The 52,554-nt window shown below is 68.9% G+C and carries 53 protein-coding genes and 2 pseudogenes; 33 read left to right on the forward strand and 22 right to left on the reverse strand.

Annotated elements, in window-relative coordinates; genetic code table 11:
- Positions 1–406: 406 nt before the first annotated feature.
- Positions 407–622, reverse strand: a complete 216-nt coding sequence (locus C6N31_RS36970) for a hypothetical protein (RefSeq protein WP_198359202.1) — start codon at positions 620–622, stop codon at positions 407–409.
- Positions 623–1,259: 637 nt separating this feature from the next.
- Here C6N31_RS36970 and C6N31_RS36975 point away from each other — a divergent pair.
- From C6N31_RS36975 to C6N31_RS36985, 3 genes are all read left to right on the forward strand, one after another.
- Positions 1,260–1,955, forward strand: a complete 696-nt coding sequence (locus C6N31_RS36975; RefSeq protein WP_198359203.1) for a hypothetical protein — start codon at positions 1,260–1,262, stop codon at positions 1,953–1,955.
- Between the two features lie 71 nt (positions 1,956–2,026).
- The gene (dnaB, locus tag C6N31_RS36980) at positions 2,027–3,424 is read left to right on the forward strand and encodes a replicative DNA helicase (protein WP_232486111.1); all 1,398 of its coding nucleotides are present in this window, start codon (positions 2,027–2,029) and stop codon (positions 3,422–3,424) included.
- Positions 3,425–3,886: 462 nt separating this feature from the next.
- On the forward strand, positions 3,887–4,096 hold the full coding sequence (locus C6N31_RS36985; RefSeq protein ID WP_198359205.1) for a hypothetical protein: 210 nt from the start codon (positions 3,887–3,889) through the stop codon (positions 4,094–4,096).
- 221 nt (positions 4,097–4,317) lie between these two features.
- On the opposite strand, the gene C6N31_RS36990 is transcribed toward C6N31_RS36985, so the two are convergent.
- On the reverse strand, positions 4,318–4,977 hold the full coding sequence (locus C6N31_RS36990; RefSeq protein WP_198359206.1) for a hypothetical protein: 660 nt from the start codon (positions 4,975–4,977) through the stop codon (positions 4,318–4,320).
- Between the two features lie 137 nt (positions 4,978–5,114).
- Here C6N31_RS36990 and C6N31_RS36995 point away from each other — a divergent pair, with 137 nt between their 5' ends.
- Entirely contained in the window at positions 5,115–5,378 is a 264-nt protein-coding gene (locus tag C6N31_RS36995) for a hypothetical protein (protein WP_198359207.1), read from the forward strand.
- 401 nt (positions 5,379–5,779) lie between these two features.
- On the forward strand, positions 5,780–6,016 hold the full coding sequence (locus C6N31_RS37000; protein ID WP_198359208.1) for a hypothetical protein: 237 nt from the start codon (positions 5,780–5,782) through the stop codon (positions 6,014–6,016).
- Between the two features lie 245 nt (positions 6,017–6,261).
- On the opposite strand, the gene C6N31_RS37005 is transcribed toward C6N31_RS37000, so the two are convergent.
- Entirely contained in the window at positions 6,262–6,615 is a 354-nt protein-coding gene (locus C6N31_RS37005; protein ID WP_198359209.1) for a VOC family protein, read from the reverse strand.
- 397 nt (positions 6,616–7,012) lie between these two features.
- Here C6N31_RS37005 and C6N31_RS37010 point away from each other — a divergent pair, with 397 nt between their 5' ends.
- Positions 7,013–7,429 (forward strand): transposase family protein, encoded by a 417-nt coding sequence (locus tag C6N31_RS37010; RefSeq protein WP_198359210.1) that lies wholly within the window; start codon positions 7,013–7,015, stop codon positions 7,427–7,429.
- Between the two features lie 274 nt (positions 7,430–7,703).
- Complete coding sequence (locus tag C6N31_RS37015; protein WP_198359211.1) at positions 7,704–8,210, forward strand: hypothetical protein; 507 nt, start codon at positions 7,704–7,706, stop codon at positions 8,208–8,210.
- A 390-nt stretch (positions 8,211–8,600) separates the two neighbouring features.
- Here the strand turns inward: C6N31_RS37015 and C6N31_RS37020 are convergent, their stop codons facing one another.
- Positions 8,601–8,810 carry a hypothetical protein gene (locus C6N31_RS37020; RefSeq protein ID WP_198359212.1) on the reverse strand — a complete coding sequence of 70 codons (210 nt, stop codon included), beginning with the start codon at positions 8,808–8,810 and terminating at the stop codon, positions 8,601–8,603.
- Positions 8,811–9,362: 552 nt separating this feature from the next.
- Here C6N31_RS37020 and C6N31_RS37025 point away from each other — a divergent pair.
- From C6N31_RS37025 to C6N31_RS37035, 3 genes are all read left to right on the forward strand, one after another.
- On the forward strand, positions 9,363–10,382 hold the full coding sequence (locus C6N31_RS37025; protein WP_198359213.1) for a DUF2599 domain-containing protein: 1,020 nt from the start codon (positions 9,363–9,365) through the stop codon (positions 10,380–10,382).
- 384 nt (positions 10,383–10,766) lie between these two features.
- Positions 10,767–11,021, forward strand: a complete 255-nt coding sequence (locus C6N31_RS37030; RefSeq protein ID WP_307811584.1) for an XRE family transcriptional regulator — start codon at positions 10,767–10,769, stop codon at positions 11,019–11,021.
- 255 nt (positions 11,022–11,276) lie between these two features.
- Complete coding sequence (locus C6N31_RS37035) at positions 11,277–11,741, forward strand: ATP-binding protein (protein ID WP_198359214.1); 465 nt, start codon at positions 11,277–11,279, stop codon at positions 11,739–11,741.
- Between the two features lie 562 nt (positions 11,742–12,303).
- Here the strand turns inward: C6N31_RS37035 and C6N31_RS37040 are convergent.
- The 8 genes and pseudogenes from C6N31_RS37040 to C6N31_RS37075 form a co-directional block, all read right to left on the reverse strand.
- Complete coding sequence (locus C6N31_RS37040; protein ID WP_198359215.1) at positions 12,304–12,468, reverse strand: hypothetical protein; 165 nt, start codon at positions 12,466–12,468, stop codon at positions 12,304–12,306.
- Positions 12,469–12,520: 52 nt separating this feature from the next.
- Positions 12,521–13,489: a recombinase family protein gene (locus tag C6N31_RS37045; protein WP_198359216.1), complete on the reverse strand. Its 969-nt coding sequence runs from the start codon at positions 13,487–13,489 to the stop codon at positions 12,521–12,523.
- Between the two features lie 351 nt (positions 13,490–13,840).
- Positions 13,841–14,280 (reverse strand): annotated as a pseudogene (locus C6N31_RS37050) (lasso peptide biosynthesis B2 protein).
- Complete coding sequence (locus C6N31_RS37055) at positions 14,277–14,534, reverse strand: lasso peptide biosynthesis PqqD family chaperone (protein ID WP_232486112.1); 258 nt, start codon at positions 14,532–14,534, stop codon at positions 14,277–14,279. Before C6N31_RS37055 ends, C6N31_RS37050 begins: the two are co-directional and overlap by 4 nt.
- Positions 14,515–16,290, reverse strand: coding sequence for an asparagine synthase-related protein (locus C6N31_RS37060; protein WP_198359217.1), 1,776 nt, complete (start codon positions 16,288–16,290; stop codon positions 14,515–14,517). Before C6N31_RS37060 ends, C6N31_RS37055 begins: the two co-directional genes overlap by 20 nt.
- A 227-nt stretch (positions 16,291–16,517) precedes the next feature.
- Positions 16,518–16,658 (reverse strand): burhizin family lasso peptide precursor, encoded by a 141-nt coding sequence (locus C6N31_RS45325; protein WP_198359218.1) that lies wholly within the window; start codon positions 16,656–16,658, stop codon positions 16,518–16,520.
- Between the two features lie 485 nt (positions 16,659–17,143).
- A complete protein-coding gene (locus C6N31_RS37070) occupies positions 17,144–17,620 on the reverse strand; it encodes a hypothetical protein (protein ID WP_198359219.1) in 477 nt (158 codons plus the stop codon).
- A 579-nt stretch (positions 17,621–18,199) separates the two neighbouring features.
- Positions 18,200–18,718: pseudogene (locus tag C6N31_RS37075) on the reverse strand (hypothetical protein); the annotation flags it as partial.
- 104 nt (positions 18,719–18,822) lie between these two features.
- On the opposite strand from C6N31_RS37075, the gene C6N31_RS37080 reads away from it, so the two are divergent.
- Positions 18,823–19,104: a hypothetical protein gene (locus tag C6N31_RS37080; RefSeq protein WP_198359220.1), complete on the forward strand. Its 282-nt coding sequence runs from the start codon at positions 18,823–18,825 to the stop codon at positions 19,102–19,104.
- Positions 19,105–19,705: 601 nt separating this feature from the next.
- Complete coding sequence (locus C6N31_RS37085; RefSeq protein WP_198359221.1) at positions 19,706–21,064, forward strand: alpha/beta fold hydrolase; 1,359 nt, start codon at positions 19,706–19,708, stop codon at positions 21,062–21,064.
- Between the two features lie 407 nt (positions 21,065–21,471).
- On the opposite strand, the gene C6N31_RS37090 is transcribed toward C6N31_RS37085, so the two are convergent.
- Positions 21,472–21,762, reverse strand: coding sequence for a hypothetical protein (locus C6N31_RS37090; RefSeq protein WP_232486113.1), 291 nt, complete (start codon positions 21,760–21,762; stop codon positions 21,472–21,474).
- Positions 21,763–22,241: 479 nt separating this feature from the next.
- Between C6N31_RS37090 and C6N31_RS37095 the strand changes: the two genes are divergently transcribed.
- The 5 genes from C6N31_RS37095 (at position 22,242) to C6N31_RS37115 (ending at position 28,142) form a co-directional block, all read left to right on the forward strand.
- Positions 22,242–22,916: a DUF6193 family natural product biosynthesis protein gene (locus C6N31_RS37095; protein WP_244808911.1), complete on the forward strand. Its 675-nt coding sequence runs from the start codon at positions 22,242–22,244 to the stop codon at positions 22,914–22,916.
- Between the two features lie 273 nt (positions 22,917–23,189).
- Positions 23,190–25,304 (forward strand): telomere-associated protein Tap, encoded by a 2,115-nt coding sequence (tap, locus tag C6N31_RS37100; protein WP_198359222.1) that lies wholly within the window; start codon positions 23,190–23,192, stop codon positions 25,302–25,304.
- 3 nt (positions 25,305–25,307) lie between these two features.
- Positions 25,308–25,862 (forward strand): telomere-protecting terminal protein Tpg, encoded by a 555-nt coding sequence (gene tpg / locus C6N31_RS37105; RefSeq protein WP_198359223.1) that lies wholly within the window; start codon positions 25,308–25,310, stop codon positions 25,860–25,862.
- Between the two features lie 214 nt (positions 25,863–26,076).
- The gene (locus C6N31_RS37110; RefSeq protein ID WP_198359224.1) at positions 26,077–27,594 is read left to right on the forward strand and encodes a hypothetical protein; all 1,518 of its coding nucleotides are present in this window, start codon (positions 26,077–26,079) and stop codon (positions 27,592–27,594) included.
- Positions 27,595–27,641: 47 nt separating this feature from the next.
- Positions 27,642–28,142, forward strand: a complete 501-nt coding sequence (locus tag C6N31_RS37115) for a tetratricopeptide repeat protein (protein WP_198359225.1) — start codon at positions 27,642–27,644, stop codon at positions 28,140–28,142.
- Between the two features lie 335 nt (positions 28,143–28,477).
- On the opposite strand, the gene C6N31_RS37120 is transcribed toward C6N31_RS37115, so the two are convergent.
- The gene (locus C6N31_RS37120; RefSeq protein WP_198359226.1) at positions 28,478–28,867 is read right to left on the reverse strand and encodes a hypothetical protein; all 390 of its coding nucleotides are present in this window, start codon (positions 28,865–28,867) and stop codon (positions 28,478–28,480) included.
- A gap of 364 nt (positions 28,868–29,231) precedes the next feature.
- On the opposite strand from C6N31_RS37120, the gene C6N31_RS37125 reads away from it, so the two are divergent.
- The 3 genes from C6N31_RS37125 (at position 29,232) to C6N31_RS37135 (ending at position 30,411) form a co-directional block, all read left to right on the forward strand.
- On the forward strand, positions 29,232–29,537 hold the full coding sequence (locus C6N31_RS37125) for a DUF6247 family protein (RefSeq protein WP_198359238.1): 306 nt from the start codon (positions 29,232–29,234) through the stop codon (positions 29,535–29,537).
- Complete coding sequence (locus tag C6N31_RS37130) at positions 29,534–29,794, forward strand: hypothetical protein (protein ID WP_198359227.1); 261 nt, start codon at positions 29,534–29,536, stop codon at positions 29,792–29,794. The genes C6N31_RS37125 and C6N31_RS37130 overlap by 4 nt, the downstream gene beginning before the upstream one ends.
- A gap of 215 nt (positions 29,795–30,009) precedes the next feature.
- Positions 30,010–30,411: a hypothetical protein gene (locus C6N31_RS37135; protein ID WP_198359228.1), complete on the forward strand. Its 402-nt coding sequence runs from the start codon at positions 30,010–30,012 to the stop codon at positions 30,409–30,411.
- A 1-nt stretch (position 30,412) separates the two neighbouring features.
- Here the strand turns inward: C6N31_RS37135 and C6N31_RS37140 are convergent, their stop codons facing one another.
- Positions 30,413–30,733 carry a hypothetical protein gene (locus C6N31_RS37140; RefSeq protein ID WP_138359125.1) on the reverse strand — a complete coding sequence of 107 codons (321 nt, stop codon included), beginning with the start codon at positions 30,731–30,733 and terminating at the stop codon, positions 30,413–30,415.
- A gap of 209 nt (positions 30,734–30,942) precedes the next feature.
- Here C6N31_RS37140 and C6N31_RS37145 point away from each other — a divergent pair, with 209 nt between their 5' ends.
- The 8 genes from C6N31_RS37145 to C6N31_RS37180 all read left to right on the forward strand — a co-directional run bounded on the left by C6N31_RS37145 (position 30,943) and on the right by C6N31_RS37180 (position 37,710).
- On the forward strand, positions 30,943–32,256 hold the full coding sequence (locus tag C6N31_RS37145) for a cation:proton antiporter (protein WP_198359229.1): 1,314 nt from the start codon (positions 30,943–30,945) through the stop codon (positions 32,254–32,256).
- Entirely contained in the window at positions 32,243–32,710 is a 468-nt protein-coding gene (locus C6N31_RS37150) for a CBS domain-containing protein (RefSeq protein ID WP_138359121.1), read from the forward strand. The genes C6N31_RS37145 and C6N31_RS37150 overlap by 14 nt, the downstream gene beginning before the upstream one ends.
- On the forward strand, positions 32,707–34,005 hold the full coding sequence (locus C6N31_RS37155; RefSeq protein ID WP_138359119.1) for an ArsB/NhaD family transporter: 1,299 nt from the start codon (positions 32,707–32,709) through the stop codon (positions 34,003–34,005). The genes C6N31_RS37150 and C6N31_RS37155 overlap by 4 nt, the downstream gene beginning before the upstream one ends.
- An 84-nt stretch (positions 34,006–34,089) precedes the next feature.
- Positions 34,090–34,401 carry a hypothetical protein gene (locus tag C6N31_RS37160; RefSeq protein WP_187144655.1) on the forward strand — a complete coding sequence of 104 codons (312 nt, stop codon included), beginning with the start codon at positions 34,090–34,092 and terminating at the stop codon, positions 34,399–34,401.
- A 47-nt stretch (positions 34,402–34,448) separates the two neighbouring features.
- Entirely contained in the window at positions 34,449–34,814 is a 366-nt protein-coding gene (locus C6N31_RS37165) for an STAS domain-containing protein (RefSeq protein WP_187144654.1), read from the forward strand.
- 1,125 nt (positions 34,815–35,939) lie between these two features.
- Positions 35,940–36,212 carry a hypothetical protein gene (locus tag C6N31_RS37170; RefSeq protein WP_187145371.1) on the forward strand — a complete coding sequence of 91 codons (273 nt, stop codon included), beginning with the start codon at positions 35,940–35,942 and terminating at the stop codon, positions 36,210–36,212.
- A gap of 226 nt (positions 36,213–36,438) precedes the next feature.
- A complete protein-coding gene (locus C6N31_RS37175; RefSeq protein WP_138359115.1) occupies positions 36,439–37,104 on the forward strand; it encodes a class I SAM-dependent methyltransferase in 666 nt (221 codons plus the stop codon).
- 294 nt (positions 37,105–37,398) lie between these two features.
- The gene (locus C6N31_RS37180) at positions 37,399–37,710 is read left to right on the forward strand and encodes a hypothetical protein (RefSeq protein ID WP_187144652.1); all 312 of its coding nucleotides are present in this window, start codon (positions 37,399–37,401) and stop codon (positions 37,708–37,710) included.
- Positions 37,711–38,463: 753 nt separating this feature from the next.
- Here C6N31_RS37180 and C6N31_RS37185 read toward each other — a convergent pair.
- Both C6N31_RS37185 and C6N31_RS37190 read right to left on the reverse strand, forming a co-directional pair.
- A complete protein-coding gene (locus tag C6N31_RS37185) occupies positions 38,464–38,883 on the reverse strand; it encodes a helix-turn-helix domain-containing protein (RefSeq protein WP_198359230.1) in 420 nt (139 codons plus the stop codon).
- Between the two features lie 58 nt (positions 38,884–38,941).
- Positions 38,942–39,526, reverse strand: a complete 585-nt coding sequence (locus C6N31_RS37190; RefSeq protein WP_244808910.1) for a hypothetical protein — start codon at positions 39,524–39,526, stop codon at positions 38,942–38,944.
- 298 nt (positions 39,527–39,824) lie between these two features.
- Here C6N31_RS37190 and C6N31_RS45330 point away from each other — a divergent pair, with 298 nt between their 5' ends.
- From C6N31_RS45330 to C6N31_RS37210, 4 genes are all read left to right on the forward strand, one after another.
- A complete protein-coding gene (locus tag C6N31_RS45330; protein ID WP_269288003.1) occupies positions 39,825–41,087 on the forward strand; it encodes an AAA family ATPase in 1,263 nt (420 codons plus the stop codon).
- A gap of 149 nt (positions 41,088–41,236) precedes the next feature.
- Positions 41,237–42,832 carry a TnsB C-terminal domain-containing protein gene (locus C6N31_RS37200; protein WP_438817444.1) on the forward strand — a complete coding sequence of 532 codons (1,596 nt, stop codon included), beginning with the start codon at positions 41,237–41,239 and terminating at the stop codon, positions 42,830–42,832.
- On the forward strand, positions 42,829–43,572 hold the full coding sequence (locus C6N31_RS37205; protein ID WP_198359232.1) for an AAA family ATPase: 744 nt from the start codon (positions 42,829–42,831) through the stop codon (positions 43,570–43,572). Before C6N31_RS37200 ends, C6N31_RS37205 begins: the two co-directional genes overlap by 4 nt.
- A complete protein-coding gene (locus tag C6N31_RS37210; protein ID WP_232486114.1) occupies positions 43,569–44,690 on the forward strand; it encodes a hypothetical protein in 1,122 nt (373 codons plus the stop codon). The genes C6N31_RS37205 and C6N31_RS37210 overlap by 4 nt, the downstream gene beginning before the upstream one ends.
- A gap of 57 nt (positions 44,691–44,747) precedes the next feature.
- On the opposite strand, the gene tpg (C6N31_RS37215) is transcribed toward C6N31_RS37210, so the two are convergent.
- Both tpg (C6N31_RS37215) and C6N31_RS37220 read right to left on the reverse strand, forming a co-directional pair.
- Positions 44,748–45,302, reverse strand: a complete 555-nt coding sequence (gene tpg, locus C6N31_RS37215) for a telomere-protecting terminal protein Tpg (protein WP_138359391.1) — start codon at positions 45,300–45,302, stop codon at positions 44,748–44,750.
- Positions 45,303–45,508: 206 nt separating this feature from the next.
- On the reverse strand, positions 45,509–46,129 hold the full coding sequence (locus C6N31_RS37220) for a tetratricopeptide repeat protein (protein WP_138359393.1): 621 nt from the start codon (positions 46,127–46,129) through the stop codon (positions 45,509–45,511).
- Between the two features lie 315 nt (positions 46,130–46,444).
- On the opposite strand from C6N31_RS37220, the gene C6N31_RS37225 reads away from it, so the two are divergent.
- A complete protein-coding gene (locus C6N31_RS37225; protein WP_232486115.1) occupies positions 46,445–46,792 on the forward strand; it encodes a hypothetical protein in 348 nt (115 codons plus the stop codon).
- Between the two features lie 77 nt (positions 46,793–46,869).
- Here the strand turns inward: C6N31_RS37225 and tpg (C6N31_RS37230) are convergent, their stop codons facing one another.
- Genes tpg (C6N31_RS37230) through C6N31_RS37240 form a run of 3 tightly spaced genes read right to left on the reverse strand, consistent with a single transcriptional unit; the run spans position 46,870 to position 51,983 of the window.
- Complete coding sequence (tpg, locus tag C6N31_RS37230) at positions 46,870–47,427, reverse strand: telomere-protecting terminal protein Tpg (RefSeq protein WP_198359233.1); 558 nt, start codon at positions 47,425–47,427, stop codon at positions 46,870–46,872.
- Between the two features lie 3 nt (positions 47,428–47,430).
- Entirely contained in the window at positions 47,431–49,536 is a 2,106-nt protein-coding gene (gene tap / locus C6N31_RS37235; protein ID WP_198359234.1) for a telomere-associated protein Tap, read from the reverse strand.
- 56 nt (positions 49,537–49,592) lie between these two features.
- On the reverse strand, positions 49,593–51,983 hold the full coding sequence (locus C6N31_RS37240; protein ID WP_198359235.1) for a DEAD/DEAH box helicase: 2,391 nt from the start codon (positions 51,981–51,983) through the stop codon (positions 49,593–49,595).
- Between the last annotated feature and the right edge of the window lie 571 nt (positions 51,984–52,554).

Consider the following 52,554-nt stretch of genomic DNA (forward strand, 5'->3'; position numbering starts at 1 on the left):
TGTGCCGGCCTCCTCTGGATCCGACACCTCGAATCACAGCCTTGATCACAACCCCCCACACGCCCTAGCTGGGGGAAGGTTCGGGCTGTCGCTGCGGGCCGGCGCCAGAGCGACACGTTCAGCTCGTACCACCCGCGACATCCCGGACCGTTCGCCTGCCGGCCGAAGCCCGCCACAACGCGACCGCGTGGGACCGGAACGCCGGACTGCACTTCGAAGGCCCTGCCAGGGAGACCTACACCTTCCTGGACCGTCAAGATCCATTGTCAGGCGCGTCCACACTCCGGGGGTCTCCTCATGCCTGGACTGGCCCCCTCCTTACTGCCGCTCACGCATGTTGCCCGGGCGCCGAAGCACTCCGGGCAACATCGTCATTTGTTCCGGCATGACGGGCTGTCAAAAAGACTCAGTTGTCCCTGTGGGTGCGGCCGTGTCCGGTGTCGCCGCTGCCGCCCTTGTAGGAGCCGCGGAAGTCGACGGCCGATCCGGGAACGGGGGCGATCAGATCCTCCTTGGGTTCGGTCTCCAAGAAGGCCATGACGGGGCAGTTGATCAGGAATTTGACGCTGCCGTAGGGCACACCGCCCGGGCCGGTGACCCTCGCTGACGTCCAGGCTGCCATGGACCGGCTGTTTGCGGACGGCATCCTCCCGATGGGCGGTGCCGCGTGAACGAGGACTCCGGCAACAGCCACATCGAGCGGCCGTGGGAGCAGCCGGAGGAAGTGATCCTGCGGCGCGAGCTCGTGCGAACCCCGGGATTGCAACCCGAGGACCTCGGAGTGCTGGCAGAGCTTCTGCTGCGCGACCCCGGGATGCCGTCGACGATGGAAGCGATCCGCGGCGACCTACAGGCGCGCGGCTGGAGGATGGGCAAGGACCGGTACAACACCATCACTCAGCGGCTGACGCGAGCCGGTCACCTCTCCCGCGTCGCCGCCTATGACTCGAGCACTGAGCGGCCCACCTGGGTTACCCGTGTGTACCGCAACCCGGCAAACAACGAGCAGTACGTCGATCTGGGCATCACCGCGTCTATGCAGGTCAGTGCCGAAATGCGGAAAATCCGCGATTCGGAGCACGAGCTGCCCGCCGGACTGCGGGAAACCCGCGTTTCGCCTGGTCAGAGCCGAAATGCGGAAGACCCGCAGTCCGCTCTGTCCCCCCGGACCCCCCGGTGGGTTGGTAAACCCCCCTACCGTCCCCCCAGAGGCAACGAAGCCGGAGTCGGTGGTTGCTGCTGTGGCGGGTGCGAACAACATGCGCATCGCGCAGAACAGCAATCCCGTTGGTGTCCAGGAGCTGACCGAGGCGGAGCTGCACGCGGCGGGCGAGTTCCTCGCGAACCTTCCCGGCCGCTGGGCCTGCGGGCTCCAGGACGTCGAGAAATTCGCCAAGCTGATTGCCGCAGCGGCCAAGCGGCAGGGCTGGCCGCTGGACGCAGAGTTCGAGCGCTGGCTGACCGCTGACGAGCGTTCGATCCGTGGTGCCTACCCCAGGGTGATCCCGGCCCGGCTGAGGAACCTGCCCCGCTACAGCGCCTGGCGTCGTGCCGGTGCGCCCACCGGCACCGCAGCGAACCGGGGCCCGGTCCAGGATGCGTGCCCGAACCACCCGCACCGCGCTGCCGCTGACTGCGTTCCCTGCCGTATCGACCCGGACGCCCAGGAGCAGAAGCCGACCCAGCGTTCCGGGGATCCGGTGTCCGCTGATGTGATCGCTGCTGCCAAGGCGTTCGCCCAGGGCGGGAAGAGCTCCGGGCGCCGTCGGGAGAAGAACCCGCGCAGTGATGCCCGGGTCCGGCGTCAGAGCGCCGGCGCCCGCTCCGCCGAGGCGGAAGCCGAAGCTGAGGACAACCGCCGCAAGGCCGCCGTGCTGCTTCAGCAGGAAGCCGCCGCCGCGCTGGACCTGCACACCATGCCGGGCCAGGCGCAGGACCACAGCGTTTCGCGATGACCGCCGTACCCAGTGCGGGCTCCCCGTTCGCCCGGGCGGCCCGCCAGCTCTCAGACCGATCAGGAGTGCACATGAGCACCGTAGAGGACCCCGACCTCACCAGCGCTGCGCCGTACGACGACCACCGCGACGCCCGCCGCAGCGCCCAGGGCTTCGAGCGGGTACCGCCGCAGGACCTGGACGCCGAACAATCCGTGCTCGGCGCCCTGCTGCTGTCGAAGGACGCGATCGGGGAAGTCATCGACATCGTCGCCGGCCCCGACTTCTACCGGCCCGCCCATGCGACGGTCTTCAACGCCGTCCTGGACCTCTACGGGCGCGGCGAGCCGGCTGACCCGATCACGGTGGCCGCCGAGCTGAAACGGCGCGGCGACCTGTCCCGCATCGGCGGCGCCGGCTATCTCCACACCCTGGTCCAGGCCGTGCCGACCGCCGCGAACGGGACCTACTACGCGGACATCGTCCGCGACCGGGCCCGCCTGCGCCGCCTGGTCGAAGCGGGCACCGCGATCACCGCTCTCGGTTACGGCGACGGGGACGCCGACGAGATCACGGATGCCGCTGGAGCCGCGTTCAACGCGGCCGTGGCCATCGACGAATCCACCGCCAGCTTCCGTCCCGCCGACCGTTCCGTCTCCCTCATGGACCGCCTCGAAGCGCGCAGCCGCGGTGAAGTCACCAAGGGCGTGCCCACCGGATTCACCGATCTGGACCACCTCACCAACGGCCTCCATGGCGGCCAGGTCATCGTGATCGCCGCTCGGCCGGCCATGGGCAAGTCCACCCTCGCTGTGGACTTCCTGCGCTCCGCCACGATCAAGCACGGCCTCACCGGCGCCCTGTTCAGCCTCGAAATGGGCGGCGACGAAGTCCACGAGCGCATCGTGTCCGCCGACGCCAGGGTCGCCTACTACCACCTGCGCAGCGGCGAACTCACCGAGGACGACTGGATCCGCATCGGCCACAGCGTCCAGCGCCTGGAAACCGCCGACCTGCACATCTTCGAAGACGCCGGCCTGACCGTCCTGCAGATCAAGGCCCACTGCCGCCGGCTCCAGCAGCGCGGCGGCCTCGGCCTCGTCGTCGTGGACTACCTCCAGCTGATGCAGTCCAGCGGCCGCAAGGCCGAGAACCGGCAAGTCGAGGTCGCCGAGATGAGCCGCCAGTTCAAGCTCCTGGCCAAGGAACTGAACGTGCCCGTCGTGGTGCTGTCCCAGCTCAACCGCGGACCCGAGCAACGCCAGGACAAGAAGCCGATGATCTCCGACCTGCGGGAGTCCGGCGCCATCGAACAGGACGCCGACATCGTGATCCTCCTGCACCGCGAGGACGCCTACGACAAGGAATCACCGCGTGCGGGCGAAGCCGACCTGATTGTCGGAAAACACCGGGGAGGACCAACATCAACGATCACCGTCGCCGCGCAACTCCACTACAGCCGCTTCGTCGACATGGCCGCGACGGTATGACGTCGCAGCCGCCCGTAAGGGGTCTGAGCGCGCCTCTCGCTGACGATCAACCGCTCCCGGGTCTATCCGGTCGTCCAGGGCCAAGATCGGCGCTCAGGGCCCCCGCGGGGCGATCCGAAGCCAGGGACGGGGGATGTACGCCCTGTGTGCGTTTCGGTGCGCGGTTCAGAGGAGGGCCGCTCGGGGCTCGGTTGCCACGGCCAGCGATGAGCGCTTACAGGGGCCGTGGGGGCGCTCTGGCCCGTGCGGGCGGGTCGGAACGGTGTGGCGGGTGACCTCGGGGGTGGTGTTGCCGTTTGGGCGGGTACGGGAACCGCCGACGGAGCCCGTCCCCCCACTGCCGGGGCCCGAGCGCATTCGGGCTCCGGCAACCCGCCCCTCCGCCCCGGGGCGCGCGATGAGCGCTGGCCCTGTGCGGGCCGGGTGCGGTCCGGGGTGGTGCGCCGGGCCTACGGTGCACCGGTGGACAACTACCCGATGGCGGAGCGCCGGCGCGGCTGCCGGAACCTGACCGATCCCGAACGGGACCTCGCGCTGCGCCTGGCGGCCCGCGCGGACTGGCTGCGCGCCGAGGCCGGACGTGAGGGCGGGGACGGCCTGAGCGTCGCGGACGCGGTCGCTCTGGCGGCCGTCCAGCTCGGCCTGCACTCGCCCGCCGGCCCCGTCGACTGACGGCGCGCGCCGGTATCCACCGGGTCGGCCAACGCGTGTCGCGTGCTGTGCGTGCCGCCTCTGGGCGTGTCGGGGGTGACCTCGGGGGTGGTGGTGTCGTTGGACGGGTGCGGGAACGACGGAACCTGCCCCCCCATTGCCGGGGTCCGAGCGCATTCGGGCCCCGGCAAGCCGTTTGTCTGCCCCGGCTCGGCTGCCGCCTGTGTCCAACGTTCCCTCCGCTATAGCGGCTCGGGTCCGCACAGGGCACACCAGCGTTTGCGGCAGCCCTTGAGACGCAGCTCCTGTGCGGTATAGAGGTCCGGCAGCCGAGGCCAGTAGAGCTGACCTGTCTTGCGGGCATGGGGTCGTGAACTTTCCATTTGGGCCAGGCTTTTCTCAGGCGAGTTCAGGCTTAGGCAGTCCCAGCGGTGCAGCCGGACGGCGGTTTGTCCGATGGCGTAAGTGGCTCCGGCGTCTAGCTGCTGCTTCCACCGGTCAAGGTCACGCCGGGCTTCTTTCTCCGCACGGTCGATCTGGTCGCAGATACGGCACAGCCCCTTGATGTGCTCGCAAGAGCACTCACCACATCGCCCGCAGGGGATGCATCCGTGGATACGCCGTTCCTGTGATAGCGGAGTTGGGTAGATCAGGATGCTGGGATCTCGACCAAAGTGCGGGCGCGTCTCAACGACTCCGAAGTTGACCAGCTCGTCAAGAAACGGCTGCACTTGCTCTGCGTCTTCCAGACCAATCAATGGGGCTACGTCCTCCATGGAGATCCCGTAGTCTACGCGCGCCTGGAGCACGACATAAAGCAGGCGGCTGGTAACGCTCAGGTCGGCATCGAGAACCAAATCTCGGTGAACGAAAACAAACGGCGAGTACGACTCTCGGTACACATGGAATCCCACACTTGCAGAACGGCCGAAGCGCTTCAGCGGTGCGGCGCCGCACCGTGGTTCCCACTTTCGGCTCATGGCCCAAGCCGCGCGGGGAAGCCACCTGGGCGGGGGGTGGGGCGTGTCAGGATGGCGGTATGACACATGAGGCGGCGGCGTACGACGGGCGGTTGCGGGATCTGGAGGCGGTGGCGTTTCGCACCGGGCGCACCCTCGCGGAGCACGGCGAGCAGCTGGCGTCGATCCGCGAGCAGCAGCACACCGCGTTCGGCAACATCGACTCCCTCGCTGACGCCATCGGCGCGCCGGGCGAGCGCTCCATTGCCCGGCGGCTGGAGAGCATCGAGCGCGTCCTGTTCGCGCTGGCCCGCGCCCAGGGCATCGACCCGGATGCCACCTGACCGGGGCCCCGGGCCGTCGGCGGGAGCTGCGGCCGGATCCCGGGAGAACGGCCACCAGGAGCGGCGGGACGTACCGGCGCGCGGGAAGCTCTTCCTGACCGCCTGCTGCGTTCCCGACCCCCGGTGCAGGTAAGTAGTCGGCGTGCCGGTCACCCCGTTACAGGGCCTGCGGCCTGCACCTTTCCTGGCCACGGGTGGAATTCCGGTGCGACCAGAGGTGCGATCAGGACCGCGACCAGGAGCGCGCTGTGAGGCGCGATCAGAGCTGCGACCAGAGGCGCGACCTCGCTCGGGCCCGGCCGGGACGGCCGTGTACGTCAACGCGACCCGGCGATTGTCTGAGTGCCGCGGTCGGCCTGGGCTGAAGGATTTCCCAGCAGCTACCCGGGCAGACGGCTGCTATGAACACCACCGCGGTCTCTGTCGCCCACATTGCCTGGCTGCAACGCGTCCAGGAGGCAACCGCAGACCACGCCCGCACCCGCCTCGCCCTTGACGCGGCCATCGCAGAAGCCACCGCCGCCGGCGTACCCGCCGAGGCGTTGCAGGCCGTGGGGCAGTGCGAACCCCTTCATGGACGGCACGCGGCAGACCCGACCGAGACCGAGCTGGCCACACTCGCGGACGCCGCCAGCTGACAGGCCCCGGTCAGGTTTTCTTCTTCGGTCGGCAGAGCCCCGCACACGGCCGATTTCTCGTATGTGCCGTTCGGCTGAAGCGGATTTGCGTCACCGGAAGGCGTCACCCGGTGACGCCTGCTGAACGCGACCGCCGGTGTCCTTTGACAGCGAAGATAGTCGGTCAGGGGTGACCTGACCTGGGCGGACTAACTTGCGTGTCAACGAGGCGGACGTCGAGGCCCGGACAGCTGCCCGGTCCCCGCTCAGCTCTTGCGCTCACTCAGGACGCAGAACTCGTTGCCCTCCGGGTCGAGGAGGGTCACCCAGTGCTGCCCGTCCTGCACGGTGTCGACGCGCCGGGCGCCGAGGGAGAGCAGCCGGGCGACCTCGGTCTCCTGGTCGTCGGGGCGGAAGTCGGGGTGGAGCCTGTTCTTCGACGTCTTGCCCTCGGGGACAGGCACGAAGAGCAGGCCCGGCATCCGGTCCGGCTCAGGCCGGATCTCGATGATCTCCTCGGATTCGTCGACCACAACCCAGCCGAGAGCCTCGGCCCACCAGCGCCCGAGAGCGACGGGGTCGGCGGAGGCGACGATGATCTGTTCCCATTCCAGTGCCATGGGCCTGAGCATAGGCAGACCGGCGACCCACCCCGCAAAGCCGCCACTCTTCCCACCCCAGCACCCCCAGCGCGTTTGCCTCGCATGGCTAGGTTCACTGGCAAAGAGGGCGCTGACGACTAGCTTCGCTGTCAAACGCCTCGATTGGATGACAGTGCGACTGACTTCACTGTCAAAGGACAGCCGGCGCCAGGCCCTGGTTCGGCATCGAGGTGGCTTCGTAGGTGGGTTCTGGGCTCTGGCAGCGATCGCGGGGAGCCATCACGGTCGGTGAAGAGGCTGTTCGATTCCGGACTGCGCGCCGGGGTGCGCCGCAGTCCGGAATCGCCACATATGACGCTCCATCAGGTCTGGTGAGTGTGGGCTGTTTCGTACCGTCCGGGTCGATGCCCAGGACATGGACCACGACGAGATCTCCTGGCAGGACGTGCTGTTCGAGGGCGTCGAGGTGCTGATCACCGCCGCAGTGCACGGGGTGAACGGATTGATGGTGCAGCTGGCCGGCCGGAGTGGTGAAGGCGTATGTCCGTCCTGCGGCCGGGCGTCGGCACGGGTGCACGACCGCTATGAGCGACAGCTGCAGGATCTTCCGCTGGCCGGGCACGCCGTACGGATCCTGCTGTCCGTGCGACGCTTCGTGTGCGTCGCTCCCGGCTGTTCCCAGCGCACATTCGCTGAGCAGATACCGGGGCTGACCAGCCCGTACGCGCGGTGCACCGACCGGCTCGGAGAGCTACTGGACCGGGTCGCGCTCGCGTTGGCGGGCCGCGCCGGGTCCCGGATGGCTACTGCTCTGGGGCTGACCGCGGCATGAAGCAGGATGGTTGGCACCGACGAGGCAGCGCTGTTGTCACCGATGCGAAGTGTGCAGGCGGCACCGTCGCACCGCAGTTTGTCTGTTGACCTTGCCCCGAGCTGCCCCGCCTGGGTTGATCAGGAGTGCGGGAAGGGCGGCGGCCTTGGCCGTGAGGGTAGAGAGCGGCGGGGCACGGCGACCGATTCTGGCGGGCGATGGCAATGGGAACAAAGGACCGACAGCAGGGTCCTGGGGGCGCTAGTTTCTCCTAGTCATCACCTCAGGAGGCCGCATGTCGGATGAAACGTTAGTCGCGTTGCTCGGTGTACTGGTGACGCTCGTGCTCACGTCTGGCTCCATCTTCTATCTAGCAAGACAGACGAAAGCTGCGGTGGAACAGGCGAGGGCAGCCCACAAGCAGGTGGAGTCCGGTATCAGAGTGACCGCTGTCTCGGCCAACGACACGGTGCTGGGTGCCCTCCGGGAGATACACCTGCTGATGATTGAGAAGCCTGCGCTTCGAGCCTATTTCTACGACGGCCGATCGTGCCCGGAGAACGATCCGCTGTGTCCGGTGGTGGTTACGGTAGGTGAACTGCTGGCGGACATCATGAACCAGGGAATCGTTACCCACAGGGCCAGCCCCGAGAGTGCCAGCGCCGGCCCTTGGAAGGACTACTGCGAGACCACGTTGGCGTCCAGCCCCGTCCTGCGTGACTTGATTGCTGCCCACCCCAAGTGGTGGCCTGACCTCCCGGGCCTCTGCCCGCCACAGCTTCGACGCGTGAGACCTGCATGACTCGGGTGGCGACGCAGCCGGTGCCCGTCACCGGCCGGGCCGGCCGCCATCGTGGAACCGACCCGCCCCGGGAGACGAGCCAATCTTCGCGGAACTGGCCGCCCCATGGGCAGCGGCAGAGCGTGTCGTACCCGGCCAAACCGATCCGGAGTGGGCCATGCTGACAGACAGCTGCCCGTGGCCCTCCCGATAGACCAGCGTGATGCGGGGCCTTTCACCCCCCGTCTCCGCATCACGCTGCACCCGGCCCGGCAGCCTCGAGGCCTGCCCGGCCACCCGAGGCCGCCGGACCGGCCGACCACGTTGGGCACCGGCCGGCAGCCTCACTGCGGCCCTCACGGTCTCTCCCGGGTACGGGTCTGCACGGGGCAACGCCGTGAGCGACGCCCCTCAGGAACCGGCGTGTGAAACGCCCTGCACGAGCTGGTTCAGGACGTCCAGGATCTTCTGTCCCGCCGCCGTCGGGGCGATGAGGACGCCCAACGCCAGAACGATGACCACGGTCATCTTCTCGTCGAAGCGGCTCCGGGCCTCGGTACGGCGGCGCAGCCGGAAGAACACAATGATCACGAGCAGGACTGCCACGTTGATCGTCAGCAAGCGCCCAGACCCTCCGCCAGACCCCAGCCGCTCCCGCCGGAAGGCCGCGGACATCCGTCCCAGCCTCCTTGTGTAGCGCGAAGCCGGCGGCGCGGTGCCCGAGTTGCCCGTGATTGGCAGAAAGCCACCTCCTGGCCGGAACCCGCACAGGGGCAGACCTGCGGACGCTACCCGCCGGATGTGGTCAGGCGAAGTGGACCGTGATGTAGAGGTCCCCTGAATCGCCACCGTTCGTCCCAGCCATGCCCATGCCCCACACCTCTGGGCGGCCGGACAGTGGATGCGGGTGCATCGATCTGGGCGCCGCTGTGCCCCACCTGGGCCGGTAGCCACGGCAGGTGCCGGCCTTCCTCCGGGCATCGTGCCGGAGGCGGCTGGGGCGGTCCACGCTGCGCAGATGTGATTGGCTCGCCGTCGGCTGGAACCTCGTCACCTCACGACAAGGTCTCCTGGCCGGCGGGGGGGGGGCTCGTGTTTTCGGCCGTCTTCGGCCCGAACTTTGACTCCTTCTCCCGCAGCCCGCACCATCTACGTCCATAGATACTGCTAGGCATGATCAGATCAAGAGGTACACGGCTCCTCACCCTGCTCACAGCAAGTGTCCTTCTGCTGCTGGGTGTCCAGGCCGCTCCCGCGTCAGCGCAGGTTTTCTGCAACGAGGGCCACTCGGTCGACGGCGCCATCTGGACGGAGTACACCCAGACACCCGGTGTGCAGCAGTCTCTCGGCTGCCCCTCCACCGACGAACTCGCTCTTCCGGACGGCGTCGGCCGACGCCAGGTGTTCGAGAATGGCTCGATCTACTGGAGCCCCAACACCGGGGCTCACGCCGTCTTGGGGCTCATCGGCCAGAAGTGGGGCGAGTCCGGCTGGGAGGGGGGCAATATCGGGTACCCGCTCACCGACGAGCTGAAGAACCCGGATGGCAAGGGTGCTCGCCAGCAGTTCCAGCAGGCGACGATCTACTGGAGCCCCAACACCGGAGCGCACCCGGTACGCGGCCTGATCGGATGGTTTTGGGGACAGAATGGGTACGAAGGGGGCAATTTCGGCTACCCGACGACGGACGAATTCAACGGCGACCACATCGGGGGCAACGTCGACGACAACAAGGGCGTAGAGCAGGGCTTCGAGCACTTCCGGTATCTCCTGTACAGCCCCGGCCAGTCCGACGCCTTCGAGACCTGCCAGAGTCAGTGTGTCGGCTACAGAGGAAATACCTACTCGAAGTGGGTGGAGACGACCGACGTCTACGTCAACCTGGCCGACCGCAGCAAGCGTTCCGTACACGTCACCCCGACCGCCGCCGCGTTCCAGAGCACCGGGCACACCACCGCTTCCAGTGACGTGCCGGATGACTGGAAGCAGGTGTGGTCCAACACGCCGCTGTTCCCGAACGCCACACAGACCGAGATAAACTCGACCTACGAGCAGCTTTACTGCCACGCGGAGTATTCCTACCGCAACACTAGCGGCGGCCACTTCGGCGGTCCGACCTGGGACCTCGAAGTCTGGCGCGATGACATCGGCATGAATTTCGCGAAGATGCTCGCATCCAGGTGCAACTGGTAGCACTGACAGACGTCGAAGCCCCTCGCTAACCTCCTTCCGTTCCTAGTTCACCCATACCCAGGTCACCGAGGGGGACGGTTCGTCCCCCAGTCCAGGGGGACGAACCGTCCCCCTCCCGCGTTCCGGACCGCCCTACGGTCGATCCATGGCCTAGCGTGAATTCGTGGATGAACTCCCCTTCCCCTGGGACACGGTGGTGGAGGACCCGGCAACGGGACACTCCTCTGTTCCATAGTCGGTGGTAGTAGCGAGTGACGCCAGATTGTGCATGTCACCGGCCTCACGGCGTCTGGCCCTGGCCGACGCCGCGCTCTGAGTGTGCCGGCGTCGCGGCCCGTACCGCTATTGAGCCAATCGGTGGACGATGGGGGTTGGTGGTCTGGTGTGGGGCAGGAGAAGGTGATGGCCGATCTTTCGCAAGTGCTGCAGCAGACCATGCGTCTTCGTCATGTGACCGCTGGGGGTCTCGCGGAGGTGACGGGGATCCGTACGCCGCGGATACGGGCGTTCGCCGAAGACGGCGCTGGCGGGCCGGTCCGGCCTACGGAGCAGGAGCTGACCGAGTTGGCCGCAGCTCTCGGGCTGCCGCTGCCGGACGTCCTTGAGGCCGCCGGTGTTCCTGCCGTGGCGCCGGCCTGACCTCCGCCCCGCCCGTGGAGATGTTCGCCGTCGCTCTCCCGGGCCTCCTCCTCGGGCTGGTGCTGACACTGGACCGCTACGAGGAGCGCCTGCTGGTTCCCCGGCCCGGTCCCGGCACCGCCGCCCCAATACTGCCCGGCACGCACGCCGCTGACGGACAGCCGGTGACCGGGCGGCTACCTGGTGGGATCCGGGTACCGGGGTACATGCCGGTCAGGCGACTAATTGGGGAGGGTAACGGTGGGTGAGGGGTCGATGAAGGCCGTGGGTTGGGCGCAGTCCTTTCCCATATCGGGCGGAGTGCAGGCGGGCCGGCGATGGGCGCGCCGGCACGTGGAGGCGCTGGAGTGGACTCGTGAAGCCCCCGAGACGGTGGACGATATCGAGCTGACGGTCTCGGAGCTGATCACCAACGCGCACGTCCACGCCCACAGCGGCGCGCAGGTGATGCTGGCCTGGGACAGCCGGTGCCTGCACGTCAGCGTCCACGACACCGGTGGCGGCGAGCCCGCGTCCCCTGCGCCGGACCCCGACCGGGCCTCCGGCCGGGGCCTGGTTCTGGTTGACGCGCTCGCCGACAGCTGGGAGACCCGTCAGCAGACGGACGGCAAGACCGTGACGGCCTGCTTCCTCCCGCCGGGCCACCCCGACCCGCACACAGGCGGCGGGAAGTATGGGCGGAGCGCGGCGCGCTACCGGGTCACTCCGGGAGAACGCTGATCCGCGGGCATCGAAACGCCGGAACCGTGACCTTGGCCACGACGCCGGGGCGGCTGGGCAGCTCCCGGCTCGGGTCGAGGTCGCAGCCCGGGAAACATGTCTTCCCACAGCGTCGTCGGCCGGGCGGGAAGCCACAGGGCCGGCCACAGGCCCAGGAGGAGCCCGGTGTTGAGGAAACGGCGAAGGTCAGCCTGGTCGCAGGCTTCCCTGATGACGGTCTCGTACAACCGGCACCGGTGCTTGTCCTGGCCAAGGTCCTGCGCTGCTGCGACCAGTCCAGGGACGTGGGCAGGATGACGTGTCCGCTCGCCGGCCCCGTCAGCTCACCGAGAGAGCCGGGCACGGCGTATGTTGGGCGACGCTGAAAATGCCGACGAAGCAGGCGTTCACCGTGCCGACGAAGAATCCGGCGAATCGGGCGGCATCGTCGGCAAGGTGTCGCTGTTGTCGGCAAGGTGCCGCACGGATGCGTAGGACCGCCTCGGTCACGGCGCCAACCGGTTGTCCGGCGGGGCTGATATCGGCGTATGGGCAGGCGGCAGCCAGGAACGGCGCTGGTGGATCAGCCAGTCGGGGCGGGCGCGAGCAGTCGGCCACGGGTGAGGACCGCGATGTGCGGCCACAGGTCGTGCGTCCGGGAGTTGAAGCGGCGACGGGCGGCCACAGCAGCAGCCACCAGGGCCTCGACGGCGTGGGCGAGCGGGTCAACGCGGTCCGCGGTGGGCAACTGGGCCCAGTTCTCGTATAGCTGCCGCCAGGTGGCGAGTAACGCTGAGTGACTACACGGGGCTGCGGTCGCGCTGCTGGAGAGCGGCGAAGTCGGCGTGCGCCGTTTCGACGGCCTCGGGGTACGCCTGGGCCTTCTCGTGCTCGGCCAGGGCCCGGTAGATGCTGGAGAGGCTGGGGCTGTGTCCCTTGCGGCGGCCGGTGGGGATGAGCAGGTCGGGCTGGATGTCCTCGACCGTCTCGCCGTTCGCGCGGCGTCGGAGCACGGTGTGCAGCATGTCGTCGGTGATGACCGGGGGCCGGCCGCCGTGGTTGCCCTTGCGTGCTGCGGCGTCCAGTCCTTCGAGGGTGGACTCCCGAATGTTCTCGCGCTCCGTCTCGGCCATCGCCGCGAAGAACCCGAACAGCAGGCGTCCCGGCCCGCTGGGGTCGTACATCCCCTGAAGGGGACCGGCGAGCATCTCCAGCACCAGGCCGTGCGCGGTGAGGTGGTCGGCCAGGGCTGTCAGCTCCGCGGCGTCGCGCCCCAGCCTCTTCATCTCGTTCACCGTGAAAATCACCCGGCAGTGCGGGGCGTGCGCCTTGATCTCGCGGGCCGCAGCGAGCGCGGCCTCGAACTGCGGGTGCACCCGCACCCGGGTGCTGATCTTCTCGGAGAAGATCTTGTCCCGTGGGATGCCGTGTCCGGCGAGCGCGTCGAGCTGTGACTGGAGTTCCTGGGTGAGGCTGGAGCACCTCGCGTACCCGATGCGGATGTCCGCGGTCGGGGTGTCCGGGTCGACGGGCGCCGGCATCGGGGTGCCGGGCCGCCAGGGTTGGCCGGGGCCGCGGTCGGCGGGGGTGGGCACGCGCAGGAGTTTCGCGAGCCGGGGCACCTTCGTGAAGCGGCCGGTGTGATAGGTCCCGGCGACCGCGCCGGAGCGGGAGCGGCAGGGTGAACCTGGCGCTGCGTGACAGCGTGGGCAGGGGTGGCGCTCGACGCCGTCCGCTTCGGACGCGAGTGCGGTGTGAGGGTCCGTCATGACCCGGGATACTGTCACAAACAATTCCCAGAACATGCCTGGTTCAATTTTTGAGTGAGAACGAGTTGTGACAGCGAATCCGCGATCCGGACCGCCTCCGCCGACCGTTCTTGATCTTGCTCCGGGAAAGGAACGATTGTGAGAACGACAATGCACGGTCACCCCGCTTCGCCATGCCGCTAATTGCCGTGCCATCACGCATGGTCAGATTCGACTACGAAACGTTACTCACGCCTGGCGCCAGCTATACGAGGGCTGGACACAGGCGGGCGGAGGTCCATCCACTGCGGATGGGGAGAAGGCCAACTAATCAACTAAAGGGCATGAATTCGTGCAGGGATGAAAGCTGCATTATTTCCTATTTTTGGGTAACCCCTCCCAGCGTGGTGGGATGGTGAGCATGGTGTGGTAGGTGGCGGTGTCGGCTGGTTCGCCGACGGGTTGGCCTTCGGCTTCGACCCAGGCGTGGGCGGCGAAGGGGAGGTGCGTACTCCGGTGCACCAGGTGGGCCAGGTCCCGCCGATGCGGCACAGCAGCGCGGTGGCCAGGGAGCGTTGAAGGCAGTAGCGGCCCGAGCACAGGACGCTGACAGCGGTGACGTCCCCTCGGGCGGTCAGCGCCGTGTCGTAGGAGGCGCTCCGCGCTCCCCGGCGGGCGGTCCGCAGTACCGCCAGGAGACGTGCGGGGGGCAGGTGCGCGAGAACCCGGGCGGCGGCGACAGCGGTGTGGGCAGCCAGCCGGCGTAGTGGCGGGGGGCGGTTCTTGCTGGTGTCGAGGGTCTGTCGGCTCACGGAGCACTCACCAACCCGGCACGGGTGCAATGGTCGATCAGGGCGTTGACATCGGCTTCGGCATGCTCACGGCTTACGGGACGTGCCTGGACCAGGGCGTCCGTGATCTGCTGGGGCGTGGAGCCGTCCAGGAACGCCTGCAGGACGGTCGCGCCGGTGGCGTTGAGCTGCCAATAACGGCCGGTGCGGTGATCGAGCAGGACCATGCCGTCTTCGGTAGCGGTGCAGGTGACATCAGCGCGCAGTCGGCTCAACGGGGTGCTCCTCGGGTGCGGTAGTGGTGAGGTAGGCCGGGAGGGGGTGGGCGGCGAGGTCGCGCAGCCACAGTTCGGCTGCCAGGAGTTGCTCCAGCCCGTGCGTATGGCTGGTGAGGAGTTCGGGGCTGTGCAGCACGCGCCGCAGCCCGTTCTCGTCAGCGATGCCGACGGCGACCAGGTGGGAGTTGCAGGCGAGGTCGGCGAGGTCGCGGCGGTGCTGTCGCAGGCTGTGGTGCCATTCCTGGGTGACGTGGTCCTTGGTGACCCTCTCCAGCAGGTAGCTGGGGACGATGCCGTCCATCGCTGCCGCCAGGAGCGGTTTGTAGCTCCAGGGGCTGGTGGCGTCCTGCGCACGTACCGCCAGGCACGCGGCGATGACCGTGTCGTCGCAGAACGGGCTTTCCGCGGGCAGGGCGTCGACCGTCGAGTCGTGCAGGAAGAGGGAGGCGATCCTGCCCGCTTCCCTTGCCTGGTGGACCCTTGCGTGCAGGCCGCGGTCCACGGCCAGGGGGTGTGATTCCTGCGCGCCAGAGTCCAGGAGGCCGGCCAGGAGGCCCACAGCATGGTCGGTGGCCCACGCGGGAAGACGCGGCCCCATGCCCCAGCTGTCGAGGCTGGGGCGGCCGGCGGCGGGTCCGCGCAGTCGGCTGCCGGTGGCAGCCAGCCAGCGGCGGTAGGAGCGGCCGTCGAACAGCAGCTTCGCGGTGGTCGCCAGCGGCCACCGCGACCGCGCTCCCCACCCGGCCGCGTGCCGCAGCGCCGTGACCGGATGGCGGCGCACCAGCGGATGGAGATACGACCACCGGGGAGGCAGGAGGACATCGTCGCCGCCGTATCCGGTCAGGCGCAGTCGCGCACCCCGGTGGCGCAATGCGTGGGCCAGGTGTTCCTGCAGGGCCCGCCCCCGTGTCACGGCCGTGGGCTCGTCGGCCGGATCGTGCCGTTCGCCCAGCCCGGCGAAGTAGCCCGGCAGCTCGGCGAACGTGAACGCCAGAGACCGGGAGCCAGGCAGGCGCTGTGCGGCATACGGGGCGTAGTGCCGGTCCTCGTTGCCGGGGGTGGTGCTGTGCAGCGAGGCGGTGACCAGGCGGGCCCCGGCCTCGGCCGCCAGGAAGCACAGCGAGGTGGAGTCCATGCCACCGGAAAGGTCCGCCCCCAGGACCTGCCCCGGCCGCACCCGCAGCAACACCGCCTCGCGCAGCGCATCGCGCAGGGCAGGTGCGCCCTGCGCGAGAGGCAGGTGCGCTGAGGGCGGCTGCCACCACACCTTCGTGTGGTGGCTCCCGTCCCGTTCCAGGACAAGTGCCCGGCCCGGCGCGACGGCATGGACTTGGCCCCACATCGAGCCACCGGCCAAAGGATGGGGCAGCGGGTCGACAGTCGAAATGCGGGCGGCGAGCTGGCCGGTGTCCACCACCGCATGCGTGAGCCAGGCCAGTGTGCGGGCACGGTCCGCGCACACCGTCACCCCCTCAACCGTCGCCCAGTACAGCCGGCGTGTCCCGAAAGCGCTCCCCCGCACATAGCTGCGCCCGTCGATGGACGCGAGCACATGGAAGCTGCCGGCAGCGCCGGCCACCGCCGTCTCGACATCTGGCAGGCCGCGCACGCTCTTCAACCGGGCACTCAGATCCTGTGCGGTGAGCGAACACCGCCCGGCCACGGCCAGCAGGGACGTGCCGGCCGAGGCGAACGCCCACTGCTCCTTCTGCCAGCGGCCGAACAGCCACGGTCGTCCCGAGGTGTGCGGCACGCTCTGCGGAGCGTGGCTTCGCAATCGCGCAAGACCATCGGATGCCATCGCCCGATCCGGAACCACGACGAACCAAGCCGCCGACACCTCGCCCAAGGACCTTCCCCTCGAAGGGGCGGGCGCAGACTCGCCGCGCCCGCCCATTGGGCCGAACATGCTCCGGCAGCGGCTCAGTCCGACGCCGGTACCGCCCATGGCCCTAACCCAGCGGCCATCGCACCCGCCTGTCAGTCGTCGTCGTACTTGCCGAAGCCCGCCTCATTCTTGTCGCCGACAGCGCCCTGGGTGTGTTCGGTGAAGTCTCCGACCTCGACCATCAGCGGGCTCTGATAGATGTCAGCCGGCTCGATACGCAACGTCGCGTCCACAGCGTCTCCCTTACACATGAGCAGGCGGAAACCTGCCTCTCTCAGGTATTAACACCCCAACCTGGAGAGAAGGAGCTGATCGCCCCTCAAACCCATCTGCCGTGTGATTGATCGACCCACCGTCGTCCCGCTACTTCGCGAAGTAGGAGTACGTCGCCCCGCGGGGCGGGAGATCGTGCGGCAGGTAGTTCCACCGAGAGCCCAAAGCGTGACACCGTCACTCAAACCTGTCTCGGCCCTAGCCACCGCAAGGTCGACACACAGATCAATGCGACAAGACGCAGTTCGATGCGACGGGACATCCACGGTACGGCCGCTCAATCTTCGATGAGAATGCTCAACCTTCGCTGCGACAGATCAACGACTGTCGGACGACACGAGATTGTCAGTGGTCGGCGACACGGGGTGTGGCAGTGATGGCCGCAGCTTCGTCGTACGCGGCGAGCGTTCAGTAGAGGGTGGAGCGGCCAAGGCCGAGGTGCTTCTTACGGCTGGCGGTTCACGATGGCAGTGGTGGAACTGTCAGGGCTGGCGACGCTCTTTGTCTCGAAGTATGCCTGGGTCACTCGCGTGGGCGCGTTGAGGTCAGTGCACTGGGGTTCGGTGAAGGAGTACGGGTCTCCCGCAGAGTTCTTCCACGTGTAGCCGACCCCCGGTGTGAATGTCGCGGGCACCAACGAGGACAGCAGCGGCACCCTGCCGGGGGCGAATTGCGTGGCCTTGTCGCCCGAGACCGCCACCCCGACCTCGGTAGGCAGCCCCTCGCCCCCACCTGCCGCTTCCCCTGTGCCCGTGTAGAGACCGAGCACACCAGTGTCCGCCCAGTCCTCGACGGTCTGTCCACACGTAGCAGCGACGTGTCCCTCGACCGCGAACGCCGGGGCAGCAGCGAACGTCGAAGCGGAAGCAAAGCACGCCGATACGGCTACGAGGGTAGCTCTGCAACAAATGATCTTCATCATGGTGGGACACCCTTCTAGCAGGCACAAAGGCCCGATCGGTGTACAAGTACGCAAGATCAACGAGACAGGTACTGCCAGGTAACGCCCAGATGCCAGTCCGGCGCAGGGGTTTGTCAGTGCGCCGGTTCGCGAGGCCCTCCTGCGCGTCTGGGTCGACGGCGGGATCGACACCGCCGACGCCGCGCAGCGCCAGGCCCTCGAAGCCCTTGCCGCCGCCGACATGGTCGCCCGCGGTGAGATCGTCGACGTCCTCGACGACAACGTCGCGTACAGCCTGCGGATGCTCGCCGAGCCGTCACCGCCTACTGACACACCTCATGTCGCCGTCCGCTGACATTTCGTGTCGCCAGCCACTGACGTTCTGTCGTCGTCCGACAACGACTCTCGGTCGCAGCACTGTGACCGAGGATCATAGTTGGCGGGTGATGCTCTCTTCGGTGCAGGTCGCCGGCAGGTGGAGGGAGATGGTTGGCGGATCTTGAGGGTGATAGTTGGCGGGCCGAGATCCGCCTTGGTCACGATGCGTGACTGATGGTGGCGATCACCTCGACGAAGTACCGAGCTCGCCGGCTCAAGCCTTCAGGCGCCTGAGGAATCAGCGGCACTCGGGGGTCTGCCGTCACGGTTGCTGCCTCTCGTATGGAGAGGTTGGTGCGGCGGTGCCGACGGCTGCGGAGCGCTGGACCAACGAACGGGGTCGCCGCCGGGGCCGCCGGTGAGCCAGGAACCGTCGCCCAGGGGCACCAGCTCGTACGGGTTGCTCGCCTCGACGGTGAACTCGCCGCTGAGGGTGCCCGTGCGTACGTCGACCAGGTGGTAACGGAACCACTCCTCCTCGTCCTGACTCTCACCACCCAGGGTGACGATGGCCGTGTCCTCGGTCAGGTAGCCGCCGCTCCATTCCACGAAGGACTCCTCCGGGTCGTACCCGAAGGCTTCGACGGGGAGGGTGAAGAGAACATCCCCGTTGGGGTGGTCGTGGAAGGCGACGTCCGCCTGCCCGTGGTCCACGGTCATGAACTGGTGCCCGGACGGAGCCAGGTCGATCAGGCAGCGGTCCGACCACGGGTAGGTCACGAACTCCGGCTCGCTGTCCGCCAAAAGAGTGCACGTGCTCGACCCGGGCGAGGGTTGGCGGGCTGGTCGCCTGGATAGATCATGACAGGGGCGGGGGACTGGCCTTCGGCCCGGAAAGGAGAACCATGGCAGACGGGTTCGACATCAACGACCGCTCGACCTGGGACTGGGTCAACGGCCGGGACGTGTCCTTCGTCGGTTTCACCGGCGGCGACTGCCTCCTCAATCCGGTGGATGCGGGGTCCTTCTTCCAGCGGGGCGAAAACGACATTGCCGTCTTCCAGTCGTGCCAGGGAGGCGCGGTCTTCCACGCGAAGGTTGGTGGTGTCGGCGCGGGCCTCCCAGGATTCGAAGTGGACAACTACGACTGGGCCGTCAGCAACGGACTGGTCAACGACCAACGCTGACCACGCCAGGCCCCTCGTGGGTTTGTCTACGCTCCTGCTGCTTGCGGTCTGTTTGCTGGCTGCTGCGGATCAAGGGGAACGGGAGCGACGACCTCACACGCCCCGGTAGGGGCGGACGCCGTCGGGGGCCTCGCCGTCCAGTACGCGCGGATTGAGAAGGTCTCAGCGCACCATGGCGACAACGGGGGGTGCTGCGCAGTGGACCGGCCGGGTTGCGCCGGCTGCTGGACGCGGTGGTGGTCAGCGATACCTCCGCGTCGCGGATCTCGCGCGGTGGTTCCGTTCGAGCAAGGACGTCATCCGGATCCGCGAGTTTCTCCACCCGGCGCGGGTTGTACCTGCGCATCACCATTGGCGCCTGGTCCGGTTTCGACTGTGGCATGCGGAGCTTGACGGCGTGAAAGTTGCGGCGCTTTGTCACCAGCAGCTGCGGGTGCGCGCTGCCTTCCTCCCGTCGGCTGCGGCGCTGCGTTGTCGATGCACAGCAAAGAAGGCCCCGACCGATGACCTGTTTTCGTCTGCACCGGGCGTGTGCGCTCAGTCCTAGCAATACCTGGACTGAGCGGTCGCGTGGTGGTGCGGTTCCTTTGAAGGGAAGCCCATGAGAGACACGGCCCTGATCGAGAAGCTGGTCGAGCAGACCCCTGCCGGCGGCGATGACGCGTTCTACACGAACTTCACGAGGCCCGATTCGCTGTCCGGGGCGGCCGTCGGTGACCCCCTCTACCTGCGGCCGCTGGTCAACACTTTCGCGGTGCCGGGGGGCGGGGAGAACTGGCTGGTGCTGTACCGGTCCGAGAGCGCGGGCCAGAACCCGACCGCGGTGGCGACTTCCGGCATCATCGTCCTGCCCGACCGTCAGGCGCACCCGGTCCCTAAGGGCGGCTACCCGCTGATCACCTGGTGCCACGGCACGGTGGGCTGCGCGAACCGGGTCGCGCCGTCGCGGGACACCGGCGACACCGGGGCGTCCCCCATGAACGCCTATCCCAAGGCGATGCTCGGCCGCTTCCTGGACCAGGGGTGGGCGGTGGCGATGACGGACTACGAGGCGCTGGGGACCGGTACCGACGACGGCACCGGAACCGGGCTGGGCCCCGACGACAAGCTCCACCCCTATTTGCTGGGCCAGTCCGAGGCACGCGCCGCGCTGGACATCGTGCTGGCCGCCCGCCGGCTCTTTCGCGACGAGATCTCCCAGAAGTTCGCCATCGTCGGGCACTCCCAGGGCGGGCAGGCCGCCCTGTTCGCCGCCGCCAACGCGCCGGGCCGGGTGGACGGGCTCGTCGGCGTCGCGGCGATCGCCCCGGCCAACCACCCCTTCGACATCATCCAGGCCAGCGCCAACCTGGCGAACGTCTTCAAGAACTCCGGCTACGCGTTCTCGGCACTGTTCCTGGCGGGCGCCATCGCCGGATCCGCCGCCGACCACGCTGACGCGGACCCCGAATCCATCAAGATCATCGATCCCGGTCAGGTCCTGTCGGACGATGCGTTCGAGTTCTGGCCGCAGGTGTGGAACTTGTCCCGTGCCGAACTGGGCGCCGACCAAAAGCTCTTCGGCAGCCTGCGGGGCAACGAGCAGTTCCGTGCGGGCCCCGACGGCTCCGGCACCGGATACATCAACAACCCCAACGCCGACCAGCAGGAGTTCAACCGCCAGCTGAAAAAGATGAACCCGAACCTCGCCATCACCGTCCCCGTGCGCATCTCCCAGGCGCTGGAGGACAAGCGTGTCCAGTACCAGCCCTCCTCTCCGCTGACGGGTCCCTTCCCCGGCACCGAGAAGCTCATCGAGGAACTCAAGACCACCAACCCCGGCAGAGTCATCGAAAAGCTCTACGACGCGACCGAGGTGGACGATACCGAGGGGCCGCTGGGAGCACACTTCACGACGATCAACGTCGACACCGGCCCACTGATCGACTGGCTCCTCGACAAGGGCCTCACCACCCCCTGACACCGCCCACACCGACCCCCGGCCCGAGAGGGGCCCAGGGCAGCATCCCCGCCGCAGCGCATCCAGCCAGCCAGCCAGCGGGGCCGACGAGTCGCCACCGGCACGCCGGGGCGGTGCGACTATCCGGTCGCACCGCCCCGGCGCTCACCGTTCCCGGATTCAGCTCATTCGGTGTTCACGGTCGGCAGGCCGACGGCCGCCCACAATGTGCCCGGCCGCTCAGCAATCGCGCCGGCGGCCAGGGCCAGCAGCGCCAGATCACCTCCGGTACTGACGGCTGTGCCCGGCTATGTCCGGGCACAACCGTCGAAGCGGCGCCGGATCTCCCGCCACGCGGTCTCGATGGCGCTGATGATGACCGCGCCGTGGACGACGGACGCGGTCGGCGGGAGCGTCGGCGAAGAGGGTCAGGTCGCTGACGGGTTGCTGCCTTCGAGCTGGGCGGGGACGCGGGAGGTCCGCAGCGCCCGCAGGTCGGGGATGTGGTTGTAGAGAGGGTGCCCCACCGAGACGCCGAGCAGGGCCGCGATCGTCTCGATGCTGTTCTTGGGGTTGGGCAGCATGTCGCGAGCGGCGCGCAGCGGCTGCTCGTTGACGACGGTGGGCCGGCCGCCAACGCGGCCATCGGGGTCGGTGGAGACGGTACCGCCGTCTTGGCCGACGACGTTCGGTACAGCCTCCGGCTCACGGACTCCCACGACAGCACTTCCTACTGCCACGCCTCATGGCAGAGCCACTGACGTCCAATGGCAAACTCCACTGACGTTCTCGTGACAGACAACAGTTACGGAAGCAAGATCCGCCAACTACTGCGCTCGTCCGCCAAGTAGAAATCTCGGTCGCAACAGTGTGACCGAGAGTGGTAGTTGGCGGATCATGAGCCGAACTGAGCAGGTCAGGGGCGCGTGGAGAATTCTTGTTGGCGCATCTTGAGAGGGTTAGTTGGCGGATCATGATTGTGGACGTTCGCTGTGCGCGAGTGTCTGGTGAGGCGGTCCGACGTCCTTCACAGCCCGACCGGGTGTTATCAGAACCTTGATGGAGCCGTCCGGGCCTCACGCGCGCCATCCGCCTGCCCTGGGAATCGGCGACTCGGGCACAATCATGAGCCGTGACTACCCCTCCCGATCCCTCCGTCCTGTACCCCGACGTTGCGGCTTGCGGCAGCCTCGCCACAGTGCTCCGGGCCGAGGCGGACGGCTGCCTCGGTGCCGTCCCCGTCGCGTCGCCGGACTTCGATCCGCTGCGCCACGCGGCCGTCTCAAGTAGCCTGCCGCACCGCGAGCCGTTGGCGATCAGCGCCTGGTCGCACGAACGCCGGTGGTCGATCCGCGGCGAGGAGCCGTTCCAGAGCCTGCCCCTCATCGATGGCACGACGGACGACCTGGCGGAGGTCGCCAGGGCCGCCCGAGCGTGGCACGACGGGGCGCCCTTGGCCGACATCCGCCAAGCGGCCCCGTTCGTGCACCTGACCGGCCGGTTCGAGGTGCCCGATAACGATCCCGCGCGCTTGACGGAATCGGAATGGCAGGGCATACGCCAGGAAGCGGCCGAACTGGAATACGCCTGGCAGGAGACGTACCACAGCCTGATCGAGGCGGCGCACACCGAGCCGGCGCTGCGCGCTCTCTACCCATTCACCAGCCACTGGGCACTGCGCTTCTCGACCACCACCCGCCCGGACCTGACCGTCGTCGGACCGTGCCTGAGCGCCAACAGCGACGGCACGCACGGGGTGGGCAGGGGCCTCATCAGCCAGGACCTTGGCCGATTCGCCACAGTGCGGGAGGCCGTGGCCGTGGCAGTGCGTCAACTGCCGTCCGGACTCGGCCCCACCACGCTCGGCGGATGATCCCGCCCGGCAAACGCTCGGCCGACAGTACGGGAGCGGACTGCGCACGTACCTGGCGAACGGTGCCACCTGGGCTGTTCAGTCACACACGACACAGCGTTGCGGAGACAAGATCCGCCAACTACTGCACTCGTCCGCCAAGTAAAAGTCTCGGTCGCAAACAGAGGCTCAAGCTGTCCGCTCCTTGCTGGAAATCAATCCGAACGGGTAAAAAAACAGGTTAAAAACAAGGGTAATCGGTGCTAGTGTGGAGGCACGAGAGGAGATCCACCCATGGCATCCGAGGAAGAGCTGTTCGCGAATATCGATGCGTTGCTGGCGGAGGAGCCGCAGCTTCCGCCCCCGGCGGAGCGGGCCCGGCTGCGGGAAGCTGCGGGCATCACCCAGGCCCGTCTCGCGCAGGCGTTGAAGTCGACTGTGCAGTCGGTCAAGAACTACGAGAACGGCCGTTCCGAGCCCAAGCCGCCGCGCCTGGAGGCCTACCAGCGACTACTGAACGGCTGGGCTGCGAAGTACCCCGCCCACACCGCCCCCGTTCCGGTCGTCGCGCCGCAGCCGGTGGCGGTGCCGGAGACGTTCACCGGCCCGACCGCGCCCGAGGCGGAGACCGTCGCACCGGTGGAGGCACCCGCCACCCCGGTCGCACCGGAGCGCCCGGCCACCCGCCCGGCGACGTCGTCGCGCCGCCCGGCCGCGAAGAAGGCCACGAAGGCCGCCGTCGTCGACCCGCGGTTCCCGCACGGCCCGCTCGCCGTACTCGATGGCGACGGCTCCGCGTACGGCGTCGACGGCATCGTCCTCGACTGCCCGGCCACCACGATCCCGGAACTGGTGGAATGGACCCTCAAGGAGTCCGGCCTGGGTGCCGCCAAGCTCAACCGCTACGGCAAGGACTCAGACCCGCTGATCGTGCTGACTGCGGCGGCCGCGGTGAAGCTCGGGCTGCCGGAGCGACTGGAGGGCCACGAGCAGCGCCGTTCCCTGCGCCTGCCCGAGGACCATCCCGTGGTCAAGCAGGTCACCAAGGCGAAGTGGCAGCTCACCCAGCGCGGTTTCGGCCCGTGGGCGCGCATCTACCGCAAGGCCACCGGGCGTGAGCGGCAGTGCGTGCAGCTGGCGATCCTGTCGTGGGACGCCCTCGATGAGCGGTCCTGGCCCGGCGTCGCAGATATGGAGCCGGCCGACGTCGCCCGCGTTCTCGGGGTGTACGCCCAGCGGGTCACCACCCCGCGCGGCTCCACCGCCGTGTCCGGGCTGGAGCTGATGACGGCGCTGCGACCGCCGACGAAGGCCGTGCAGGACCCGACAACCGGGAACTGGGTGTCCGGCTACAACCAGGGCAGCCTGGGCACGGAGCCGACGGACCCCGCGCCACCGGAGGCTACCCCGGAACACCCCGTCGTCGTGAACTCCGGCTGGACCGGCGGGTTCCTCGACGAAGAGGCGTACCAATGGGTGCGGTCGGTGGACACGCTCACCGATGAGGAGTGCCTGCGGCCTTTCGCGGTCGGCCTGGACCTCAACACCGCGTTCCTCGCGGCCGCCGCCCGCCTGGTCGTGGGCCTGTCCGGACCCGACCACTTCGCCTCCCCGACGTTCAACCCGAAGATCCCCGGCAGCTGGCTGGTCGACCTGTCCCACATCGAGATCGACCCGCGCCTGCCCTCACCGTTCACCCCCGACGGCACCCGCCCCACGGGGCCGGCCTGGTACCAGACGCACACCGTCGCCTACGCCCAGGAGCTCGGGCACGACGTCCACCCGATCGAGGCGTACCTGCGCCGCGAGACCGGCGCGTACTTGGACCCGTGGCACGACCGGCTCAAGAACGCGTACGTCGACACCCTCGCCGACCTCGGTGTCACCAAGGACCTGGACGATGCGGCGTTCCTGGCCGCGATGGCACAGCACAAGCAGAACGACCCGGCCCTGGCCGCGGTGCTGGCCGCGATCAAGGCCACGATCAAGGGCGGCGTCGGCAAGCTCCGCGAGCGCCCGCAGGGCAAGTCCTACAAGGAGGGCGAGACGTGGCCGGCCCTTTCGCGGCCGACCTGGCGCCCCGACTTCCGCGCCGCCGTGATCAGCAAGGCGCGGGTCAACATGCACCGCAAGCTCAACAACATGGTCAAGATGACCGGCCTGTACCCGCTCGCCGTGCTGTCCGACTGCGTCGTCTACCCGAGCCCAGGTGAGAGCCCGCTCGATTTCCTGCCGTACGCCGCGTCCGGCAAGCCGCAGCCCGGCGGGTTCCGCCTCGGTGCCACGCCCGGCCTGGCGAAACTGGAGGGCGTCCAGTCGATGCTGTGGGCGGTCGAGCTGATGGAGAAGGGTCTGAACCCGGCCCGCCACATCAAGGGCGGCGACGCCGTCCTGGACGAAGGGGAGTAGGCCATGGGCGAGATCGAGGACGCCATCGAGCGCGCCGACCGGGAAGCCTTCACCCGTCAGCCGCCCAAGACCCTTCCGGCCCGCATCAACTACCTGCTCAAACAGCTCGGAACCGCGAAGGCCGTCGCGCAGGAGCTCGGCATCACCGCCGACTCCGTCAACCGCTACCGGCGCGGCGCCCGCAAGAACCCGCCCAAGGACATCGCCGCGAAGATCGACAACGCCGTCCGCTCCCGCTGGCAGCCCCAGGTGCGCAAGCGCCGGCGCCAGCAGGCCGCCGTCACCGGGGTCACGGTGGAGACCCGGGCCCGGTTCGGCTACGAGTCGTCCGCCGGATCCACCGACGACGGCCGCTTTCGCCGCCTCACCGTCCGTCTCCCTGCCGCGTACGCGCAGCGCCTGTTCGACGCCCGCGACACAGGGGCCAGCGACCAGGACATGCGTGGGATCATCGCCGAAGGGTTTAAGGAAGTCTATTTCCAGGACGGCGGCGGCCGCGCCATGGGACTCTCGGACGTAACCCTGAATGACATCGATTACCTGGATCTGGATTTCTGAATAGGAACGAAATCATGACCGCTGAATTCCCGCTGTGACTCAGCGCTTCAGTTGGCGAATGCGCGCGACACTTGGCGAGCTGAGCGTTCACCGTCGTGGCTGGCATGTGTGACTCAGCAGGCCAACTGTCGTGTCAGCATGCAATCTGTCGTCCAGGGCGGGCTATGACCCGCAATGATCACTTGCACGTTCGGCGAGGTGCCATACTGCGCGCGTGGTGGAGAACACAAGTACAGATGACACCGCCGGCGCGCAAGTTTTGGAGTCCCTCCTGGAGGCTCTCGCCGCGTGGCCGGACCTCGGAGTCAGGGCGCGCGTCAGCATCGAGCAGTGGAGCGGCCTGACTGCGGACGAAGCGAGGGCTTACCAAGATGTCGGCATCTCCGCCGTCCGAAGCGTTGACGGCGGACGGGCAGTCTCTGACCAGGTCCGTGCGCTCGGGAGGATGCGCTACGAGCCGTCCGTCTCGACATTGATCGGGTTGTGGGAGCAGTGCCCGGTCCATCCGGTTGCGGTGGCTGCTGCCCACGCACTGTTCGAGATCGGGACCGCCGGGGCCCGCGACACGCTGCGCAAGGGGATCCACGACCACGAGCACCTCGGCCAGTTCATGGCCCTGAAGGTCATGTTCACCGACGAGGGGACGGCCTGGGACAACGTCAGCCACCTGTTCGCCGACGAGTGCCTGACTGCTGCACCCGGTCAGATCGCCGCCATTCAGGCTCTCGCCTTCCTGTCGCCACAATCGTTCTCCCAGTCCGGTCCTGAATGGCACTCCGATGATCTCCGCGACCTGGTGTCCCGGGACCGCCGCTGGCTCGACCTCTGCGTCGGCCTCCGTGACCACGAAGTCCTGGGCGGGCAGGCCCGCGAGGTGCTCAAGTATGCCGATCCTGCCGTCACCGGCCCGGCCCTGGACGCGGCCGCAACGGTGCGCACGACGCAGTCTCGGCCTGCCCGCCAGCAGTGGCGGGCGGGGGATCTCGTCGCGCGCTATGCGAACGGGGACCACCAGGGTGTCTGGCGCGAGCTCGGCGCCCTCGGTCACCTGGACGGCCCGCAGCGCGCCGAGGCCGAGCAGGTGGCCGCCCTGACCATGGAGCGTGTCCGACAGAACGCCCACAGCCTCGCCACCGCCCTCATCGCCCACGGCTGGCCGGTCACCCTGGAACAGGCGCTGCCGGGACCCGCCCCGGACGTCGAAGACCGCCTGAGGCATCTGGAACAGATCACCGGCTCGCCGGCGCCACCGGCTCTTGCCGCATACTGGCGCATCGTCGGAACAATCGACCTCGTCCCGCGCGACACATGGGACGTCCCCTTCCCGTCCGGTGTGCCAGAACAACTTGCCGTCGCCGACCCGCTGGAAATCCTCGACCTCACCACCGCGTGGTTCTCAGTCGAGGAGTGGCAGGACGAGTCCGCGGACCTGCGCCCCGAAATCGCCGGCCCGCTAGAACTGACCGTTGCTGCCGACTACCTCCACAAGGCGAACATCAGTGGCGGGGCCCCATACTCCGTCTGGCTTCCACACGCAGGCGCCGATCCGCTGGTCCGTGAAGAAGAACACGTCCTGAGCTTCACCGACTACCTGCGGCGGGCGTTCGCCAGTAAGGGCTTCCTCCGGCTCGATCGGCAGGACGAATGGGTAGCCCACGGCCTCACCCGCGACCACCTGGCCGAGCTGACCGACTGGCTGGCGGGCGTCGAAAACGAGAGCAAGGACTTCTGACCACGTAGGACGAGGACTTAGTTGGCGAGCTGAACGTGCAAGTGGCCATGGGGAACCTGGCGGCGGCCCTGCATCTGCAGGGCGACCGGGTCGGCGCGCTGCACTGGTGGAACCGGGCATGGGCAGCCGGGAACGTGATTGCCGGCTACAACCTGGGCATGCTGCACGCCGCGGCCGGTGACGCGAACCGCGCGCAGGTGGCCTGGGAGAAGGCTGCGGCCTTCGGCGATCCGGACGCCATGCTGGGCCTCGTCAAGCATGCGCTCGACCGTGGCGACGCGGTCGGCGTCAAGCGCTGGGCGCCGGTGATTCTCGCGCAGGACGAGGCGTTCCCGATCACTGCGCTGGGCGTGGCCTTCCGGGATGGTGGCGACCTGCCGCACGCCATGCACGCGTTCCTACGCGCCGAGGAGCTGGGCGACGGGTATGCAATGACGGGTATGCAATGGAGTACCGGGCCCGGATCCTGGCTGCTCAGGGGCAGCACGCGGAGGCTGACACGTTGCGAGCACGGGCAGCGACGGCCGAGCGGATGCTCTGAGGCGTAGACGCGCGGCGAGCCGGCTCCAGCATGCCTCCGCGCGGGCCGGCCCACCAGACGAAGCGCGCAGTCACAATTCCGGCCATGAGCCGAAGCACGATAGATGACACCGAGGCAGGCTTGTTGTCACTTCGGGTGGGTGCCTGGGTCTGCCGGGGTCAGCCGGGCGTCCTGTCGCATTGAAGCTGTCGGATTCTCACCGTGCCGCGTGCTGAGCGGCGTCGTGACTGCTGTCTTGCCGGGCGCCGAGATCCACTGGAGATCCCCCTCAGCACTGAGCCTGAGGGACACCCGTGTGAACGGGCGCTTCAAGAGGCGCGGTCATCCCAGAAGGCTGCGCGGTCAGCGCCGGCCGCCGCCGATGCGGCGGTCATCGGCCAGCGCGGTTAGCGGGCCGAACTCGCGGGCAAGCTGGTCCCACGTCAGAACCTCGCCACAGCGGGCCGGGAACTCCTTCGGGTCGAACTCGGGCATGCTCCAGGTCCCAGTGCCCCGGTCCCGCAACCACAGGTCCCCGTCACCGTCGACCACAGTCGGCGGGACCGGTACGGGCTCGGCCTGATCGGTGGGGCCCCACGTGACCCGCCCCGGGTGGGAAACGCGGCGCAGCTCGGTGGTGGCCAGCCGCGCGGCCAAGTCACGGGCGGACTCTTCGGCGTCCTCGACCGACGCGAGTCGAAATGCGTCGTCAAGTACGGGCAGGGCTGGATTCTTGCTGCGCTTTGAACTCATACGCTGACTACCTCCGGTCGGGGGCGTCACTTCCGTTATGACACCCCGTAGAGGAACACGGTATCCGAGGCGGGAGCCGAGCCAGCTACGGCCACTGTCCAGGTGGAGGCGCTGGCACACCGGGCGGCCGGCGGAAGTCGGCGCCCTGCTCGACCGGCATCAGCCCAGCCGGCTACCGCACCCGTGCCCGACCGTCAGCCCCTCGATGAGCACGCCGCTGCTTCCGCCCGTGCGGACGCGGCCGACCAGCGCGCGCGGGTCGTCGCCCGCGCCCTGCGCACCCGGTAGGAGGGATCACCGCATGTCCGCTTCCATGGCGACCCGGCGCGCGTACCGTGAGGTGACGACCCGCCGGGAGGACCAGATGAGCGCGCAGCCCGACCACGCCCCCGTCACGCCGTACGCCCCCGCGCCCGGGGCGCCGGCCGAACTCCTGGCCCAGCTGCGCGCCGACCGGCGCGCCGACATCTGGGTGCCGGCCTTCGAGCAGCAGTGGACGAAGGCGTTGGAGGAGTCCCGCCGGACGTTCTCCCTCGGCGGGCTGTATGAGGTCGTCCAGGAGTGGCAGGGCCTGATCGCCTCCGCCCCGGCGGTCGACGCGTTCGTGGCCTCCGGCTATGACGACGGCGACTTCATCGACATGGCGGAGCTCCGTAGCAGGCGCCGGTGAGCGGACAGCCGTACGCGGTCCGCTTCTCCGCCCCCGCCGCCAAGGCCCTTACCGCCCTGCCCGAGCACGTCGAAGACATGGTGTGGGACGTCCTGGACGCCGCCGCGGCCGACCCGTGGGGCTTCCGGCAGTGGAACGCCGAGGACCCCGAAGGCGAGGACGTCCGCCACGCCTCCGTCGGCCAGCTGTCCCTCACCTACTGGGTGAACCGGCCCCTGCGCCGGCTGTCCGTCCTCACCATCATCTGGATCGGGTAGCCACTCGTTGGCCGCCCTGGTCGATGCTCATCCGGGGCTCGGCAAGAGCTGCGGCCCTGTGTCGGCGACGGCCCTGGCACTGGAACAGGAAGCCGCGTGCAGATTTCACGCCGGGAAGCCTGGAGCGATGGGCGCTCCCTCTGGCCAGGTGCCGGTCGCCGGAGTCTGGATAACATCGTGGCTGATATCGGCGGGGCTTGAGGAAGGGCGGGCCCATGATGGGCCAGGTTTCGATACGGCAGGCGCTGCGCTTGCTGGCGGGCACGTGGCTGTTCATTGGTGTGGCGTATCTGGTGTTGTGGCTGGTGCCGTACGGTGCGGGGCTGCCGGTCTGGGCGCCGGCAGCGATGTACCTCGGTGGATGGTGGCGACGCCATCACCTGTCGATCTGGGCCGGAGTAGCGGCGGCGGCAGCCAGCTGTGCGGCTGGCTTTTTCCTGGTGGACGCCCTGCGAGAGCGTCTGGTCCCGTCCATCGCCGACGTGCTGGCTCCCACCATCGCGGTGCTCGTCGCAGCCCTGGTCCTGGTGGTGTGGACGCAACGACCACGCGCGCAAACCGGCACAGGTGGAGTGAGTACGCCTTCGGGGGACGCTTCGGTGGGGTCGCGCGACTGAGCTAGGCGCCGCTGTGGGGTCCCTCGGGCAGAACCAGCAGGTCACCTTCGTGGGGCGGTTTCGTGACCGTGTGTCCGAGTTGCAGCAACAAGCCCGAGACGGCGGCCTGGACGATGGCCTTCATGCTGTCACCTGGGGCCAACTGGTTCGAGGCCAGTGCGGAGAACCCGTCCGATGCGGTCCAGGTGATCAAGACTCCGGAGGGGTCTTCCGTCACCCGCAGCCCCGGCCTGTTGTCGGCAGGTACCTCGCCGACCAGGTGAAAGCCCGCGTGCGCCAGGGCATGCCGCACCCGCGACACGAGTTCGGGAGCATTTGACACGGGGACCGTCTGCCCCATCTTTCAGCGATCACACCTGCGTCGTCACCTGGCGCTTCCCCGCCGGGGGACGTGCGGTACTCGCGGCGCCGACGTGACCGGCGAAAATTTGTCGTCAGCGCGTAAAGATCGTGTAAGTTCATGGACGGTGTGCCGGGAAGTCTGGTCGGCGATCGCTTTGGCGATCCTTCTGCCGATCCAGGGAGCTTCCTGTGGTACTTGTCGCGCTGTTCGGTGTCGCCCTGCTGATAGCGGTACTGGTGTCCGGCCTTGCCGCCCGCTCCGTTCTCTCCACGTCCTTGCTGTTCCTGCTCGCCGGCGCCGCTGTCGGTGACGGTGCGCTGGGCTTGGTTCACATCACCCCGGACAGCCCCTTGGTGACCGCGACCGCGGACCTGGCGCTGTTCACGGTGCTGTTCACCGACGGCATGCACGTCTCCTTCCCCAGCCTGCGCAGCGCGTGGCGCACCCCCGCGCGTGCCTTGGGTATCGGGATGCCGTTGGCATTCGCGGGTGTGGCCGTGCTGACGCACTATCTGGTGGGGCTGGACTGGACGACGTCGTTGTTGGTGGGTGCGGTGCTGTCACCGACCGATCCGGTGTTCGCCTCGGCGATCGTGGGCCGCAAAGAGGTGCCGGCCCGGCTGCGGCAGTTGCTGAACGTCGAGTCGGGGCTCAATGACGGGCTGGCGCTTCCGGTGGTCCTGGTCCTGATCACCGCCGCCGGCCCGTTGCACGCCGAAGGCAACGGTTCGTTGGGCGTGGTGGGCCTGGAGCTGGCCGGCGGTCTCGCGCTGGGTGTGGTGGTGCCGTTGCTGGTCACGGCCGTGGTGCGGCTTCCGGGGCTGGGTGCGGAGCCGCGTCTGCAGCCGCTGGGGCCGCTCGCGGTCGGCATCGTGCTGTATGCGGCCTGTCACCTGACCGGCGCCAACCCCTACCTGGCGGCTTTCGCTGCCGGGGCGGTGCTGGCCTCGTGCGCTCCGCAGAGCGCCCACGCTTTTGAGCTGCTGGGCGAGGCGTTGGCGGAGTTGAGCAAGTTCGCCGCGCTGCTGGTCTTCGGGGCGCTGCTGACTCCGGCTTTGTTCGGGGGGCTGTCGGTGGGCGGGTATGTGGTGGTGGTTTTGGCGATCGTGCTGGTTCGCCCGGCCTCGCTGCTGATCTCCCTGCTGGGCACGGGTATCGATCGCCGGGAGCGGTGGGTGGCGGCCTGGTTCGGCCCCAAGGGCTTCGCTTCGGTGGTCTACGGGCTGCTGGTGCTGCAGGCGGGCATTCCCGAGGGCGAGCAGGCGTACACGCTGATCGCGGTGTGTATCGCGGTGCACTCCAGCAGTGATGTCCCCATCGCCCGCGTCTTCCACGTCGACGACCTGATCGGCATCCCGGACGACGAGGACGACACCACGGCCGATGTCGTGGAGGGCCGCGACCCACAGCCACAGGTTCCGGGGACGGCCGCCGGCCCGGAATCCGGTGCACAGGACGACACCGATCTCAAGAGCAAGGAGCTCCGACGTGCGCGCACGTGATCTGGCCGAGCCGTACCCCAGCGTCGGGGTCGGCGACGACGCGCTGGCCGCTGCACGACTGCTGGCCGAAGAACGCCTGCCGGCGGTACTGGTGCTGGACAGCAACGGGATGCCCGGTGCGATCCTGCCCGCCTCGCAACTGGTCCGCCTGCTGGTGCCGAACTACGTGCTGGAAGACCCCGCCTTGGCGGCCGTGATCGATGAGGCCCACGCCGACCGGCTGTGCCAGGCGCTGGCCGGTCGCACGGTCGGCCAGGTGCTGCCCACGGGCGCCACATTCCCGCCGGTCGCTGACGCCGAGGACACGGCGGTGGAGGTCGCCGCTCTGATGGCGACCTCCCGCAGCCCGCTGGTGGCCGTCGTCGAGCGCGCCGCCAAGGGCCAGGGGCGGGACCATCTGCTGGGGGTCATCACCGCCTCCCGTCTCCTCGAGCGTCTGTTGGGTGCGGTATGAACAACTGGCACGCCTGGGCAGCCCTGGCGGTCTTCGCCGGCGCCTACGTTCTGATCATCACCGAATGGGTGCACCGGGTCGCAGCCGCGTTGGGCGGCGCCGCGCTGATGCTCGCGTTGCGCGCCACGGACGCGGACGCCGCGTTCTTCTCCACCGGTTCCGGTATCGACTGGAACGTCATCTTCCTGCTGCTGGGCATGATGATGATCGTCGGTGTGCTGCGCCGCACGGGACTGTTCGAGTTTCTGGCGATCTGGGCGGTCAAACGCGCCCGCGCCAAGCCCTTCCGGGTGATGGTGATGCTGGTGGTCATCACCGCGGTGGCGTCCGCGCTACTGGACAACGTCACCACGGTGCTGCTGGTCGCCCCGGTCACGCTGTTGGTGTGCGAACGCTTGAACCTTCCTGTCGCCCCGTTCCTGATCGCCGAGGTGCTGGCCTCCAACATCGGCGGCATCGCCACCCTGGTCGGTGATCCGCCCAACATCATCATCGCCAGCCGGGCGGGCCTGAACTTCAACGACTTCCTCGTCCACCTCGCCCCGCTGGCCGTGATCCTGACCGCCGTGCTGGTGGGCATGTGCCGGTTCATGTTCCGCACGGCATTCGTCTACGACGAACACCGCGCCGCCGAGGTGATGGCGCTCAGCGAACGCGAAGCGATCCGCGACCGCCGGCTGCTCGCCCAGGGCCTGATCGTGCTCGGCCTGGTGGTGGCCGCGTTCGTGCTGCACCCGGTGCTGCACTACGAGCCCAGCGTCGTGGCCCTGCTCGGCGCCGGACTGCTGGTCGCCATCAGCCCGGTCAAGACCAACGACGTCCTGGCGGACGTGGAATGGCCCACCCTGGCCTTCTTCGCCGGCCTGTTCATCATGGTCGGCGCCCTGATCGAAACCGGCGTCATCACCGAAGTCTCCACCGCACTGGCCGACGCCACCGGCGGCAACCCGCTGGGCGCCACCATGCTGCTCCTCGGCGCCTCCGCGATCCTGTCCGGCATCGTCGACAACATCCCCTACGTCGCAACCATGGCCCCCATCACCGCCGACCTGGTCCACAGCGTCGGCGACCCCCACGGACCGGTCCTGTGGTGGGCTCTGGCCGCAGGCGCCGACCTGGGCGGCAACGCCACCGCCATCGGCGCCTCCGCCAACGTCGTCGTCCTAGGCATCGCCGAGCGCAACCGCACCCCCATCAGCTTTTGGACCTTCACCCGCTACGGCGCCCCCGTCGCCGCCGTCACCATCACCGTCTCCGCCCTCTACATATGGCTCCGCTACTTCGCCCTCGCCTGAACCCCTGCCCGCGACCTCAAGGGCAGCCACCGCGCTACTCCGGCCGGCACCCCGTCATCAGATCGCATCCACGACAGGCCCCCGATGAACCCCACCATCAACTGGACAGCCTTGGCCATCAGCAGTGCCGTCCTGCTGCCCCTGGGCATCCTGCTGCTCCTCGGCGTCCCGCTGCCGCGGCTGGCACCGCGTTTCACCCACCGCCGGATGCTGGGGGTGTGTGCGCTGCTGTACTACGGCGTCGTGGCCATCAACACCCTCCCGCGACTGGCCCATGTCAGCGACCGCGTCCTGATCTTCTGCACCGGCGCGGGCATAGCCATGGTCCTTGTGGCCCTGACCCTCACCGCCATCGCCAGCGCCGTACAACCCGGGTCCGCCCGTCCACGGCCCTGACCGGGCCCAGGTCAGCGCAATCCGACATAGCCAAGGGAGAGACCTCGATGCCGGAACGAGGATGGAAAGCATGGCGCGCAGCACGTGCCCTGCGCCGCAACGTGCACATCCACCGCAATGACCACGAGCGCGTCGTGGTGAGCCTGCACGGCGACATCAGCCACGACAACGCCCCACCGATCGGACAACTCCTGGCCCAACTCCTGCAGGCATCACCCGACGAGGCGCATCTGGACTTCGCGGAAATCTCGGCTCTGGGGACGGCGGCTGGCTCGCTGTTCTTCCCTCTCATGGCAGCCGCCCGCGAACACGGCACCACCCTCATCGTCCATCGCGCCAACCCACCTCTGCGCGCCAACCTCCGCGCACTCGGTCTGGACCGCGCGCTGTTCTACGACGACCAACCCGCCTGAACACCGCATCGGCACCATGACCACGCGCGGCGCGGCGCACACGTCAGCAGTGCTGGTGCGGAGCGAAGCGGCGTGAACCGCACACTGACCGACCTGGACGCGATCCAGATGAACGACAGCTCCAGCGTGACGCCAGCGGTGAACCACTTCCTGGCGAGGCCCAGACCATTCTCGCCCGCGACAACTCACTAGCTAGGCAAGTAGGTGCATGTTCAGCGATAGTGCACGCGTGAGTGATCGCTTCAGCTTGCTGACCTCGACTGTGGCGGTCCTGGTTAGCGTCATGCTGCTAACTGCTGCAATCCAGGCGACTCTCTCCGGAGGGTCCGCCTGGTGGATAGCTTGGGCCCTCATTTTGCAGATCACTACGATCTCGCAACTGACGCGTGCGAGTCTGCGGCGCCGTGGGACGCGCCGCCAGGACGGCTGATGTCATTCCAGGTCAGAGTGTGTTTGGTCATCGATGAAGGTGAGAGTGGCCGTCCGCTTCAGAGGTAGCCGGCTGTACCCACTGGTGCGGCGGCAACCGTGGAGCGCCGGCAGGTGTCCGGGCGACGACCAGCGGCCACAGCATGCGCCACCGCAACGACCTGCCACGATTTCCAGCAACTGCGACCGTGTCCGCCCGCGGCTAGCCATCCGCCTTCGTGCTGCTGCCGCCAACGCCGTTGGCCTGGCCGGACCTTGAGCCGACCGGGGGCAGTGGCGGCGGCGGGCCCGATTTGCTGGTCTCTCGACGGCGGTCCCGCCACTCGAGACCTTCGAACATCAGGAGTCCCAAGATGAACGTACCGACTCCCCCGATCACCAGACCTCGCGCGTGAACGCCGCTCTCCCATACGTTCAGGGCGTCGATCCATACGGCCATGAGCAGAGCCCTGCCAACATTGACCAGGCGCAACTCGCCACCCCCTCACATACTCCAGATCGCGTCCCGGCGGGTGAACCCCGCCAAGGTCTTCCCAACGCCGGGCCCTCACGCGCCAGAGGGCGAACAGGAGACCGCCAGGATGTCCTACTCCGAACTGTAGGCGCTCCCGGAACGCCGCCGACTGTGAGACGAGGCTTGCGCCTCGCTTCCGTGCGCCCTGGCCTTGGCCCGCCAGCGCGGAGGACGATGAGGACATGGGCGAGCACGAGCAGCATCACGGACATGTCCCCGAACCGGCGCGGGCGACACTGACCGTGGCCGGCACCCGCGAGATGACGGCCGGGCTGCGCGAGGCGATGGACGACGTCCGACGCTCCGTGGCGGTGCTCGCCACCCGGGTTCGCGCCGCGCACGCCGCCCGCATCTGGCTTCCCCACGGGCACAGCAGCTGGGAATCCTACTGCGGCGCGGAGTTCAGCATCAGCCGCGCCCAGGCGTACCGGCTGCTCGACGTCGCCACGCCCTGACCGCGATCCACGACGCCGTCACCGCTGGCTTTGTTCACGATTTCCGGCAGCGATTGTTCAGGGCTTCGGAAGGCACCCGGTTCGGGTCGAAGTCGATGTTCACGAGAATCGACAGCACCGTCTGTCTTTGGTGCAGCGGGCAGGCGAGGCGACGAGGTGGGGTCCCTTTAGGGTGGCCTGACGGGGGCCGGTTGTTCGATGCCGACCCGGCGAGGAGGGCGTCAGCGTGTCGGAATCGGAGCAGGGGCTGGCTGAGGTTCAGCGCGCGCACTGGCAGCAGATCTATGGCGAGCATCCCGGCATGTACGGCGAGGAGCCGTCCGAGCCGGCGGTCCGTGCCGCTGCGGTCTTCCGGGCCGCCGGTGCCCGCCAGGTACTGGAGCTGGGTGCCGGCCATGGCCGTGACGCGCTGTACTTCGCCCGCGAGGGTTTCTCCGTGATGGCCACCGACTTCAGTCCGGTGGGTCTGGATCAGCTGTGTGAGGCCGCCGCAGCCCAGGGCGTGGCCGGGCGGGCCACCACGGCGGTTCACGACGTCCGCCAGCCTCTGCCGCTCGCGGACGCCTCGGTGGATGCCGTGTTCGCGCACATGCTGCTCTGCATGGCGCTGTCCACCCAGGAGATCCACGCCCTGGTCGCCGAGGTGCGGCGGGTGCTGCGGCCGGGCGGAGCCTTCGTCTACACCGTCCGTCACACCGGGGATGCCCACTACCAGGCCGGTACCGGGCACGGAGACGACATTTGGGAGCACGGCGGCTTCGCCGTCCACTTCTTCCCCCGCGACCTGGTGGACGACCTCGCCAAGAGCTGGACTCTGGATGAGGTCGCCGCGTTCGAGGAAGGCGGCCTCCCCCGGAGGCTGTGGCGCGTCACCCAGACCGTCCCCCGGTGAGTACCGCCTGAACTCTCGGTGCTGTCCCATCTCGTGAACATTCCCGGCTCGCCAGAGCCCCTGAGCTCAGTCCGTCCTGGTGTCAAAACGCTGCCCGTTCTCGTGGACAAAGCCACACCGCCGACCCCAGAACGTCCCGCACGCGAGACAGCGAACCGGCCGCCGCGGCCGCGCTCGACTACGACCTGTCCCAACGCGCCCTGATCGCCATCTCCGGCAGTACCGGCGACGTCGCGGAGCTTGAAATCACCCGCCGCCTCGCTACGCTCGCCCGCACCGGCCTTCAGGTGCTCGATGAGCCCACCGTGCGCGCCGTGGTCCACCAGTCCGTCCGCAACATCCGCACCGCCCCCGCCGCCCGCCGGTCCGCCGGCGGATCCCGCACTCACCGAGCTGCGCCTCGTCGTCGACGACCTCGCCGCCACCACCCACCAGCTCGGGGAGCTGATGCTCGAAGTCGCCCCGGCGTACCTCTCCGACACCGTCGCGGCCGACGTCCTCACCCCGCTGTGCGAGCAGATCGGCGAGACCCTCGACAACGGCCTCGCCGCCCGCCGTTACGCGATGTCCGGTGACCGCCGCGCCCTGTACGGCACCGTCCTGTAGACCGCTCACCCCGGCGGTCCTGTGTGGCACACAGCCCGTTTCCCCAGGTTGGCGAGGCGCGCTGTGAGGGTGCGAGGTGTGAGGCGATGGCCTTCGGCACCGGGGTGCCGCTGCTCCTGGCTGTGCTGCTCGCGGTGGTGTGGAGCGGGCTGCTGCTCGATGGGTAGCGGGGGTGGTGGCGGTGGTTGGCGGGTTACTGCTCGTGGTCCTGGTGGTGGTTGTCGGGTTGCAGCACGGTGGTGTCGTGGGTGCAGCGCAGCATTTGCCTGGGTCAGGCGGCACACGGGTGCTGCACGGGTAGCAGGCCGGCCCCGGCCGTTGCAGCACGGCCAGCCCCTGCACGCTGCTCGGGCCGTGCTGCTTCTGGCCGGTGCCTGCTGCTCCGGGGCCAGGGGGCAGTACCTCGGACCCGTTTCGGCGGCTGCGGAACATAGCGGAGCTGTGATGTTACGCAGGAGATCCATGCGCAGCTGGCGCATACATTGCCCTCGGTCCGAGAGGCCGCTGATTGTTCTGCTCCTCCAGAACAAACCGGTTCACCTGGTGCTACCGCTCGGCCGCGTCTCGTGGCCGGGCAGCGTGGTGGAGCGCCTCGCGTTTGTTCTGCTCCTCCAGAACAAACCGGTTTACCTAGTGCTACCGGCTCAGGTGCGGGCGGGCACGAAGAAGGCGCCGCACGGAGAGTGCGGCGCCTTGGGGTCTTCGCGGGGCCAGGAGCCCGCTGGGCGGCCTACGAGGGCCGCGGTAGGGTGCTCAGCCGGTGGGGGCGAGGTTGGCCATCTGGGCGGCGAAGCGGGCCCGTCGCTGTTCGGTGAAGCGGCCGGGTTCGGCGGCCTTGATCTCCGGGACCTTCATGACGGGGGAGGAGACCGCGCCGCCGGTCAGCAGCGGGTGGAGCTGGTAGAGGCCATCCTCGAGGCTCCAGGCGAGTCCGCACTCGCGGAGTTCCTTGAAGCCGCGGTTCACGGTCGGCTTGCTCGCGCCTAGCTCGGTGCACATCTCGTTCTGGCTGATCGAAGCGGTGCCGGTATCCGGGTCGCTGAGGTACAGCAGCTGGTCCAGGACGCGGCGGCCGGCGGTGGAGACGTCGACCAGGGCCAGGAGGCGCAGGACGTCACGGGGGATCGTGACGGGGGCCTCCGTGGGAGGGCTGGGTACGTAAGAGCTGCTCACGGAGCCTCACCACTTCCGATCAGGTCGGGACGCTGTACCGAGGATATGCCGGGCGAGGTCATGCGCTCGCCTTGCGTACGGGACGCCGCTGCCGCAGGGTGACGACCTTCTCCTTGCGGCGGGCGGACTCGGCGGCCTTCTTCTCGGCCTCGCGCAGCTGACGCCACTCGGTGGGGTAGTCGGCGTGCGGGATGACGCAGGCCGGGCCCTTGGCCCCGTTCCAGAGCGCCTGCCACTTCTCCTGCTCGCCGGAGGTGCCGGCCACCGTCAGCCACGGGTTCAGCTGGAGGATGCCGCGCTTGGCGGTGCGCTGCCAGCCGATGTGCGTGAAGAACTGGCTGGCCTCGTTCACGGAGGCCGCCGACAGGTTGCACCGGGCCTGGAGGTCGCGCTGGTTGGTCTTCACGAAGCCGCGGGCGGCTTCCCGGAGCTGGTCGTCGGCGCGGTTCGCGTTCTGCAGCGCCACCTGCTTGCACCAGACCTGGAACCAGGAGCCGGGCATCTTGAGGCTGCCGAGTACGTCCATCAGCAGCCGGGCATCCAGCACGTAGCCGCTGCACCCCGCGCTCGCGGCGAACTCGCGGCCCTGGATCTTCTCCACGCCCAGGATCAAGCCGCCCTTGCCGTCCGACCGCGCAACCACGCGCTCGCCGGGGCGGACTGCGATGTGCCGCTTTGGTGTCAGTGGGGTGGTGTCAGTGACGGCACGTCAGATGCTGGTCTTTGTGCTGGTAGCGGTGGGTGTGGTGGTTTGGTTCGCTGACGCGGGGCGGTACATGCGGTGGGTTTTGGTGTCATGGGGTGGTACACCGTGCCCTGCTCCGCTGTCATGGGAACGGCACTTCTGATCGTCCGGGGGGTGTGCGGCCTGCACCGTGGTCGGTGTCGGTGTCCGCGGGCGGGAGGGTTGGTTGGTGGGGGAGCGGGGCGGGTGGGGTGAGGTGGCTGCCGGGTTAGGGGTGGCCAGGCCGGTGCTGGTGGCGCGGCTGCTGGAGCTGGACGCGGCCGGGGCGTTGACGTCGGCGCATGTGCGTGCGGGGGCCCAGGTCGGCGGGGTGAACGTGCGGACGGTATGGCGGTGGCTGGAGGCGGCGCGGACCGAGGGCCGTGTGGAGCGCAGGCCGCGGCCGCGCCTTGAGTTGTCCGATCGGGACTGGGAGGTGTTGGCGCAGGCGGGCGGGAACGTGGCGGTACTGCACCGGCATCTCAAGGGCGCTGCGGACGGGTGTGAGGTGCCGTCGCTTGCCTCGCTGTACCGGGTGGTGCGCCGGGACGTGGAGGCCGGCCGGGTGTTGCCGGACCGGGCGTTGGTGAGGCGTGCCCGGGAGGAAGGGGACATGCGGCAGGCGCTGGCCGACCTCGCCCTGGCGGCGAGCGGTGGGAGCGCCGCACCGGATGGTGCTGCGCGCCGTCGGCCGAGGCCCGCGTCGCCGCCGGCCGCGGGCCGGGCGTCGGGGGAGGGCGGTGTGGTGGCGGGGGTGGTGCTGCCGGCCGGGGCGCGGCTGGTGCGGACGCCGCCGGTGCGGGCGGTGGCTGAGGCGATCGGGCAGGCGATGGCGGCCGAGGGCGCCGTGTGCGTGTTCGGCGACCCGGGCCGGGGCAAGACCGCGGCCGTGCGGATGGCGCTCGCCGAGCCGCCCGCGGGCTGGAAGGCGACGTGGGTGCCGGTACCGGTGCGCCCGTCGGTGGCCGGCATGAGACGGGCGGTGTTCGAAGCGTTGGGACTGCCGGGCCGGTTCCCGCACACCTCGGCGCTGGCGGATGCCGCGGTCGCGGAGGCGTTGGGACAGGCGCGGGTGCTGGTGCTCGACGAGGCGCAGCGACTGCCGGGACCGTGCCTGGAGTATGTGCAGAGCCTGTGGGACCACCCCGGCACACGGATCACCCTGGTGCTGTGCGGGGCGGGCAGTGAGCGGGCGCTGGCCCGACTGCCACAGTTGGCGTCCCGGGTCGGCGCATGGCAGGAGGTTCCGCGTCTGACCGGAGCGCAGGCGGCGACCGCGGTGACCGGTTTCCATCCGCTGTGGGGCACCGTGGCGGCCGCTGATCTGGCGTGGATCGACCGCTCATGCGCGCACGGCACGTTCCGCACGTGGGCCGCTTTGACCACGCATCTGCAGAACGCACTGCTCACCGTCGCCGATGCGGCCGTGGACCGGGCGTTGCTGCGGCGGCTGTTCCAGCGGATCGCGCCGCCACAGTGAGCGGACCGCTTCCACCACCGGTGGCGGCCGACGTGGCCCGAACCGTATCGCACGGGGGAGCGGGCGCGGGGGAGACCGGTGACGCCGCCCGTGCGACCACCGGCGGTGGACTGCCGGCGGCGTCGAGGACAGCGCTGCGGGGCCCGGCGGTGCGGCGGCTGCTTGCTCTGCGTGCTTCGGGCGCACTGACGGCCGGCCACGTGCGCGTGGCTGCGGACGCGCTGGGGGTGAGCGAGCGCACCGTGTGGCGGTGGTTGGCCGCTGCCGGGCGCGACGAGGCCGCGGCCGTTGAGCCGGGCGCCCGTGCCCAGTCGGGGGAGAGGTTCACTATCACGCCCGAGGTTCGTGGGCTGCTGGCCCTGTGGAAGGGGAACGTGGCTGCGGTCCACCGCGAGCTCACCGCACGGGCCGCCCGGCAGTCCCCGCCCGGTTGCGTGCCGTCGCTGACGACACTGCACCGGGCGCTCCAGCGGGATTTGGATCCGGGGGAGCGGGCCGGGCTTGCGGGTGGCGAGCGGGCGGCGCGTAAGCACGATGTGTTCCTGTCCCGGCCGCGGGGCTGGCGCAACCAGGTGTGGGAGACCGACCACGTCCAGGCCCCGTTGCTGGTCGATGTGGAGGGGACCGCGCGGCGGCCCTGGATCACGTGGTTCACCGACTGCGCGACGAACGCGATCACCGGGCTGGCGGTGAGCCCGGGGTATCCGTCGCGGGAATCGGTGCTGGCCGCCTTGCGCTCCGCGGTGCTGCGCGAGGACCCTTACGGTCCGTTCGGCGGGCGGCCGGAAAAGGTCCGCATGGACCGCGGCAAAGACTTCCTGTCCGCCATGGTGATGACTGCCCTCGACCTCCTGGACGTGGGCGTGGAGGACCTGCCCGCCTACACCCCGCACCTCAAGGGCACCGTCGAGGGCCTCAACCGGGCAGTGGAAAGCATGTTCCTGGCCGGGCTGCCCGGCTACGCCCGCCAGCCCCGCCCCGGCAAACGCCCCTCCCGGCCCAGGGACGAGATTCTGCTGGGCTTCGAGGAGTTCACCGCCCGGCTGCTGGAGTGGGTGCAGTGGTGGAACACCTCCCACCGGCCGCCGCCGTTGGGCGGGAAGACCCCGTTGGAGGCGTGGCAGGCCGATCCCACTCCACTGCGGGACGTGCCGGCCACCGATGTGTGGACTTTCACCCTGGAGGACGCCGGCACCCGCACACTCACCACGCGCGGGATCCGCTTCCGCACACGCGACTATGTCGCCGCGTGGATGACCGGCAAGACCGGCATCCGGGTCCAGGTGCGCTACATGCCCCACCACGACCACCGCATCGAGATCTTCGACCCCGTCACCGGCCGCTACCTCGGCCCCGCAGACCTGGCCGACCAGGCCACCGAGGAGCAGGTCAGCGCCGTACGCCGGGTGCGGGCCGCGCGCACCCGTCGTCTGAGGAAAGACCTCGAAGCATCCCAGCGCGAGCGCTACGCCGCCGCCACCGAACCCGGGCCGCCCCGGCGTCTGGGCACCCTCAGCGCCGCCGAGGCCAGTCGACAGCTCGCTCAGGCCACCGAGTCGGACCTGTCGCAGCTGGCGCTGCCTGATCTGATCCCGCCCGCTGCGCCGCCGCTCGACTGGCGGACCCCGCCATCTCTCGCCACCCGCGCCGCGCCGGGGCTGCCCGCGGCGACCACAACCGACCCCGATCCCGCCCCCGATGGTCCGCCCGCCCATCCGCCCCATCGCACCGGAGACGCCCCGTGACCGCGGCCACCTACCAGTACGTCGACCTGCCCGACGCCTCCGTGGTCACCACCCGCGCCCTGCTCACTGCCCGGGAGAACATCACCGACACCGTCGCCGCGCGGGCCATGATGTGCATCCACGGCGGTGCCGGCTTCGGCAAGACCCTTGCCGTCAACACCTGCCTGCGCGAACTCGAACCCGGCGAGGACGTCCGCAAGATCACCTTCCGGGCCCGGCCCACGGCCCGCGCGGTGCGCTACGAACTGTTCACCGCGCTCGATCTGGCCGGTGAACCACCGCGCCACCCGAGCGAGTTCGACCGGCTGCTGAAGACCGCGCTGGCCGAACGCCCCCGCACGTTCCTGGTGGACGAGGCGCAGTGGCTCAACGGGGAGGCGTTCGAATATTTCCGCTACCTGTGGGACGAACCCGCAACCCAGCTCGCGATCATCTTCGTCGGTGGTGCGGGCTGCCACACCGTGCTGCGTCGCGAGCCGATGCTGTCCTCCCGCGTCTTCATCTGGCAGCACTTCACCCGCCTCACCCCCGCCGAGGTCCTTGAGGTGATTCCGCTGTTCCACCCGGTCTGGGCCGACGCCGACCCCGACGACATCGCCTTCGCCGACCAGCACGCCGCGCACGGCAACTTCCGCGCGTGGGCGCAACTGACCGCCCATGTCCGTACCGCCCTGGCCCGCACGGGACGCTCCGTGGTGGATCAGGAACTGCTGCGCTGGGCCTTCAGCCGCCTCGCATGAACGCCACCCGCCGAGCCCCGCCGCCCGTCGCCCTGGTCATGGACCGGTACGACGACGTCGCCCACACTCACACCGCCCTGGCAGCCCACGATCCTGCCGTCGGCCGGATCACGCTGCACCCCGGACCGGGCACCACCAGCGACACCGCTCTCGCCCACGACCTCCTCGCAGCCCTGGGCAAACCGCCGTTACTGCCAGGCCGCTTCCCTGCAGGCCGACAGCCCGCGTGGGAGGCCGCCACCGCCTGGATCGCCGCCCTGCCTGCCGCCCGGCTCACCGTCCTGCGCGCCCACCGGCTCACCACACGCCGCCTCGATCGCCTCCTGCACCTACGCGACACCACCAGCATCCCCCTGACCCTGGTCTGCCACCGCCCCCACCTGACCATCGCGCTCCACCGGGCCCTGCACCCCGTGCCCCACACCGTCACCAGCGACCTGGATACCGCCCGCAGCCACTACTACGGCGGCACACCCGCAGCAACTGGCACCCAGCTCTCCGCGCAGACCCCGACCGCGTCTGCGGTCCGCTGGATGACCATCCCCGCCCTGGACCGCCTCGTCTCCTACGACAGCACCCAGTCCTGCACCGGCCCGTGCACGCCGGCACCGATCGACTGGCGCCACCGGCCGCCCCCACGCTCCCTCACCGAGGCAGCCGTACGCGAGATCACCCGCAGAATCCGCCAGGCAACCGCCCACCCCCGGCTGGCCGCCGCCCTTGCCACCACGCTGCTCACCCGCGCGTCGTTCCAGCAACTCCTCACCGTCCGCGCCGAAGACCTCGGCCCCGACGCGGCCACCCTCGCCTTCCACGACCCCGCCCGCTACACCGACGGCTGCGCCTCCCACCCGATCCCGGCATGGGCCCGCCCGTTCCTGAGCGCTGCGGCATCCTTCGCTGCTCTCACCGACAGCCAAGAGCTGCTGGCCCGCCAGGACGAACGCCCCCACATCCTGGCTCTGGCCGAGAACGCCAGACTGCGCCCACCCCAGCCCCCGCTCCCGCAGCCGACCGTCACCAGCGGCGTCATGTGGGACTGGGCGGAACGCGGGCAGGCCGAGCGCTACGAGACCCTGCTGTCCCGGCCCGGAAAGCCGTCCCGACCGCGCCGGTAGACCAATAGATCCGCACACAGCCTGCGGCGGACCCGACCTCCTCGACCACCGCCCCGGTCACCCGATGGTGAAGTCGGCGAACTCGACATCCGAGAAGGCCACCTGGAGCCCGTGGGCGCGCCCTCCTCCGTCACGGAAGTACGCATGCCCCAGCGAGCGGGCCAGGATGACCATCTGCTGCGCCTCGCCGGCACCGGCGTCCCGGGCGGCGAACAGCTCCCGCGCGACCGCGCCAGACAGCCGCTGGGTGATCAGCCGCCGACGCGGATCATCGGAGGAGCCGACTGCGGACGCGAACCCGAACCGCGCCCGGGTATGCAGACAGAAGCCGCGGGCCTCGGCATCCGCACGCAACCGCTCGCGAATCCGGGGCTGCCATCGCGCTCGGACGACATCCTCGATTACCTGCGCTTGCACAGGGCCCGGCTGGCGCCTCCCCGGGCCGGAGGTGACCCACCGCTGCACCGTACGCTGCGAGACCCCCAGAACAGGAGCCAGCCTCTTCGTGGATCCCTTCTCCGCTCTGAGCAGGAAGCCCAGGCGGGCACTGACACTGACTGGCAGTGGCCGGGTACGCAAGACCCGCTCTAATCCTTCGTCGATCTCGCCCAAGACCCCTCCCGATGCCCGTGTCGACTACCTACTGCTCCAGAGGTCCCACATTTCTGCTCCGCCCCGACCTGTTTCCGCGTACTCATGGCCGCGGTATCCGACTTCAGCTACCGCTGTGTGACTGCGCGCTTCAGTTGGCGAGTTGAGCATCTGCTGGGCCGGCCGCGCGGAGGCATGTCGGAGCCGGCTCGCCGCGCGTCTACGCCTCAGAGCATCCGCTCGGCCGCCGCTGCCCGTGCTCGCAACGTGTCAGCCTCCTCGTGCTGCCCCTGAGCAGCCAGGATCCGGGCCCGGTACTCCATTGCATACCCGTCGCCCAGCTGCTCGGCGCGTAGGAACGCCTGCATGGCCCGCGCCAGGTCGCCACCATCCCGGAAGGCCACGCCCAGCGCAGTGATCGGGAACGCCTCGTCCTGCGCGAGGATCACTGGCGCCCAGCGCTCGACGCCGACCGCGTCGCCACGGCCGAACGCCTGCTTGACCAGGCCCAGCATGGCGTCCGGGTCGCCGAACGCCGCCGCCTTCTCCCAGGCCACCTGCGCGCGGTTCGCGTCACCGGCGGCCGCGTGCAACATGCCCAGGTTGTAGCCGGCAACCACGTTTCCGGCCGCCCATGCCCGGTCCCACCAGTGCAGCGCGCCGACCCGGTCGCCCTGCAGATGCAGGGCCGCCGCCAGGCTCACCATGGCCACATCATCGCCCACCTCTGCCGCAACCCTCAGGTCGGCCAGCTCCTCGTCCGATGGCATCTCGGCGCTGCCGACCGGCAGCCGGCCCGACACCAACTCCTCGACGGGCTCCGACCGCCGACGGAGCCACCAGGCCATCACAATCCACCCCGGTCGAACAGCCGCACCGATCCCCGGCACGCGGGCAAGCGAACATCTATCACCCGTCGATCATGCCAGCCGCGACCGTGAACGCTCAGCTCGCCAAGTTTCGCGCTCATTCGCCAACTGAAGAGCTACGTCCCACTGTGCCGAAGTTCAGTAGTTGTCACCGTCGGCACCGGATAGCCTGCGAAGGGAGCAGATCGAAGCAGTCGGACTGTCACCAGAGAGGCACTGCAGTTGTCACACGAGGTCGATGAGTGGGTCGTACGGGTACCGGCGCGCAGCCTGCCTCGCGAGGAACTCATCGCCATGCTTCGCGAACAGACCCCGGCATGCGGACCTGCCCGTGACGCCTTGATTGGCGGTGGCGCCTTCGATGTCTCGGACGGTCTGGTCCCCGCCAACCGGCACGCGGGTGTGTTCGCGATTCGAGTGCGCACGGCCGCTCGGCGCGGCCACACAATTGAGGGCCTTGCCGCCTCTGTCGACATCCTCCGGCAGGCTGGGGAAGAGCCGCTTCGTACCGGATCCATCGACTCCGTGGACAGATCGTCCGTGTTCACGATCTTCCTGAACTCTTCAGCGACGGAAGTGCTGGCCTGCGCAGGCGGACTCCGGCCCACCCCCCTGCAGGAGCCGACCGAAGTCCCCGAGTGACAACACGCCTGCCTTGGTGACACCTATCGTGCTTCGGCACACCCACGCTGCCGACGCCACAGCGTCACTCCGCGGCCTCAGTAGTCGAGGTCGAGGTAGTCGATGTCGTTGAGGGTGACGTCGGAGAGTCCTGTGGCGCGGCCTCCGCCGTCCTGGAAGTAGACCTCTTTGAATCCCTCGGCGATGATCCCCCGCATCTGCTGGTCGCTGGCGCCTGTGTTGCGGGCGTCGAACAGGCGTTGTGCGTAGGCCGGGGGGAGGTGCACGGTGAGCCGCCGGAATCTTCCGTCGTCGGTTGTGCCGACCGGTGCCGTGTACCCGAACCGTGCCCTCGTCTCCACCGTGACCCCAGTCGTGGCGGCGGCTTGCCGCTGCCGGCGCTTGCGGACCTGGGGCTGCCATCGCTGACGTACGGCGTTGTCGATCTTCGCGGCGATGTCCTTGGGTGGGTTCTTGCGGGCGCCGCGCCGGTAGCGGTTGACGGAGTCGGCGGTGATGCCGAGCTCCTGCGCGACGGCCTTCGCGGTTCCGAGCTGTTTGAGCAGGTAGTTGATGCGGGCCGGAAGGGTCTTGGGCGGCTGACGGGTGAAGGCTTCCCGGTCGGCGCGCTCGATGGCGTCCTCGATCTCGCCCATGGCCTACTCCCCTTCGTCCAGGACGGCGTCGCCGCCCTTGATGTGGCGGGCCGGGTTCAGACCCTTCTCCATCAGCTCGACCGCCCACAGCATCGACTGGACGCCCTCCAGTTTCGCCAGGCCGGGCGTAGCGCCGAGGCGGAACCCGCCGGGCTGCGGCTTGCCGGACGCCGCGTAGGGGAGGAAGTCCAGCGGGCTCTCGCCCGGTGAGGGGTAGACGACGCAGTCGGAGAGTACGGCGAGTGGGTACAGGCCGGTCATCTTGACCATGTTGTTGAGCTTGCGGTGCATGTTGACCCGCGCCTTGCTGATCACGGCGGCGCGGAAGTCGGGGCGCCAGGTCGGCCGCGAAAGGGCCGGCCACGTCTCGCCCTCCTTGTAGGACTTGCCCTGCGGGCGCTCCCGCAGCTTCCCGACGCCGCCCTTCACGGTCGCCTTGATAGCAGCCAGTACGGCGGCCAGGGCCGGGTCGCGCTGCTTGTGCTGCTCCATCGCGGCGAGGAACGCTGCGTCGTCCAGGTCCTTGGTGACGCCGAGGTCGGCGAGGGTGTCGACGTACGCGGTTTTGAGCCGGTCGTGCCACGGGTCCAGGTACGCGCCGGTCTCGCGCCGCAGGTACGCCTCGATCGGGTGCACGTCGTGCCCGAGCTCCTGGGCGTAGGCGACGGTGTGCGTCTGGTACCAGGCCAGCCCCGTCGGGCGGGTGCCGTCGGGGGTGAAGGGTGAGGGCAGGCGCGGGTCCAGCTCGATGCCGCTGAGGTCGACCAGCCAGCTGCCGGGGATCTTCGGGTTGAACGTCGGGGCGGTGAAGTGGTCGGGTCCGGATAGGCCGACGACCAGGCGGGCGGCGGCGGCGAGGAACGCGGTGTTCAGGTCCAGGCCGACCGCGAACGGCAGCAGGCACTCCTCATCCGTGAGCGAGTCCACCGACCGCACCCACTGGTACGCCTCCTCATTGAGGAACCCGCCGCTCCAGCCGGAGTTCACGACGACGGGGTGTTCGGGGGTTGCCTCCGGCGGCGCCGGGTCCGTCGGCTCCGTGCCCAGGCTGCCCTGGTTGTAGCCGGACACCCAGTTCCCGCTCGCCGGGTCCTGCACGGCCTTCGTCGGCGGTCGCAGCGCCGTCATCAGCTCCAGCCCTGACACGGCCGTGGAGCCGCGCGGGGTGATGACCCGCTGCGCGTACACACCCAGGACCCGGGCGACGTCGGCCGGCTCCATCTCGGCAACGCCGGGCCAGGACCGCTCATCGAGCGCGTCCCACGATAGGATCGCCAGCTGCACGCACTGCCGCTCACGGCCCTGCGCCTTGCGGTAGATCCGCGCCCACGGACCGAACCCGCGCTGTGTCAGCTGCCACTTCGCGCGTGCGACCTCCTTGACCACCGGATGGTCCTCCGGCAGGCGCAGGGAGCGGCGCTGCTCGTGGCCCTCCAGGCGCTCCGGCAGCCCGAGCCCCACCGCGGCGGCCGCCGTGAGCACGATCAGCGGGTCGCTGTCCTTGCCGTAGCGGTTGAGCTTTCCGGTACCGAGTCCGGACTCGCGCAGCGTCCACTCCACCAGCTCCGGCACCGTGGTCGCCGGGCAGTCGAGCACAATGCCGTCGACGCCGTACGCGGAGCCGTCGCCATCGAGCACTGCGAGCGGGCCGTGCGGGAAGCGGGGGTCCAGCGCAGCCTTGGCGGCCTTCTTCGCGGCCGGGCGGCGCGACGACGCCGGACGCTCCGGCGCGGCCTGAACGGCGGGGGCCTGCGGCGCTGCCGTCTCCTGCAACACGGGCGCGGCAGCCGGACCGTCGAACGCCTCCGGCATCTCCGGCTGAGGCGCGACGACCGGGGCCGGGACGTCGAGGGTGCCGTGGGCGGGGTGCTTCGCCGCCCACCCGTCCAGCAGCCGTTGGTAGGCATCCAGGCGCGGCGACTTCGGCTCGCTCCGGCCGTTCTCCCAGTTCTTCACTGACTGGGTCGTTGTCTTCAACGCGGCGGCGAGGCGGGCCTGGGTGATTCCAGCAGCCTCCCGCAGCCGGGCGCGCTCCGCCGGAGGCGGGAGCTGCGGCTCCTCGTTCAACAGAGCGTCGACGGACGCGAACAGCTCTTCCTCAGATGCCATTCCCTGCACCTTCACCTCAGGCCCAATATAACTTAACCAGAAACTTATCCCATTCCTTAACCTCTCCGTGCCCAATCGAGTCCGAGGCCCGCGAGCGCGGCGAGCTTGTCGGTGGTGAGCTTCGCGCGACGTCCTTTCTGGTTCATGATCCACACTCCGAGTTTGACCGCTGGGCCGCCTTCCAGCTGCTCTACGTGGCCCCTGGGGACCGTCACAGACCCGGTGCGGGTCTTGTACTGCGCGAGGGCCGCTACGCCCTTGTCGAAGGCGCTCACCGCCGCCTTGGCCGCCTTGGCGGGCACCTCCGGCTCCGGGGGCAGCGGTGCGACGCCGACCGCCTCCAGGAGCTCGCGCTGCCCGTCCATCAGCCCTGCCCAGACCGTGTGCTGACGCTGCTTCGCCAGCCACTTGCCCACGTCCATGCCGTGGACGGTGAAGCCCGGCAGGACGTCGCAGTGGTCCTCCTCATCCGTCAGGAGCTCCCGCAGCGCGGCGTAGTGCCGCTGCCACTCCGCCTGCCACACGGGGTCCCAGTGCTCATCCACGGCCTCCAGCGCGGCCTTCCACTCGGGGCGGTCCTCCAGCGCACCCGCGCGGCGGAGGTTGGACAGCCACTGCCCCACCGGCCGATCCAGCATCGTCGCGGACCGGGGCGCGCACAGCGTCCAGTGCTGCTCGTAGTACGCCTTGGCGGCCTCCAGGTTCTCCTGGAAACGTTCATCGGCCGGGGACCAGACCATGCCGAGCTTCTCGAGCCGCTGCGCCCGCTGGCCGGTCATCTGTCCGGCCCCGTACGCCCGTCGCTGCTCCGCGACCCACTGCCCCAGCGGGAACGCACCCTCCTTGTGCCCGTACGGAACTCGGGCGTGATGCTCACGTTCGGTGAATTTCTTGAGCGACGCCCAGCCGCGCCCCCAGTCCTGGCGCTCCGTGTCGATCACATTGAACGACACCCATTCCGCGACCATCACCGGATCACGCGGAGCGGCGAAACGAAGCAACAGACGGGATTCGTCCTCGCCTTCCTCGGGCGGCGGACCGATGTACTCGGACGGCTGCGCGACGTCCTTCTGAGGCTCTTGCGGAATCGCGAGCAATTCCACGGCCTCTTCATCATGCGCCCGAAGACCCTCAAGAACTTTCACCAAAGGCTGATACGATCCCGACGTGAACATATCCTCCGGCTGCTCATTGGGCTGGAGAAACACCGGCACGATCAAAGAGGCCAGCTTCCCTTGTCCCGGCTTCTGACGCAGCGCCCGGCCGATGGCCTGGACGATGTCGTGCGGAGCACCCTTGGGGTCCAACAGGGCCACGCTGTCCACGCTTCTGATGTCGACGCCCTCACCCAGCACACGGCAGTTCGACAGGACCGCACGCCGGGCGGTGGTCCCGAACTGACTCAGCACTCCCCGCCGGCGCTCGGGCACGTGCTCACCGCACAGCCAGTCCGCCCAGATCCGGGCCGGGTACTTCTCCGGCTGGTCGGCGTGCAGCTTGGCTGCGACGCGCTCCAGGCCCTCCGCGTAGGCCTGTGCCTCTATCGTCCGGTGGTGGAAGGTGATGCACGTCGACAGGTCGTGCTGCGCCATGGTGTGCAGGAGAGCCGCCTGCAGCGCCCCCAGCCGCTGCCCCCGCACCTCCTCGCTACCCCGCTCCTCGCTCATCAGCCGGTCCGGGGTGACCACCGGGTCCTTCAGCTCCAGGACGATGATCTGGTACCGCGCAAGTAGCCCGCGCGACACCGCCGACGCCAGCGACAATTTGAACAGGACGGGCCCGAAGACCTTCTCGTCATCCATGGACGCCGCCATCTCACGCGGCAACGGGTCGCGCACCCCCTCGGCAACCTCGCGATTCAGCCGCTCCTCCCAGATCCGCGGCGTCGCCGTCAGGTAGAGCCGCCGGTGCGCGGGGATGACGTGCTGGTTGTGGATGTCGGCCCACGCCTTACCCATCGAGCCACTGGTCCTGTGTGCCTCATCGACTACGGCGAGGTCCACAGGGTCGAGCTGCTGCCCGTAGACGCCCTCGAACGCCTCGGCCAGCACGCCCAGAGACGCGTACGTGGCGTAGATGGTCACCGGCCCGGAACCGTGCCACATGGCCAGCTGAATCGGGTTGGTGGTGGAGCGCACCTTCATGCTCCACAGCTCCGGATCGTCCTGAAGCGAGCACACGGCAACCGCCGGCCCCCTGTGCCCGACGTCGTGCCACGCCTTCACCGTCTGCGCCAATAGGTCCAGCGTCGGCACCAGCACCAGAATGCGACCCTTGGGCACGATCCGCTTCGCCGACGCTGCGGCAATAATCGTCTTGCCCGTGCCACACGCGGCGTGCACCTGCCCACGAAGACCGCTCCAGGGGATACCGCCCGGCGGAATATCGAAGCCGCGCACGATAGCGGCAACGGCTTCGATCTGGTGGTCACGTAGTTTCACGGTCATGCCCCGTGGTCTCCTTTTCGCGGAATTTGGCGCGCCATCAGAAAAGAAAGTCTGGCACGGCGCGAGGGGCCGGGGTGCTGCTATCTGTTCCCAGACTCTACACAGTGAGCACAAGTGATGCATCACTCACGCGACAGGTTCGCCCATCTGGCTGGTACTTGGCCGATTTTTACCTGTGGCGACGCTTCACAGTGTATGCTGATGGGGTGTTGTCGAGCAGCGACCGGACAGTTTCGGGGGTGGGGGAGTGGTCAGGGTGGAGCGCAGCGGAACTTGTCACTGCGGTGGGGCCGGCACCCGATCGGGCCGACAGTCCGTCACATCCGTTACGGGGGTGGTGGTCAGTAACCCCAAGCCCTACACAGGGCCACGCGCGATGCACCTTCCCCCGCTGCTAGCTTAGGCACCCGCGCTTGCGCGGGTGCCTACAATGAGCGCTTGCGCGAATTGCATTCACTTCCGTAATTCCGTTTACGGAATTACATTCCGGCGCTTGCGCCGGAATTCGAATTGCGCTTGCGCAATTCATTCACTATGACCCGGCTTGCCGGGTCATATCCCGCTCCGCGGG

Origin of the sequence: Streptomyces fildesensis (assembly GCF_016107395.1) — a bacterium.
GTDB lineage: Bacteria > Actinomycetota > Actinomycetes > Streptomycetales > Streptomycetaceae > Actinacidiphila > Actinacidiphila fildesensis.

Coding starts and splice junctions, on each gene's coding strand:
- C6N31_RS37015 (WP_198359211.1), top strand. CDS start 7,704: ATGTCGGATGAAACGTTAGTCGCGTTGCTCGGTGTACTGGTGACGCTC.
- C6N31_RS37160 (WP_187144655.1), top strand. CDS start 34,090: ATGAACCCCACCATCAACTGGACAGCCTTGGCCATCAGCAGTGCCGTC.
- C6N31_RS37225 (WP_232486115.1), top strand. CDS start 46,445: ATGCTTCGCGAACAGACCCCGGCATGCGGACCTGCCCGTGACGCCTTG.
- dnaB (WP_232486111.1), top strand. CDS start 2,027: ATGAGCACCGTAGAGGACCCCGACCTCACCAGCGCTGCGCCGTACGAC.
- C6N31_RS37025 (WP_198359213.1), top strand. CDS start 9,363: ATGATCAGATCAAGAGGTACACGGCTCCTCACCCTGCTCACAGCAAGT.
- C6N31_RS37220 (WP_138359393.1), bottom strand. CDS start 46,129: ATGGCCTGGTGGCTCCGTCGGCGGTCGGAGCCCGTCGAGGAGTTGGTG.
- C6N31_RS37000 (WP_198359208.1), top strand. CDS start 5,780: ATGAACACCACCGCGGTCTCTGTCGCCCACATTGCCTGGCTGCAACGC.
- C6N31_RS37115 (WP_198359225.1), top strand. CDS start 27,642: ATGGGGAACCTGGCGGCGGCCCTGCATCTGCAGGGCGACCGGGTCGGC.
- tap (WP_198359222.1), top strand. CDS start 23,190: ATGGCATCCGAGGAAGAGCTGTTCGCGAATATCGATGCGTTGCTGGCG.
- C6N31_RS37135 (WP_198359228.1), top strand. CDS start 30,010: ATGATGGGCCAGGTTTCGATACGGCAGGCGCTGCGCTTGCTGGCGGGC.
- tpg (WP_198359233.1), bottom strand. CDS start 47,427: ATGGGCGAGATCGAGGACGCCATCGAGCGCGCCGACCGGGAAGCCTTC.
- C6N31_RS37125 (WP_198359238.1), top strand. CDS start 29,232: ATGAGCGCGCAGCCCGACCACGCCCCCGTCACGCCGTACGCCCCCGCG.
- C6N31_RS37165 (WP_187144654.1), top strand. CDS start 34,449: ATGCCGGAACGAGGATGGAAAGCATGGCGCGCAGCACGTGCCCTGCGC.
- tap (WP_198359234.1), bottom strand. CDS start 49,536: ATGGCATCTGAGGAAGAGCTGTTCGCGTCCGTCGACGCTCTGTTGAAC.
- C6N31_RS37080 (WP_198359220.1), top strand. CDS start 18,823: ATGGCAGACGGGTTCGACATCAACGACCGCTCGACCTGGGACTGGGTC.
- C6N31_RS37170 (WP_187145371.1), top strand. CDS start 35,940: ATGGGCGAGCACGAGCAGCATCACGGACATGTCCCCGAACCGGCGCGG.
- C6N31_RS37085 (WP_198359221.1), top strand. CDS start 19,706: ATGAGAGACACGGCCCTGATCGAGAAGCTGGTCGAGCAGACCCCTGCC.
- C6N31_RS36995 (WP_198359207.1), top strand. CDS start 5,115: ATGACACATGAGGCGGCGGCGTACGACGGGCGGTTGCGGGATCTGGAG.
- C6N31_RS37070 (WP_198359219.1), bottom strand. CDS start 17,620: ATGATGAAGATCATTTGTTGCAGAGCTACCCTCGTAGCCGTATCGGCG.
- tpg (WP_198359223.1), top strand. CDS start 25,308: ATGGGCGAGATCGAGGACGCCATCGAGCGCGCCGACCGGGAAGCCTTC.
- C6N31_RS36970 (WP_198359202.1), bottom strand. CDS start 622: ATGGCAGCCTGGACGTCAGCGAGGGTCACCGGCCCGGGCGGTGTGCCC.
- C6N31_RS37155 (WP_138359119.1), top strand. CDS start 32,707: ATGAACAACTGGCACGCCTGGGCAGCCCTGGCGGTCTTCGCCGGCGCC.
- C6N31_RS37045 (WP_198359216.1), bottom strand. CDS start 13,489: ATGACGGACCCTCACACCGCACTCGCGTCCGAAGCGGACGGCGTCGAG.
- C6N31_RS37010 (WP_198359210.1), top strand. CDS start 7,013: ATGGACCACGACGAGATCTCCTGGCAGGACGTGCTGTTCGAGGGCGTC.
- C6N31_RS37240 (WP_198359235.1), bottom strand. CDS start 51,983: ATGACCGTGAAACTACGTGACCACCAGATCGAAGCCGTTGCCGCTATC.
- C6N31_RS37035 (WP_198359214.1), top strand. CDS start 11,277: ATGAAGGCCGTGGGTTGGGCGCAGTCCTTTCCCATATCGGGCGGAGTG.
- C6N31_RS36975 (WP_198359203.1), top strand. CDS start 1,260: ATGCGCATCGCGCAGAACAGCAATCCCGTTGGTGTCCAGGAGCTGACC.
- C6N31_RS37120 (WP_198359226.1), bottom strand. CDS start 28,867: ATGAGTTCAAAGCGCAGCAAGAATCCAGCCCTGCCCGTACTTGACGAC.
- C6N31_RS37210 (WP_232486114.1), top strand. CDS start 43,569: ATGAACGCCACCCGCCGAGCCCCGCCGCCCGTCGCCCTGGTCATGGAC.
- C6N31_RS37180 (WP_187144652.1), top strand. CDS start 37,399: ATGAGCCCACCGTGCGCGCCGTGGTCCACCAGTCCGTCCGCAACATCC.
- C6N31_RS37005 (WP_198359209.1), bottom strand. CDS start 6,615: ATGGCACTGGAATGGGAACAGATCATCGTCGCCTCCGCCGACCCCGTC.